General features: G+C 71.3%; 44 protein-coding genes and 1 pseudogene. 22 read left to right on the top strand and 23 right to left on the bottom strand.

The window, feature by feature from the left end:
- Positions 1-123: 123 nt before the first annotated feature.
- The 4 genes from ABD679_RS00780 to ABD679_RS00765 all read left to right on the top strand — a co-directional run bounded on the left by ABD679_RS00780 (position 124) and on the right by ABD679_RS00765 (position 4,630).
- On the top strand, positions 124-1,293 hold the full coding sequence (locus ABD679_RS00780; protein WP_344758016.1) for a class I SAM-dependent rRNA methyltransferase: 1,170 nt from the start codon (positions 124-126) through the stop codon (positions 1,291-1,293).
- 224 nt (positions 1,294-1,517) lie between these two features.
- Positions 1,518-2,342 (top strand): DUF2884 family protein, encoded by an 825-nt coding sequence (locus ABD679_RS00775; protein ID WP_344758015.1) that lies wholly within the window; start codon positions 1,518-1,520, stop codon positions 2,340-2,342.
- A 53-nt stretch (positions 2,343-2,395) separates the two neighbouring features.
- Positions 2,396-3,436 carry a DUF5694 domain-containing protein gene (locus ABD679_RS00770; protein ID WP_425561824.1) on the top strand — a complete coding sequence of 347 codons (1,041 nt, stop codon included), beginning with the start codon at positions 2,396-2,398 and terminating at the stop codon, positions 3,434-3,436.
- A gap of 132 nt (positions 3,437-3,568) precedes the next feature.
- Entirely contained in the window at positions 3,569-4,630 is a 1,062-nt protein-coding gene (locus tag ABD679_RS00765) for an OmpA family protein (RefSeq protein WP_344758013.1), read from the top strand.
- Positions 4,631-4,744: 114 nt separating this feature from the next.
- Here ABD679_RS00765 and ABD679_RS00760 read toward each other — a convergent pair whose 3' ends face one another.
- The gene (locus tag ABD679_RS00760) at positions 4,745-5,110 is read right to left on the bottom strand and encodes a DUF488 domain-containing protein (protein WP_344758012.1); all 366 of its coding nucleotides are present in this window, start codon (positions 5,108-5,110) and stop codon (positions 4,745-4,747) included.
- A gap of 11 nt (positions 5,111-5,121) precedes the next feature.
- Positions 5,122-5,679, bottom strand: a complete 558-nt coding sequence (locus tag ABD679_RS00755; protein ID WP_344758011.1) for a DinB family protein — start codon at positions 5,677-5,679, stop codon at positions 5,122-5,124.
- Between the two features lie 112 nt (positions 5,680-5,791).
- Here ABD679_RS00755 and ABD679_RS00750 point away from each other — a divergent pair, with 112 nt between their 5' ends.
- Positions 5,792-7,123 (top strand): DNA recombination protein RmuC, encoded by a 1,332-nt coding sequence (locus ABD679_RS00750; RefSeq protein WP_344758010.1) that lies wholly within the window; start codon positions 5,792-5,794, stop codon positions 7,121-7,123.
- 101 nt (positions 7,124-7,224) lie between these two features.
- Here the strand turns inward: ABD679_RS00750 and ABD679_RS00745 are convergent, their stop codons facing one another.
- The 6 genes from ABD679_RS00745 to ABD679_RS00720 form a co-directional block, all read right to left on the bottom strand.
- Complete coding sequence (locus tag ABD679_RS00745; protein ID WP_344758009.1) at positions 7,225-8,319, bottom strand: MlaA family lipoprotein; 1,095 nt, start codon at positions 8,317-8,319, stop codon at positions 7,225-7,227.
- Between the two features lie 63 nt (positions 8,320-8,382).
- Entirely contained in the window at positions 8,383-8,673 is a 291-nt protein-coding gene (locus ABD679_RS00740; RefSeq protein WP_344758008.1) for an STAS domain-containing protein, read from the bottom strand.
- Complete coding sequence (locus tag ABD679_RS00735; RefSeq protein ID WP_344758007.1) at positions 8,660-9,316, bottom strand: MlaC/ttg2D family ABC transporter substrate-binding protein; 657 nt, start codon at positions 9,314-9,316, stop codon at positions 8,660-8,662. Before ABD679_RS00735 ends, ABD679_RS00740 begins: the two co-directional genes overlap by 14 nt.
- Entirely contained in the window at positions 9,313-9,846 is a 534-nt protein-coding gene (mlaD, locus tag ABD679_RS00730; protein WP_344758006.1) for an outer membrane lipid asymmetry maintenance protein MlaD, read from the bottom strand. Before mlaD ends, ABD679_RS00735 begins: the two co-directional genes overlap by 4 nt.
- A 162-nt stretch (positions 9,847-10,008) precedes the next feature.
- Positions 10,009-10,758 carry an MlaE family lipid ABC transporter permease subunit gene (locus ABD679_RS00725; protein WP_344758005.1) on the bottom strand — a complete coding sequence of 250 codons (750 nt, stop codon included), beginning with the start codon at positions 10,756-10,758 and terminating at the stop codon, positions 10,009-10,011.
- On the bottom strand, positions 10,758-11,558 hold the full coding sequence (locus ABD679_RS00720) for an ABC transporter ATP-binding protein (RefSeq protein WP_344758004.1): 801 nt from the start codon (positions 11,556-11,558) through the stop codon (positions 10,758-10,760). The genes ABD679_RS00725 and ABD679_RS00720 overlap by 1 nt, the downstream gene beginning before the upstream one ends.
- A 410-nt stretch (positions 11,559-11,968) precedes the next feature.
- On the opposite strand from ABD679_RS00720, the gene recC reads away from it, so the two are divergent.
- The 6 genes from recC (at position 11,969) to ABD679_RS00690 (ending at position 24,205) form a co-directional block, all read left to right on the top strand.
- On the top strand, positions 11,969-15,340 hold the full coding sequence (gene recC / locus ABD679_RS00715; protein ID WP_344758003.1) for an exodeoxyribonuclease V subunit gamma: 3,372 nt from the start codon (positions 11,969-11,971) through the stop codon (positions 15,338-15,340).
- Entirely contained in the window at positions 15,337-18,978 is a 3,642-nt protein-coding gene (locus tag ABD679_RS00710) for a UvrD-helicase domain-containing protein (RefSeq protein ID WP_344758002.1), read from the top strand. The genes recC and ABD679_RS00710 overlap by 4 nt, the downstream gene beginning before the upstream one ends.
- Positions 18,969-20,789: an exodeoxyribonuclease V subunit alpha gene (gene recD / locus ABD679_RS00705; protein WP_344758001.1), complete on the top strand. Its 1,821-nt coding sequence runs from the start codon at positions 18,969-18,971 to the stop codon at positions 20,787-20,789. The genes ABD679_RS00710 and recD overlap by 10 nt, the downstream gene beginning before the upstream one ends.
- A gap of 320 nt (positions 20,790-21,109) precedes the next feature.
- Positions 21,110-22,483: a hypothetical protein gene (locus tag ABD679_RS00700; protein ID WP_344758000.1), complete on the top strand. Its 1,374-nt coding sequence runs from the start codon at positions 21,110-21,112 to the stop codon at positions 22,481-22,483.
- Positions 22,484-22,576: 93 nt separating this feature from the next.
- Positions 22,577-23,200, top strand: a complete 624-nt coding sequence (locus tag ABD679_RS00695) for a hypothetical protein (protein WP_344757998.1) — start codon at positions 22,577-22,579, stop codon at positions 23,198-23,200.
- A gap of 231 nt (positions 23,201-23,431) precedes the next feature.
- Positions 23,432-24,205 (top strand): DUF3108 domain-containing protein, encoded by a 774-nt coding sequence (locus ABD679_RS00690; RefSeq protein WP_344757997.1) that lies wholly within the window; start codon positions 23,432-23,434, stop codon positions 24,203-24,205.
- Between the two features lie 131 nt (positions 24,206-24,336).
- Here the strand turns inward: ABD679_RS00690 and ABD679_RS00685 are convergent, their stop codons facing one another.
- From ABD679_RS00685 to ABD679_RS00665, 5 genes are all read right to left on the bottom strand, one after another.
- Positions 24,337-25,794 (bottom strand): nitrilase-related carbon-nitrogen hydrolase, encoded by a 1,458-nt coding sequence (locus tag ABD679_RS00685; RefSeq protein ID WP_344757996.1) that lies wholly within the window; start codon positions 25,792-25,794, stop codon positions 24,337-24,339.
- Positions 25,778-26,359 (bottom strand): TetR/AcrR family transcriptional regulator, encoded by a 582-nt coding sequence (locus ABD679_RS00680; RefSeq protein WP_344757995.1) that lies wholly within the window; start codon positions 26,357-26,359, stop codon positions 25,778-25,780. The genes ABD679_RS00685 and ABD679_RS00680 overlap by 17 nt, the downstream gene beginning before the upstream one ends.
- A 223-nt stretch (positions 26,360-26,582) precedes the next feature.
- Entirely contained in the window at positions 26,583-28,481 is a 1,899-nt protein-coding gene (gene htpG / locus ABD679_RS00675; protein WP_344757994.1) for a molecular chaperone HtpG, read from the bottom strand.
- A gap of 73 nt (positions 28,482-28,554) precedes the next feature.
- A complete protein-coding gene (locus ABD679_RS00670) occupies positions 28,555-29,373 on the bottom strand; it encodes a type II toxin-antitoxin system RelE/ParE family toxin (protein ID WP_344757993.1) in 819 nt (272 codons plus the stop codon).
- A 163-nt stretch (positions 29,374-29,536) separates the two neighbouring features.
- Positions 29,537-30,058, bottom strand: coding sequence for a hypothetical protein (locus ABD679_RS00665; protein ID WP_344757992.1), 522 nt, complete (start codon positions 30,056-30,058; stop codon positions 29,537-29,539).
- A 47-nt stretch (positions 30,059-30,105) separates the two neighbouring features.
- Here ABD679_RS00665 and ABD679_RS00660 point away from each other — a divergent pair, with 47 nt between their 5' ends.
- Complete coding sequence (locus ABD679_RS00660) at positions 30,106-30,651, top strand: YdeI/OmpD-associated family protein (protein WP_344758227.1); 546 nt, start codon at positions 30,106-30,108, stop codon at positions 30,649-30,651.
- Position 30,652: 1 nt separating this feature from the next.
- Here ABD679_RS00660 and ABD679_RS00655 read toward each other — a convergent pair whose 3' ends face one another.
- The gene (locus tag ABD679_RS00655; protein ID WP_344757991.1) at positions 30,653-31,867 is read right to left on the bottom strand and encodes a glycosyltransferase; all 1,215 of its coding nucleotides are present in this window, start codon (positions 31,865-31,867) and stop codon (positions 30,653-30,655) included.
- A gap of 248 nt (positions 31,868-32,115) precedes the next feature.
- Here ABD679_RS00655 and ABD679_RS00650 point away from each other — a divergent pair, with 248 nt between their 5' ends.
- Together ABD679_RS00650 and ABD679_RS00645 are read left to right on the top strand one after the other, a co-directional pair.
- A complete protein-coding gene (locus ABD679_RS00650) occupies positions 32,116-32,334 on the top strand; it encodes a hypothetical protein (RefSeq protein WP_344757990.1) in 219 nt (72 codons plus the stop codon).
- Positions 32,335-32,414: 80 nt separating this feature from the next.
- Positions 32,415-35,093 (top strand): hypothetical protein, encoded by a 2,679-nt coding sequence (locus ABD679_RS00645; RefSeq protein WP_344757988.1) that lies wholly within the window; start codon positions 32,415-32,417, stop codon positions 35,091-35,093.
- Between the two features lie 232 nt (positions 35,094-35,325).
- On the opposite strand, the gene dbpA is transcribed toward ABD679_RS00645, so the two are convergent.
- Together dbpA and ABD679_RS00635 are read right to left on the bottom strand one after the other, a co-directional pair.
- Positions 35,326-36,708, bottom strand: a complete 1,383-nt coding sequence (gene dbpA, locus ABD679_RS00640; protein WP_344757987.1) for an ATP-dependent RNA helicase DbpA — start codon at positions 36,706-36,708, stop codon at positions 35,326-35,328.
- Positions 36,709-36,814: 106 nt separating this feature from the next.
- A complete protein-coding gene (locus ABD679_RS00635) occupies positions 36,815-38,707 on the bottom strand; it encodes a DUF885 domain-containing protein (protein WP_344757986.1) in 1,893 nt (630 codons plus the stop codon).
- A gap of 212 nt (positions 38,708-38,919) precedes the next feature.
- Here ABD679_RS00635 and ABD679_RS00630 point away from each other — a divergent pair, with 212 nt between their 5' ends.
- The 5 genes from ABD679_RS00630 to ABD679_RS00610 all read left to right on the top strand — a co-directional run bounded on the left by ABD679_RS00630 (position 38,920) and on the right by ABD679_RS00610 (position 42,534).
- Positions 38,920-39,243 carry a hypothetical protein gene (locus tag ABD679_RS00630; RefSeq protein WP_344757985.1) on the top strand — a complete coding sequence of 108 codons (324 nt, stop codon included), beginning with the start codon at positions 38,920-38,922 and terminating at the stop codon, positions 39,241-39,243.
- A gap of 53 nt (positions 39,244-39,296) precedes the next feature.
- Positions 39,297-39,896 carry a GTP cyclohydrolase I FolE gene (gene folE, locus ABD679_RS00625; RefSeq protein WP_344757984.1) on the top strand — a complete coding sequence of 200 codons (600 nt, stop codon included), beginning with the start codon at positions 39,297-39,299 and terminating at the stop codon, positions 39,894-39,896.
- A gap of 98 nt (positions 39,897-39,994) precedes the next feature.
- A complete protein-coding gene (locus tag ABD679_RS00620; protein WP_344757983.1) occupies positions 39,995-41,257 on the top strand; it encodes a TCR/Tet family MFS transporter in 1,263 nt (420 codons plus the stop codon).
- Between the two features lie 103 nt (positions 41,258-41,360).
- A complete protein-coding gene (locus ABD679_RS00615; RefSeq protein ID WP_344757982.1) occupies positions 41,361-42,137 on the top strand; it encodes a hypothetical protein in 777 nt (258 codons plus the stop codon).
- Between the two features lie 121 nt (positions 42,138-42,258).
- Entirely contained in the window at positions 42,259-42,534 is a 276-nt protein-coding gene (locus tag ABD679_RS00610) for a hypothetical protein (protein ID WP_344757981.1), read from the top strand.
- A 304-nt stretch (positions 42,535-42,838) separates the two neighbouring features.
- Here ABD679_RS00610 and ABD679_RS00605 read toward each other — a convergent pair whose 3' ends face one another.
- The 7 genes and pseudogenes from ABD679_RS00605 to ABD679_RS00575 form a co-directional block, all read right to left on the bottom strand.
- Positions 42,839-43,135 carry a hypothetical protein gene (locus ABD679_RS00605; RefSeq protein ID WP_344757980.1) on the bottom strand — a complete coding sequence of 99 codons (297 nt, stop codon included), beginning with the start codon at positions 43,133-43,135 and terminating at the stop codon, positions 42,839-42,841.
- 148 nt (positions 43,136-43,283) lie between these two features.
- Complete coding sequence (locus ABD679_RS00600) at positions 43,284-43,727, bottom strand: barstar family protein (RefSeq protein WP_344757979.1); 444 nt, start codon at positions 43,725-43,727, stop codon at positions 43,284-43,286.
- A complete protein-coding gene (locus ABD679_RS00595; protein WP_344757978.1) occupies positions 43,724-44,164 on the bottom strand; it encodes a guanyl-specific ribonuclease in 441 nt (146 codons plus the stop codon). Before ABD679_RS00595 ends, ABD679_RS00600 begins: the two co-directional genes overlap by 4 nt.
- A 52-nt stretch (positions 44,165-44,216) precedes the next feature.
- Positions 44,217-44,615 (bottom strand): I78 family peptidase inhibitor, encoded by a 399-nt coding sequence (locus ABD679_RS00590; RefSeq protein WP_344757977.1) that lies wholly within the window; start codon positions 44,613-44,615, stop codon positions 44,217-44,219.
- A gap of 67 nt (positions 44,616-44,682) precedes the next feature.
- Positions 44,683-45,504: pseudogene (locus ABD679_RS00585) on the bottom strand (ribonuclease H-like domain-containing protein); the annotation flags it as partial.
- A gap of 319 nt (positions 45,505-45,823) precedes the next feature.
- Entirely contained in the window at positions 45,824-48,304 is a 2,481-nt protein-coding gene (locus ABD679_RS00580; protein WP_425561815.1) for a DEAD/DEAH box helicase, read from the bottom strand.
- A gap of 69 nt (positions 48,305-48,373) precedes the next feature.
- Entirely contained in the window at positions 48,374-48,868 is a 495-nt protein-coding gene (locus tag ABD679_RS00575) for a hypothetical protein (protein WP_344757976.1), read from the bottom strand.
- 84 nt (positions 48,869-48,952) lie between these two features.
- Here ABD679_RS00575 and ABD679_RS00570 point away from each other — a divergent pair, with 84 nt between their 5' ends.
- The 3 genes from ABD679_RS00570 (at position 48,953) to ABD679_RS00560 (ending at position 52,086) form a co-directional block, all read left to right on the top strand.
- Entirely contained in the window at positions 48,953-49,567 is a 615-nt protein-coding gene (locus ABD679_RS00570; protein WP_344757974.1) for a DUF938 domain-containing protein, read from the top strand.
- 33 nt (positions 49,568-49,600) lie between these two features.
- Positions 49,601-50,338, top strand: a complete 738-nt coding sequence (locus ABD679_RS00565) for an ATP-binding cassette domain-containing protein (protein ID WP_344757973.1) — start codon at positions 49,601-49,603, stop codon at positions 50,336-50,338.
- 203 nt (positions 50,339-50,541) lie between these two features.
- Positions 50,542-52,086, top strand: a complete 1,545-nt coding sequence (locus ABD679_RS00560) for an ABC transporter permease/substrate-binding protein (RefSeq protein ID WP_344757972.1) — start codon at positions 50,542-50,544, stop codon at positions 52,084-52,086.
- Positions 52,087-52,147 lie beyond the last annotated feature (61 nt).

Here is a 52,147-nt window from a genome sequence, read left to right as displayed (position 1 = left end):
CCCTCCCACAGGGGCGCCGCGCCATGCATCGCGCAGGTGGTCATCCAGCGGCTTCGGCGACGGAAAGGCCCGCGGCTGAAGCCGCTCCAGCAAGTGCGGTGCGCCGCGGGCGATAATGCCCGCATGAACGACGCCATCCCCACCATCCGCCTGCGCAATGCCTGGCGCGGCAGCCATCCTTGGATCTTCCAGAAACTGGTGGAGAAGCCCGCGCAGCGGCCGAAACCCGGCAGCATCGTCGACGTGGTCGGCGTCGACGGCACCTGGATCGGGCGCGGCTTCTACAACGGCCACTCGCGTATCGCACTGCGCATGCTGGAGGCCGATCCGGACGTGGCCATCGACGCGGCGTGGTTCGCGCATCGCATCGCCGAGGCCGTGCGGCTGCGGCGCGAGGTGCTGCGGCTCGACGAGGTCTCCGACGCGTGGCGCGTGGTCCACAGCGAGGGCGACGGCCTGTCGGGCCTGGTGGTCGACCGCTACGCGGACCTGCTGGTGGTCGAGTTCTTCAGCGCCGGCATGTTCCGCCACCGCGAGTGGATCTACGAGGCGCTGCGCGCGCAGTTCCCCGGCTGCCGCTTCCACGCGTTCGCCGACGAGCACGTGCAGAAGCAGGAATCGTTCGACTTCCGCGGCACCGAACCCGCCGCGCCCGCGATCATCACCGAGCACGGCGTGAAGTTCCGCGCCGACCCGGCCGGCGCGCACAAGACCGGCTTCTTCGCCGACCAGCGCGAGAACCGGCAGTGGCTGTCGCAGCAGGTCGCGGGCAAGCGCATGCTCGACCTGTGCTGCAACACCGGCGGCTTCGGCGTGTACGCGGCGGTGCGCGGTGCGAGCGAGGTGACCGGCGTCGACATCGACCAGGACGTGCTCGACATCGCCCGTGGCAACGCGAAGCTCAACGACGTGCGCCTGCGCTTCGTGCAGGCCGACATCTTCCCCTGGCTGCGCGACGCGGCCGGCAACGGCGACGCGTACGACGTGGTCGTCCTCGACCCGGCGAAGATGACCCGCGACCGCGAGCAGGTGATCCCGGCGCTGAAGAAGTACCTGGACATGAACAAGCTCGCGCTCGGCGTGGTGAAGCCGGGCGGACTGTTCGCGACGTTCTCGTGCACCGGCCTGGTCGGCGAGGACCAGTTCCTCGACATGCTGCGCCGCGCCGGCTACTACGCCGGGCGCACGCTGCAGGTGCTGAAGGTGGCGGGTGCGGGCGCGGACCATCCGTTCCTGGCCAACGTGCCGGAGTCGCGCTACCTCAAGGCGGTGTTCTGCCGCGTGCTGGACTGAGGTTCCCGGCCACGCCGCGGACGCAGTTGCGGAAGCGGCCATGGCCGCGATTGGCATGACGGCATTGCGGCCATGGCCGCTCCCACAATTGCTCTCCGCATGGCCGCTTCTGCATGTGCGTCATCGGTCCCCATGACTTCCGTCATGCGGATGACTTTCCGCACGCGCCCGCACCGGCGCCACGCCACGATCCTGCACGCATTCCACTTCCCGCCGGATCGAACATGCGCCACGTCCTCCTCGCCACCGCCTGCCTGCTCGCGCTTTCCGCCGGCGCAGCGCGCGCCGACGACGGCGCCGTGCAGTCGCCGGAGCTCTCCTCGCACCAGTGCGGCCTGTCCACGCCCTACAACGTGCAGGTCGACGGCGGCGGCGTGTGGCTGTACCGCCACGACGGCGTGCCGAAGGAAATCTTCTTCCACGACGGCACGCTGAGCGTCGACCGCCAGGTGCAGGCCGTCAGCGACGCCGACGCCCGGCGCCTGCGGACGATGGAGGACGAGGCGCGCGCGCTGATGCCGCAGGTCGCGGACGTCGCGCGCGGCTCGGTCGACATCACCTTCGACGCGCTCAGCGGCGTGATGCGCGCGATGACCGGCAGCGAACGCAAGGCACGCAAGGTCGACCGCCACCGCAAGCAGGCGCTGGCGCAGATCGACGGCAGCCTGGGCAAGGGGCGCTGGGACCAGGACGTGTTCGGCGGCGACTTCGAGCGCAACGTGGAACGCGTTGTCGAGGACATGACCGGCAGCCTCACCCGCAGCGTGCTGTGGGCGGTGTTCACCGGCCGCGCCGGCAAGCTGGAGGCGCGCGCGGACAAACTTGACGCGGAGATGGACGAGCTGCTGGAAGCGCGCACCGCCGAGCTCGAACGGCGGGCGCAGGGGCTGTGCACGCACGTCGTCGCGCTGCGCGGGCAGCAGGACGCGCTCGAATACCGCTACCGCGGCGAGCCGCTGGTGATGCTGGAGCCCGAGACGCCTCCCGCGCGGAGCGTCGCATCGAACGGCGACACCGGGCACGACGCCATCGCGGTTGACGAGCCGTGACCGCCCGGTCCGCACGAAGCGATCGTCGCCCGCTTGCCCGCGTCGTCGGTGTCCTGCTGCTGGCGTGCGGGGTGGCGCAGGCGCAGGTCGACCTCGACGTGCTCGACCGCGACCTGGCCGGTCCGCGCACGCAGGTGCTGGTGCTCGGCAGCGTGCACCTGTCGCAGCTGCCGGAAGGCGCCGATTTCAAGCCGGACTCGCTGCAACCGCTGCTGGAAAAACTTGCGGCCTACCGGCCTGACGTGATCACCATCGAAGCGCTGTCCGGCGAAACCTGCGACCTGATGAAGCGGCATCCCACGGTGTACCTGCCCGAGGACGTCGACACGTACTGCCCCGACACCGCGAAGGCGGAGACCGCCACCGGCCTGGACGTACCGGCGGCGATCGCGGAAGTCCGGCGCATCCTGCAGGCCTGGCCGGACCAGCCGTCCGACGCGCAGCGCCGGCACCTGGCGGCGCTGTTCCTGGCCGCGGGCGACCCGGCCTCGGCGATGGTGCAGTGGTGGCAGCTGCCGGAGGCCGCGCGCCATGCCGGCGACGGCCTGGACGAGGTACTGGTGCAGGGTCTGCGCGCGCGCGAAGACCGCGGCAACGAGAACGACCAGATCGCCGCGCGCCTTGCCGCGCGACTGGGGCTGCCGCGGGTCTATCCGGTCGACGACCACACCGGCGACAGCGTCGATCTCGGCGGCACGCCGGAGGCGTACGGGAAGGCGATCTCGGCGCTCTGGGCCGCCGCGGCGCCGCGCGCGAAACCGATGCGCGACCGCGAGGATGCGCTGGCCAGGCAGGGCGAGATGCTGGCGCTGTACCGCTTCATCAACGCCCCCGGCAACCTCCAGCGCCGGGTCGAGTCGGATTTCGGCGCGGCCCTGCGCGACACCTCGCCGCAGCATTTCGGACAGCGCTACGTGGCCGGCTGGGAAGGCCGCAACCTGCACATGGTCGCCAACATCCGCCGCGTGCTCGGCGACCATCCGGGCACGCGCGCGCTGGCCGTCGTCGGCGCCACGCACAAGCCGTGGTTCGACAGCCTGCTCGGGCAGATGCAGGGCGTGGAGATCGTCGACGCGGGGCGGGCACTGGAATGATGCCAGCCATCGCCGGCGCGTCCGCGGCGTGCTGGGAATGCGCCATCGCGACGGGGTATCCTGCCGCGCCGGTTTGAACCGGCGCGCGGGCACAGATCCGCCCGCGCAACATCCCGCCGACAAGGAGTTCCCATGAAACTGTCAGCGCGCATCGCACCGCTGCTCGTCCTCGCCGTCCTGCTGGCCGGCTGCCAGAAGCCTCCCACCGCCGAAGACGCCGTCGAGGCCGACGCCGCGACCCCGTCCGCCGAACCGGCACCCGTCGCGCCCGACGCCGCGGCGGACGCCTCCGCTCCCGACGATGCGACAGCGGACGCAGACGCAGACGCGCCGGCGGCTGCGTTCGACATCGGGAAGATCCTGGTCTCCGATGCGCCGCTGGGCGAGTTCCCGTACTTTTCGCTGCCGGCCGGCTACGAGCCGATGAACAAGCCGGTGCAGATGGATTACGCGCGCTTCCCGTTCTGGACCGGCGAGGGCTTCGAGTGGGTCGAGGGCCGCAGCTACGAGACGCGGATCCGCAAGGCCAGGGACAAGACCTGGTCGGAGTTCGAGCTGCGCAAGAACATCGAAACGCTGCTCACCAGCGTCGGTGCGGTCGAGGTCGCTTCCTCGAAGATCCCGCGCGAGTGGATCAAGCAGCTCGACAGCGACACCAAGCAGGGCCACATCGATGGCCTCGGCGACGTCTACAACCGCCCGGCGACCGTATATGTCCTGCGCAGGGCCGACCGCAACATCTGGGTCCACTTCGTCACCAACAGCGCCTCGGGCAACTGGATCATCATGGAAACCGCGCCGTTCGAGCCGACGGCCAAGCTGATCGACGCCAGTGCGATGAAGCAGAGCCTGGACGCCACCGGCAAGGTCGCGCTGCAGGTCAACTTCGCCACCGACAGCACGCAGGTCGAGGCGTCGTCGAAGCCGCAGGTCGACCAGGTCGTGCAGCTGCTGCAGGACGACCCGTCGCTGCAGCTGTCGATCGACGGCCATACCGACAACACCGGCGACGGACAGCACAACCAGGTGCTGTCCGAAGGCCGGGCGCAGTCGGTGGTCGCCGAACTGGTCGCGCGCGGCACCGACGCCGCGCGCCTGCAGGCCCGGGGTTACGGCGACAGCCGGCCGGTGGCCGACAACGGCACCGAGGCCGGTCGCGCCGAAAACCGCCGGGTGGAGCTGGTCAAGCGCTGATTGCAGGCGCGGCGGACTGGCGCGTGGAAACACCGCGCCTGCGCCGCATATCGTGATGGGCCGCTCCCACAAACCAGGGTCCGGTTGCGCCGGTTTCCCTCAGCCGCTCGCCGGTCAGTGCCGGTGTTCGCGGTGCGCACGCAGGTACTCGCACAGCGCCACGGCGTTGTTGTGCTGCTCCTCGCGCGTGCCGAACAGCAGCGTGTTGCGCCCCTTTGGCGACAGCTGCGCGCGCAGCGCGGCGACACCTTCTGGATTGGCATCAAGCTCGGCAAAGTAGCGCTTGCGGAACTCGTCCCATTTCGCCGGATCGTGGCCGAACCACTTGCGCAGCGCGTCGCTGGGCGCGACGGCCTTCACCCACGCCACGTCGCCGAGCGTTTCCTTCGACAGGCCGCGCGGCCACAGCCGGTCGACCAGCACCCGGTTGCCGTCGGCGTCTTCGGCGGGCAGGTAGGCGCGCTTGCTGCGCAGTTCCATGGGCGGCCTCCTCAGTGGGGATGGGGCGGGGCGGCGTCCGCACCCGCGTCGGGAATCAGCGCCAGCAGGTCGGTGATGCCGACGTCGACGCCGGCCTGCGACAGCAAGGTGGTGGTTTGCCCGCGGTGGTGGGTCTGGTGGTTGAAGAAATGCACCAGCAGCGAGGCGAGCTCGCGCCCGAAGCGGTCGCCGCGGGTGTTGGCGTAGCGCAGCACCTGCCGCAGGTCGTCGTCGCCCAGGTCCGCGACCCAGCGTTCGATGATGTCGTCCAGCCAGCGGCGGTGCGCGGTGAGCGCGGCAAAATCCGGGAACGGCATCGCGTCCAACGCGCGCGGCGTGGGCAGCGCGCGCACCGGCGCGAGTATCGCGTCGCGGCCGGGCAGGTTGGCGAAACGCTGCAGCCAGATCGTGTCGGCCACCACCAGGTGGTTGAGGGTGCCCAGGATCGAGCCGAAGAACGCGCCTCGGTCGCGTGCCAGTGCTTCGGCCGACAGCGTGCCCGCCGCGGCGTACAGGCGCTCGTTCATCCAGCGGTTGTACGACGCCAGCAGTGCGAAGTGCGGCTGCATGCCAGGTTTCCCGTGAAGACAGGCCGCCCGCATTGTCGCGCCGCGCCGGCGCGCCCGCCAGCACGGCCTCCCGGGTCGCAACCACTGCGACCGTCGCGCTTACACTGGCGGCATGTCCGATACCCAACTCCTGCTGCTCCTGCTGGTCGCCGTGTGCGCGGCGATCGTCCTGCTGGTCGTGCTGCTGCTGCGCAAGCCCGAACGCGCGCTGGAAGCCGCCCTGCGCGAGGAACAGCGCGACGGACGCGGCGAGCTGCGCCAGCAGCTCGACAGCCTGTCGTCGGCGCAGTCGCAGCGCATCGAGGGCTTTGGCGCGCGCCTGACCGAGTTCAGTACCCGCACCGACCAGCGCCTGGACGTGCTGCGCGAGGCGCTGACCGAGGACGCGCGCAAGGCGCGCAGCGAGGGTGCCGACCTGCAGCAGCGCTTCGCCGACACCCTCGGCCAGCGCCTGACCGAGCTGACCCAGCGCAACGAGCAGCGCATCGGCGAGATGCGCGCCACGCTCGAATCGCAGCTGCAGAAGCTGCAGGCCGACAACGCGTCCAAACTCGAACAGATGCGCGCCACCGTCGACGAGAAGCTGCAGTCCACGCTCAACACGCGCCTGGATGCCTCGTTCAAGATCGTGTCCGAACGGCTGGAGGCGGTGCAGCGCGGCCTGGGCGAAATGCAGCAGCTGGCCACCGGCGTAGGCGACCTCAAGCGCGTGCTCAGCAACGTCAAGACCCGCGGCACCTTCGGCGAGGTACAGCTGGGCGCATTGCTCGAGCAGGTGCTGACCATCGAGCAGTACGACACCAACTGCGTCACCGTGCCCGGCAGCAGCGAGCGCGTGGAATTCGCGGTCAAGCTGCCCGGCACCCACGCCGACCAGCCGATCCGGCTGCCGATCGACGCCAAGTTCCCGCGCGAGGACTACGAACGGCTGATGGACGCGCAGGACCGTGCCGACGCCGACGCGGTCGCCGCGTCATCCGCGGCGCTGGAGCGCCAGGTGCGGGTGGAAGCCAAGCGCATCCGCGACAAGTACCTCGCGCCGCCGCATACCACCGACTTCGCGCTGCTGTTCCTGCCCACCGAGGGGCTGTACGCCGAAGTGCTGCGGCGGCCCGGGCTGTTCGACGGGCTGCAGCGCGAGTTCCGCGTCACCCTGGTCGGGCCGACCACGCTGTTGGCACTGCTCAACAGCCTGCAGATGGGTTTCCGCACGCTGGCGATCGAGCAGCGGTCGAGCGAAGTCTGGCAGCTGCTGGGCGCGGTGAAGGCCGAGTTCGGCAAGTTCGCCGGCGTGCTCGAGAAGGCGCACGGGCAGCTGGACACCGTGCAGAACAGCATCAAGGCCGCCGGCGTGCGCACGCGCGCGATCGAGAAGCAGCTCAAGGGCGTGGAGACATTGCCGGGCGCCGAGGCGAAGAAGCTGCTGGGCGAAGACGGCGAATGATGCGCGCCTGCTCTTCTCTTGCAGGAGCGGCTTCAGCCGCGAGTTTTTGATCTTTGCCTGTCCCGGGAAAAGCTCGCGGCTGAAGCCGCTCCTGCAGGGGATCAGTTCGTCGGCGCGCCCGGAATGATCGGCATCACATCCACCGGCACCGTCGGGTTGGCGCTGTCCTCGCGCAGGTAGTCGGGCAGTGCGTCGTCCTCGCTCTCCTGCTCGCGTTCGCCGAAGATCTGGTAGTTGCGGCGCTGCAGCCAGGCGTCGCGCACCAGCGCGTAGTCGTCCACCGCGCCCTCGCGCATGCTGTCGACGGCGAACAGCTGCGTACGCACGTCCACCAGCTGCAGGCCCTGCAGGAACACGCGGGTCTTGTCGTCCTCAACCTGCCGGATCGGCGACAGCTGGCCGTCGCCCACCAGCCCGAAGCTGTCGCGCACCGTGCGCGGCCCGAACAGCGGCAGCTCGACGTAGCGCGAGGTCTTCCAGCCCCACACGCCCAGCGTCTGGCCGAAGTCTTCGCTGCGGTTGGGCAGCCTGGCGTCGCTGGCCGGGTCGAAGATGCCGCCGATGCCCAGCGTGCTGTTGAGCAGGAAGCGGCCCATCGACTGCGCCGCCTGCTTCGGCTTGCCCTGCAGCAGCGCATTGAGCGCGCTGACCGGCTGACCGAGGTTGTGGAAGAAGTTGCTCACGCCCAGCCGCATCGGTCGCGGCACCACTTTCACGTAGGCCTTGGCCAGCGGCTTGGCGATGGTGCGGTCGACCGCGTTGTTGAAGCGGTGCACGCGGCGGTTCATGCCCTCCCACGGATCGTAGCTTTTCGGCAGCTGCGCGGGCGCGGGCAGGGTGTCGTCGTAGACCGGGTCGTAGGGCGGTTCGCCGTAGATCGCGGCGTAGTCGAGTTCGGCCTGCGTGGGCGCGGCGCTGCCGGACGCGTCGTCCTGCGGTGCCGGCGCTACCGGGTCCTGTGCGGTGTCGGCCTGCGGCGCCGCGTCGTACGGCGCCGCGCCGACGGCTGCGTCCGCATCGGCCAGGTAGGGCGGGACGGTTTCCGCGGCGGCCGTGGTCGGGTCGCCCGCGTCCTGCACCGCGCCTACCGGCGGCGGTGGCGCGTCGTCGCGCACGCCGCTGTGGCTGGCGCAGGCGCCCAGGGTGAGGACCAGCGAAGCGCACAGCAGCGCGCGGAAGGCAGCGTGGCGGGTCATGGGGCGGGACTCGCTTGGATCGGGGGAAGGAACAGGATACGGATGCGCGTCATCGCGCCGCGCTCAGGCCGCGAAACCCAGCGACGGGTCCAGCCGGTACGCCGCGCGCAGCTCGGCGAGGCCCGTCGGCGCGCCGTTGACGCTGACGGCGTTGCCGGCGCGCGCGGCCAGCTCGGCCAGCAGCGCCAGGCCGGCGCTGTCGATGCGTTCGACCGCGCCCACGTCAAGGCGCCGCACGCCGTCGAGCGTCTTCGGCAGCTGGCGCCACAGCGCGGCCACGTCGTCGCGCAGCAACGCGCCGGTGAACACCAGCGCATCGCCGTCACGCCGGGCGCTGGCGCTACTTGTCGGCATTCGCGTTGAGCTGGCCCTTGCGCAGCTCGGCGGCGACCTGCGAGATCGACTTGTTCTGCAGCTCCTGGTCGAATTGCTGGCGGAAGGTCTGCACGAACGACACGCCTTCGACCAGCACGTCGAACACCTTCCACTGGCCGCCGGACTGGCGCATCAGGTAATCGACCGGGATCGCGTCGCCGTCGCTGCGCATCATCTCGCTGGAGACCTTCACGCCCAGCCCGCGCGGCAGCGGGGTTTCGGACTTCACCCGCACCTGCAGCCTGGTGTTGAAGTTCAGCAGCGACGAGCCGTAGCGCTGCATCAGGTTGTCGGCGAGCGCGTCGCCGAAGGCCTTGATGTCCGCGTCCGAGGCGCCGCGGCCGTGGCGGCCGAGTACCTGCCGCGCCGCGTAGTCGCGGTCGAACATGTTGTTGAACTCGCTGCTGACGAACTGGCGCAGCGCGGCCGGGTTGCTGTTGAACTCGGCGCGGCGGCTTTCCAGCGTGGACAGGATGCGTTCGCTGTTGTCGAGCACCATCTTGCTGGGCGAGGCCACGCGCACGCCGGCATCGGCCTGCGGTGCGGCCTGCACCGGCGCCAGGCCCGGCACCGTGGCCAGCAGCGCGCCGGCGACGAGAAGGGGAATGAGCTTGCGGTTCATGGCTGGGTTTCTTCCGTGGAGGAGGGAGATTGCATGCCGGCACCGGCATCCGGTGCGGCCGCGGCATTGTCGCCGCCGCCGCTGAACATGTACTTGCCGACCATCTGGATGATGTCGACCGACGGCGTGGTGAATGCGATCTCTTCGCCGGGTTTCAAGTTCTCCAGGTCGCCGCCGGGCTGCAGGCCGACGTAGCTTTCGCCCAGCAGCCCGTTGGTGAGGATGCCGGCGGAGGTGTCGATCGGCAGTTCCTGGTAGCGCTTGTCGATGTCGAGCGTGACCACCGAATCGAGCTTGACCGGGTCGAGCGTGATGTCGCCGACCCGGCCGATGGTGACGCCGCCGATCTTCACCGGCGCCATCGGCCGCAGCGGGCCGATGTTGGTGAAGCGCGCCGTCAGCGCGTAGGTGTCGCCGCCGAAGCCGAACTTGCCGTTGGTCGAGGCGATCGCCAGCACCAGCAGCGAGGCCAGCGCCAGCAGCAGGAACGCACCGACTGCGAATTCGAGACGTGGACCGCGGGTTGTCATGTTGGAGTCCTCACAAAAATCCCTCAGTCGTCATTCCCGCGCACGCGGGAATCCATGGGTGTTTCTTGCCGCAGATCACGCGGATGAAGCCTTCCTGCACTGGACTTCCCGATCCGTGTCCATCCGCGTGATCCGTGGCAGGAAGCTCTTCCCGGGTATCCATCAGCGGAACAGCAGCGCCGACAGCACGAAGTTGAACATCAGCACCAGCAAGGACGCGTTGACGACCGCGCGCGTGGTGGCGACCGAGGTGCCCTCGATGGTCGGTTCGGCGTGGTAGCCCACGTACGCCGCCACCAGCGCCGCGGTGCCGCCGAAGACGGCCGATTTCTGGAACGCCACCAGGAAGTCGTGCCGGTAGTCGACCGCGTCGCGCAGCACCTGCCAGAACGTGCCCGCGTCGATGCCCAGCACGTGCACGGCCTCGAAGTAGCTGGCGGTGATGCCCAGGCTGCAGAAGAAGCCGGTCAGCAGCGGCACGCAGATCACCGCCGCCCAGAAGCGCGGCGCGACCGCCTTGGCCACCGGGTCGATCGCCATCAGCCCGAGCGCGGTGATCTGGTCGGTGGCGCGCATCAGGCCGAGTTCCGCCGCGATCGACGAGCCGGCGCGGCCGATGAACAGCAGCGCGGTCAGCACCGGCGCCAGCTCCCGGTACAGGCCCAGCCCCACCAGCGCGCTGATCTGGTTCGCCGCGCCATAGGTCTCCAGTGCGCGGTAGCCCAGCAGCGTCACCGACAGCCCGACGAAGGCGCCGCCGACCGCGATGATCGGCAGGCTGCGCGCGCCGATCTTGTAGATCTCGCGCACCAGTTCGGCGAAGAAGTCCGCGGTCGGCTTCGACGCGCGCAGCACCGACAGCGAGAACAGCCCGGCGCGGCCGAGCGAGCGGGTGGCGGCGACGAAGGGCATCAAGCGGTCTCCCGGCTGCGCTCGGCCGTATCGAAGGCGATCGGCCCGTCCGGCTCGCCGCGAAGGAACTGCAGCACCAGTGGATCGGTCGTCGCCTCCAGCTCCGCGGGCGTGCCCGAGAACACGATCCGGCCGTTGGCGATCACGATCGCGCGGTCGGCCACCGGCAGGGTCTCGTGCACGTGGTGGGTGACGATGATGCTGGTCAATCCGAGGCTGTCGTTGAGCCGCGAGATCAGGCTCATGATCACGCCCGACGCAATCGGGTCCAGCCCGGTCAGCGGCTCGTCGTAGACCATCAGCGGCGGATCCAGCGCCAGTGCCCGCGCCAATGCGACGCGCCGCGCCATGCCGCCGGACAGCTCGCGCGGATACAGGTCGCCGGCCGTGCGCAGGCCGACCGCGTGCAGCTTCATCGCCACCAGCCGGTCGATCACCGGCCGCGGCAGCTTCGTATGTGTGCGCAGCGGCAGCGCCACGTTCTCGGCCACGGTCAGGTCGGTCAGCAGGCCGTTGCCCTGCAGCAGCACGCCGATGCCCTTGCGCAGCTCCAGCAGCGCGCGCTGGCGCTGCGGCACCGCCTGGCCGAGCACTTCCACCTGGCCCGCCGCCGGCACCAGCTCGCCGGTCAGCGCCGCCAGCAGGGTCGACTTGCCGCTGCCCGACGGCCCCAGCACCGCGGTGATGCTGCCGCGCGGCACGGTCAGGTCGATCCCGGACAGCACGGTCCGCGTGCCGCGGTCCAGGCGGACATCGGTCAGGCGCACGGCGATGTCTTGCGGGGGCGTGTCGGGGGACATGCGGGGCCGGGATTGGAGGGGGAGCGCCACGGGCTGCGGGCGCAAGTCCGCGCAGCTTGGACAAAACCGGCTGAACGTGGCCGGAGTGAGTGAACCGGACGGTACAGGAATTATGACGCAATTCGGCCCAGCCCGTAGGAGCGGCGGAAGCCGCGAGGTTTACCCGGGGTGTCGACGGAGGCAAAAGCTCGCGGCTTCCGCCGCTTCTGCGCGCCCTTTCAGGGCGCAGCTTCGGCGAGGCCGCGATGCGGACTTCCCACAGACCGTCATTCCCGCGCCGGTGGGGATCCAGAGACTTTGGCGGCTGGAAAGGCGCGCGGCTGAAGTCGCTCCCACAAACAGCGTATGCAACCGGCCAGCCCGACATATTCGTATCGCGGCATGCGACGAGGCTCCGGCATCATGGCCGCATGGCCGCAAGCGCGGGCGACTTCCGCCTCTATCACTCCAATGCCCTAGACGTGCTTGCCGGCGTGCTGGCCGAGCACCTGCGCGCGCCGGCGGGCGGCGGCGACTGGCTGCGGGCCGAGGTGGTGTTGGTGCCGCAGTTCTCGATGCGGCGCTGGCTGCAGCAGTTCCTGGCCGAGCGCAACGGCATCTGCGCCAACGTTGCCTTCCTGACGCCGGGCGAGCTGGTTGATCTGGCGCTCGACGCCAACCTCGGCCGCGTGCCCGAGGGCGACCGCCTGCGTCCGGACAGCCTGCGCTGGTCGCTGCTGCGGCTGCTGGGTGACGCGCCGCCGGCGGCGTGGCGCGACTTCCTCGCCGGCGACGGCGGGGACGGGCGCCGGGCGTGGTCGCTGGCCTGCGCGCAGGCGGAAGCGTTCGAGAAGTACCAGGCCTGGCGCCGCGACCTGCTGCTGCGCTGGGAGGCAGGGGCCGAACCCGACGATCCGCAGGCGCAGCTCTGGCGCCAGGTCGCCGCCGGGCGCGCGCACCGGGCGCGGCGCATCGGCGACTATCTCGCGCGTTTCGGCGGCGCTGGCGCGCGGGCGCCAGAAGGCCTGCCGCCGCGGCTGTCGGTGTTCGCCTGCCAGAACGTCTCGCCCGACGTGCTGCAGGTGATCGCCAGCCAGGCGCGCGCGGGCAGCCAGCAGTTCTACCTGCACACGCCCAGCCGCGCCTATTGGGGCGACCTCGGGCGCTGGGCGCACGACTACGTACCGGCCGACGACGGCGCCTTCGCCGCGGGCAATCCGCTGCTCGCGGCCTGGGGCCAGGCCGAGCGCGATTTCGTCGCCGCGCTCGGCGGCGGCGAGGCGGTGCATGCCGATTACGAGGCGAAGGCGTTCGTCGAACCGGACCGCAGCACGCTGCTCGGCCGGCTGCAGGGCGACGTGCTCGACAACGTGGAACCGCTGGCGGGTGCCGATGCAGCCGCCTGGCCGCGCGCGACCGTCGACCGCGACGATGCCAGCCTGCAGTTCCACGCCTGCCATACGCGGCTGCGTGAAGTGCAGGTGCTGCACGACCAGCTGCGCGCCCTGCTCGAAGCCGAAGCCCCCGCGGGCGGGGCGCGCCTGCAGCCGCGCGACATCGCGGTGCTGGCGCCCGACATCGATCTTTACGCGCCGCACATCGAGGCGGTGTTCGGCGGTGCGCTGGGCAGCGCGCGCGAACTGCCGTACACCATCGCCGACACCAGCCCGCTGGCCGACGAGCCGATGGCCGACGCCTTTGCGCGGCTGCTCGACCTGCCGCTGCGCGCGCCGAGCCTGGCCGACGTGCTCGACCTGGTCGCGGTGCCCGCGGTCGCCGCACGCTTCGACATCGACGACGCGATGCGCGGCAGCCTGCAGGCCTGGCTGCAGGATGCGGGCGCGCGCGCCGGCTTCGATGTCGTCGACGGCACCGCTGCCGCCGTGGACGCGGCCGATGCCTACAGCCTCGGCTTCGCACTCGAGCGGCTGCTGCTGGGCTACGCCTCGGGCGACGAAGGAGAAATCGCGGGCGCGGCGCCCTGGCCGGCGCTCGAGGGCCAGTCGACGCAGGCGCTGGACGCCTTCCTGCGCGTGGTCGAACGGCTGCGCTTGGCCGCCAGCGCGTTGGCCGGGCCGCACTCGCCGCAGGAATGGGCGGCGCGGCTGGAGCGGCTGCTGCTGGAGATGTTCGGCGACGAGCCGCGCGACCCCGCCGATGCGCGCACCCTGGCGCGGCTGCGCAAGGCGCTGGGCGATTTCGCGCACGGTGCGGCCGAAGCGGGATTCGACGCGCCCGTGACGCACGCCGTGGTGCGCGACCACTTGCTGGCCGACCTGCACGACGCCGATGCGCGCGCGCCGTTCCTGTCCGGCGGCATCTGCTTCGGGCGCATGGTGCCGATGCGGCTGATCCCGTTCCAGGTGATCTGCCTGCTCGGCATGGACGATGGCGCCTTCCCCGGCACCGATGCGCGCGATCCACTCAACCGCATCGTCCAGGGCCTGGCCTCGACCGAGCGCCGGGTGGGCGATCCGGCGCGGCGCGAGGCCGACCGCTATCTCTTCCTGCAGCTGTTCGCCTCGGCCGCGCGCACGTTCTACCTGAGCTGGCAGGGCTTCGATGCCCGCGACGGCAGCGCGCGCGAGCCGGCCTCGGTGGTGGCCGAGCTGCTCGACACCGCGGTGCGCTATCACGCCGGCGATGCCGACACGGTGCGCGAGGCGCTGGTGGTGCGGCATGCGCTGCAGCCGTTCTCGCCTGCGGCGTTCGGCGCCGCGCACGTGGACGAGGCGACGGGCGATCCGCGCCGCTTCAGCTTCGACCAGCGCTGGCGCATCGAGGTGGCGCCGGAAATGGCGGCGCTGCCGGCGTTCGCGCCGCGCGACGGCAGCACCGGCGGCGATGTGCCAGCCGCGGACGGCACGCAGGAGGACGGGGTGCTCGCCATCGACGCGCTCCGCCGGGCGCTGGCCAACCCGCCGGCGCACTACCTGCGCGAGGGGCTGGGCCTGCGCCTGCCGGAGGACGAACCGGCGCTGGACGAACACGAGCCCTTCGGCGCGCCCGGTCCGCTGGCTGCGCATGGCCTGCGGGTGCACGCATTCGAGGCATGGCTGCGCGACGGCGCACGGCCGGACGCCAGTGCCCTGCACGCGCGCCTGCTGGCCCGCGCGCTGGTGGCGCCCGGTGCCGACGGCGTGGCGACGCTGGCGGCGCTGCTCGATGACGTTGAACCGTTCGCGGCAGCCGCGCTCGATGCCGGTTTCCGAGGCGACGGCGAGGCGCTGCCGGTGCGGCTCCCGCTCGCGGAAGGCGATGCCGACGACACCGTCCTGGTCGGCCAGCTGCGCGGCGTGTATCCGCAGGGCCTGCTGCGGGTGGCGCTGCGCAAGGGCGGGATGCACGGCGGGCACGCGCTGCGGCACCGGCTCGACGGCCTGGTGGCCGCGGGGCTTGGGCTGCGCCTGCACCAGTTGCTGCCCGGCGAGCGCGGCGGTGAGCCGCCCGCGCTGGCGGAAGTGCTGCTGCCGCCGGTCGCCGACGCGCGCGCCGCGCTGCGCGCGCTGGTGGCGTTGCGCCGGCGCATGCGGATCGCGCCGCTGCCGTTCCTGCCCAAGAGCGGCTTCGAACTGGTCCGTGACGGCCAGAGCGATGGCTTGGACGCCGCGCGCAAGCAGTGGATCGGCAGCGACTACATGCACGCCGAAGTCGATGCCGCCACGCGACTCGCGCTGCGCGGGCGCGATCCGTTCCTCGACCACGACGCCGGCTCGCTGGCCGCGCTCGAGGCCGCGAGCCGGGCGATCTTCGACGCGCTGTTCGACGGCCGCGCCTTCGACGCGCGCGAGGTGCTGCCGTGAGCGACGTGGTCCTCGACACCCGCCTCGACGCACGCACCCTGCTCGAGGCCAGCGCCGGCACCGGCAAGACCTTCGCGCTGGCCGGGCTGTTCGTCCGCGCCGTGATCGTCGGTCGCCTGCGCGTGCCCGACATCCTGGCGGTCACCTACACCGTCGCCGCGACCCAGGAACTGCGCGGCCGCGTGCGCGCGCGATTGCAGCAAGCCGCGGCGATGGCCGCGCAGTGGCAGCCGGGCGACCCCGCGGTGCGCGAGGGCGAGGACGCCGAAGCGGCGCTGCTGCGCCGGCTGCTGCACGACGCCCTGGCCGACGGCCGCGAGTCGCTGCCGGTGCTGCGCCAGCGCATCGCGGGCGCAGCGCGCGACATCGACCTGGCCGCGATCCACACCATCCACGGTTTCTGCCAGCGGCTGCTGGCCGAGCACGCGGTCGACACCGGGCAGCCGCTGCTCGCGGCGGAGCTCGAGGCGCGCAACCGCGCCGCGCGCAAGCGCCTGGCGATCGCGCTGTGGCGCGCGGCCGCGCATGACGTCGACGACACGGCCTTCCTGCAGTCGCGCTTCGGCACGCCGGACGCTCTGGCGGCCGCGCTCACGCAGCTGCTGGCCGACGAGCCGCTGCTGCCGCCGGTGCCGGAGACTCTGCCGGCCGATCCGCGCCCGGCCATCGCCACGGCGTGGCGCACGCTGCGCGCGGCCTTCGACGCGCACGGCGAGGATGCGCATGCCGCCCTGCAGCGCGCGATCGAGGCCAAACACCTCAAGAACAACGAGTACAAGCCCGATCACGTCGACGATCTCTGGCGCTGGTGCGCGCACCACGCGCCGGACGTGCCGCCGGCGGAGTGCCACGCCAAGCTGGTCAAATACCGGCCGGACGTGCTGCTCGCAGGCACCAGCAAGGGCGGAGCAGGGCATACCCCGGTGTCGCCGCTGTTCGACAGCTTCGCCGCCTTCATCGATGCGATGCATGCGCTGGGCCCGTGGCAGGAAGCGCACGACCTGCAGCGCCTGCACGCGCTGCGCGCCGACGCCCGCGCGCGCGACGTGGCGCGCAAGCAGGCCTTCCACCTGCGCGACTACGACGACCTGATCGCCGCCGCCCACGCGGCCGCGACCGACCCGGTGCACGCTCCGGCCCTCGCCGCGGCCGTGCGCGCGCAGTTCCCGCTGGCGCTGGTCGACGAGTTCCAGGATACCGACGCGCGCCAGTGGGCGATCTTCGAGGCGTTGTTCGGCCGCGGCGGCCTGGTGCTGGTCGGCGACCCGAAGCAGGCGATCTACCGCTTCCGCGGCGGCGACGTGCACACCTATCTGGTTGCGCGCAGCAGCGCCGACGACGTCGCCTCGCTCGACCACAACTTCCGCTCGCGGCCGATGGTGCTGGATGCGGTCGAGGCATTGTTCAAGCAGGCGCCCCAGCATGCGATGGGTGACGCCATCGATTTCCAGCACGTGGAACCGGGCGGCAAGGCCTCCGACGACGACCTCCTGCTCGACGGCACCGCCGCACCCGCGCTGGAAGTGCATGTGATCTCGCCAAAGCAGGTGAAAAAGCGGGATGGCAGCTTCGTGGACGGCGACTGGAACAAGGACGAATCGATCGAACACGCCGCGAATCTGTGCGCCGAAGCGATCCGCGAACGCCTGCAGGCCGCGCGCGACGGCCGCCTGTCGCGCCGCGACGGCGGGCAGCTGCGCCCGGTCGAGCCGCGCGACTGTGCGGTGCTGGTGCGCACCCACGCCGAGGCCGGCGCCGTGCGGCGCGCGCTGTCGCGCTGCGGCGTGCCCGCGGTCGCCGGCGGCCGCACCAGCCTCTACCAGGGCGAGGAGGCCGCCGAACTGCTGACCGTGCTGCTGGCCCTGCGCCACGGCGGCGACGACCGCCGCCTGCGCGCGGCGCTGGCCACGCGCCTGCTGGGCCAGGACGCCGCCGGCATCAGGACGCTGGCCGACGACGGCGATGCCCTGCGCGACTGGCAGCAGCGGCTGCAGGACTGGCGCGTGCGCTGGGAGCGGCACGGGCCGCAGGCGCTGCTGGCCGACATCATCGCCGCCAACGCCGCGCGCCTGCTGTCGGAACCCGAGGGCGAGCGCCGCGTCTCCAACTTCATGCAGCTGGCCGAACTGCTGCAGGAAGCCGGCGCGCGCAGCCTCGGCACCCAGGGCCAGATCGACGCATTGCGCGCAGCCATCGCCGATGCCGACGCCGAGGACGAAGCCCAGCAGCCGCGGCTGGAGTCCGATGCCGGCCGCGTACAGGTCCTCACCCTGCACAAGAGCAAGGGCCTGGAATTCCCGCTGGTGTTCCTGCCGTTCTCCGGCATCGGCCGCAAGCACGTGAAGCCCGCGCAGTGGGCGATGTATCCCACCGATGCCGGCCGCGTGCGTCAGTGGAAGACCGCGCACGCGCACGCCGGCGCGCCGCCGTGGGACGACGGTTCGGACGCCTGCGCGGTGGCCCGGCACGTCGCCGAGGAGCAGGCCGAGGACATGCGCCTGCTGTACGTCGGCCTCACCCGCGCGCGCGACGCGCTGTGGCTGGCCTGCGGACGACTGGCCAGCCACGACAACACGGCGCTGGCGCGACTGCTGGGCACGCCCGCGCAGCGCGAAGCGGCGCAACAGGCGCTCGGTACGCGGGCGCGCTGGCGCGAGGGCCTGCCGCCCGCGACGCCGCAGCGCCTGCCGCCGCCGAAGACCGAAGCGGTGCCGCCGGCGCGCATCGCCGTGCGCCCGCTGCGCCGCGACTGGTGGATCCACAGCTTCAGCCAGCTGCACCAGCAGCAGGCGCACGGTGCGCGGGTGGTCGCCGACGAGGCGCCGGCCGACGACGAGCGCCGCCTGGCCGTCGCGCTCGACACCGTCGCGTCCGCCGACCGCCGCTTCGGCGGCGCGCGCTTCGGCAACGCCCTGCACCACGCGATGGAGCACGTCGACTTCGCCGCCTGGGCCGGTCACGACGGCGATGCTCCGCCCGAAGGCCAGCGCGATGCCCTGCTCGCCGCGCTGCGCAGCGAGCACTACCGCGACGACGAGCTCGACGACGGCATTGCCGCGCTGGCGCCGCTGGTCGCGCGCACGCTCAACGCGCCGCTGCCGACGGTCGCCGGCGAGCCCGACCTGCGCCTGTGCACGCTCGGTCCCGGCGACCGCATCGCCGAACTCGAATTCCACTTCACCCTGCGCGACGCCGCCACCGCCGGCTTCCTCGCGCTGCTGCAGGCGCACGGCCTGCTGCGCGGGCGCCGCGACTTCGGCACGTGGTCGTCGCTGTCGGGGCTGATGACCGGCAAGCTCGACCTCACCTACCGCGTCGGCGAGCGCCTGTACGTGCTCGACTACAAATCCAACCGCCTGCCTGCCTATGACCCTGCGTCGCTGGCCGATGCGATGGCGTCGAGCGAGTACGACCTGCAGGCGCTGCTGTACGCGGTCGCGCTGCATCGCTGGCAACGCCTGCGCCGCCCCGGCTACGACTTCGACCGCCACTTCGGCGGCGCGCGCTACGTCTTCAGCCGTGGCCTCGACCCGGCTGATCCCCTGCAGGGCGTGGCGGTGCCGATACTGTCGCGCGCGCTGGTCGAAGCCGCCGATGCGCTGCTCGCGCCACCGCTGCCGGAGGGCGCATGGGCCTGATGGAACAACTGCGCAGGCAGCCCGCGCTGCGTGCGGTCGACCTCGCGCTGGCCGACGTGCTGCGCCGGCGCGTGCCGGGCACCGACGAGCGCGTGCTGGCCGCCGCGGCGCTGGCCTCGTTCGCGGTCTCGCTCGGCCACGCGGCCTTCGACCCCGCGCAGCCGCGGCAGCTGCTGCCCGAGGTCGGCGCCTGGCCCGAAGCCGACGCCTGGCGCGCCGTGCTGGCCGCGTCGCCCTGGGTGTCGCAGCCCGCGCCCGGCGAATCCGCCGATTCTTCGCGGCCGCTGGTGCTCGAAGGCGGCCTGCTGTACCTGCGTCGCTACCGCGAGTACGAGCGGCGGCTGGCGGCGCGGCTGCAGGCGCTCGCGCGCGGCGGCATCGACGCCATGCCCGAGGCCATCGCGCCGCTGTTCGCCGCGCTGTTCCCGGACGCCGACGCCGGCAATCTGCAGGCGCAGGCCGCACGCCAGGCGCTGCTGCGCCCGCTGCTGCTGGTCACCGGTGGCCCCGGCACCGGCAAGACGACCACCATCACGCGCCTGCTGCTGCTGTTGCTCGCGCAGGCGCGCGCCGAGGGCCGCGCGCCGCCGCGGATCGCCCTGGTCGCCCCCACCGGCCGCGCCGCCGACCGCGTGGCCGAAAGCCTGCGCAACGCCGTCGCCCGGCTGCGCACCGACGGCATCGAACCCGAGTTGTGCGACGCGCTGCCGACGACTGCGTCCACGTTGCACCGCCTGCTCGGCCCGATCCCCGACAGCCCCGCGTTCCGCTTCAACGCGCAGGCACCGCTGCCGCACGACGTGGTGGTGGTCGACGAAGCCTCGATGGTCGACCTGCCGCTGATGTGCAAGCTGGTCGAAGCGGTGGCCGACGGCGCCAGGCTGATCCTGCTCGGCGACCGGGACCAGCTGCCCTCGGTCGAAGCCGGCGACGTGCTCGCCGCGATCGACGACGCCGCGGGCGAAGGCGCCGATAGTGGCGAGCACGTCGCCGGCGACGATGCCGCGCGCGGCCCGCTGCATGGCCACCGCGTGCACCTGCGCCGCGGCTATCGCCAGTCCGACGCGCTCGACCTCGCACCGCTGGCCGACGCCGTGCGCGACCGCGACGCCGAGGCGGTGCTGCAGCTGCTGCGCGAAGGCCCGGCCGGCGTGTCCTTCCACGAGAACCTCGCCGATCCGCTGCGCGGAACCACGCGCGAAACCCTGCTGGCCCCGTGGCGCGCCCTGCAGGCACTGCCGCGAGATCCGCCCGACGAAGCCGCCCGCCACGACATCGCCCAGCAGGCGCTCGCACTCGCCGCCCGCCTGCGCCTGCTCACCGCGCTGCGCGACGGCCCGCAGGGCGCGCGCACCTTGAACGCGCGCATCGAGGAGCTCCTGGCCGGGCCGCGACGGCCGCCGTACTTCCACGGCCGCCTGCTCCTGGTCAACGAAAACAACCACCGCCTGGGCCTGTTCAACGGCGACATCGGCGTCTGCCTCGACGGCGGCGACGGCGTGCGCGCCTGGTTCACCGGCGGCGACGCGGGCGTGCGGGCCTTCCACCCCGCCGCATTGCCGGCCCATGACAGCGCCTTCGCCATGACCGTGCACAAGGCCCAGGGCAGCGAGTTCGACGAAGTCTGGCTGCAGCTCCCCACCCGCGACAGCCGCGTGCTCTCGCGCGAGTTGGTCTACACCGGCATCACCCGCGCGCGGCGGGCGCTGCACGTGGCGGGCAGTGCGGACGTGATCAAAGCGGCACTGGCGCGGCATGCGACAAGGTGGTCGGGGTTGGGGTGGCGGCTGGCCGGTGAAAGCACCTGTTGAGGCATGGCATCGTGTTCCAGGTATTGCCGCACGCGCTCGACCTGGGCCAGGCAGTCTGGCGCGTACTGGCCAAGGCTACGACCAGCGCAACCGCGCCGGGTACGGGGCCACATGGACGTCGACGCGCGACTGCTGGCCGGCATGCTTGACGCCTGCGGGCGGGTGGCGGCGAAACTGGGCGATGCGGAGCAGCGCGCACGCACGCGGCCGCTGTCCGGCCTTGTTCCACCGGGCTCCCCGGTCGCTCATGTCATGCTTGGCCTGCCTGCGCGGACGAGCCAGAGCGGGGCGCACAGATGGCGGTCATTGAGGAGAGGCAGATGAAGCGTTGGCTGCTGTTGATCTTCCTGTCGTGTGCCGGTGGCGCGTGGGCACAGCTGGCGCCCGTGGGCGCGGATCCGGTCGTCGATGAAATAAGGATCAGGTCGACATGGGGCGGGCTGAGCCCGGATTCACCGCTGATTACCGAACTCGTGGTCCGGCGCTCCGATGGCGGGTTCACGATGACGGGCACGAGCAGCCGCGCCGGCAAGCTGACCGCGATGCCGCCAATGCGGGCGTCCACGGGCGACGTCGCCGCGCTGGTTGCCGCAATGGAAGCTCCATCGCGCGCTAAGTTCGACGCTGGGGACCTGGGTCGGCCAGACAGGGACGTCCAGGCGCGTATCGACGGGGAGATGGAATCGGAATCCGGCGAAGACTTCCCGATCGATCCCGCCATTGCGGGCAGGATGCAGGCGTATCGCGAAACCCTGCGCCACCCTGGCGACCTCGCTACGGCGCTCACCGCCGGATTCCGATCGTTTCATACCGATGATTACCCCGGCGTGTGGGTGGAGATCGCTCTGTCCGATGGTTCGAAAATCGTGGCTTCGAGCAGATCGCAGCAATATCTGATGCTGCCATGGAATCGCGACGGCCAGCCGCCCACGTACTCGCCTGCGATTTCGCAGGCCCTGTGGCGATTGTTGCCGAAAGGAGCGACCAACCGGGACCGCTTGCATGGGCCGATCAGCGACTTCGAACTCGATGAACTCGTGACCGCCGGCCTCTTCGACGTCCTGAACCGGTTCGATGCAGAGGTAAAGGCAGGAGATGCGCTGCGCGTGCTGGAGGCGAGTTTCGTAGTGGAGGAGGCTAGGGCACAGAAGCGGCTTTCATGGATGCAGCTGGGTCCGGTGCTCTTTGCATCGCTGCGGTTGCCGGATGGGCCGAAGAACCTCCACATGAAGGTGCGGCTCCCGCTCAAGGGCAGCGCGCTCGAAAATTCCGATGCGGACCTGGCGCGCCTGCAGGCAGCTCTTTCACTCGTGCAGCGCACACCCGCGCTGGCGGCCAGGATCCGTGACCAGCCCGGCGAGGATTTCCGCATCTATGACGGCTTCGGCTATGCATGGTTGAACGAGCGAACGGCGGAGCAGTTCATTGCCCAGATGAGGCAGCTCGGCAGGATCGAACAGCTTGGCGACAACCCCGGCCTGATGCGCGGCGCCGTCATGGTGGAAGAAGGCGACGCACCGGCCTACTGGATCGCCCTGGCGGATGGCCGGGCAGTCCTGTGGAAGAAATTCACGAACGCTGCAGCGACGCCCACGACTGTTCGATGTTCATCCATCCCCATGGGCGACGATATCGACGAACTGCTGGAGAGCCGCAAGAATCATCTTTGTATTGGCAGGATTTACCCGCCATGAGACCGCTCCGGCACGCGGGATCGCAGCTGTTTGATCGCTCGTTCAAATTGCGGTGACTATCCTGCGGGCAGGTTCTTCGCACGGGTGCTGATGATGGAAAAGACGTCCTGGGTGATTGCAGCGGTCGCGCTTGCCGTGGCCGGCTGTAATGCGGGTCCCGATATGGATCCCGGTGCGCCGGCGGCAGAAGCGGGCGAGGCCGGAAGCACGCCTGAAACGGCCGGGCAGTCGCAGGCCGCGGAGACGAAGCCGGAGGCTGCCGTGCCGGACGACTTCAAGCCGTTCGTCGATGCGGGCGGCAGCATCACGCAGGGGCGCTGCCACATGGACGCCTGCAGCTGGATGAAGTGGGAGAAGCTGGAGGTCGTGGGCGACAGCGGCGACGGGGTCGAGCTTGCGGGGTCGGTCCTCGGCGGTGTCTCGGATCACTCGCGCGAGGATCGCGGCCTGCCCGACTATCCCGACAGCGCGGATGACGTCGCGATCGAGTGGGATCCCGTGCCCAGTGCGGTCAGCTATTGGTGTTCGAAGACGCAGCCGGGCATGAAGTGGGGCGACGAGCCGCGCGTGGCGCTGGCGCTCGATCCGGAGAGCTTCGTCCCCGGCGCGATGGAAAGTGCGGTCCGCAGCTACTTCGTCGCTTGCCACAGTGACCTGTCGACGGGCCCTGTCGACGACGCGATCGTGAAGTACGGCTACCGTGTCGCTGGCCGGTAGAGATTCGCTTTTTGTCCGCTTGCGGGCTGCGCGTTGCAGCCCGCACCAGTGCAGTACGCAAGGCCGCGGGTCCGCTGCGTGGTGACGAGTCGGGCGCATCGCCCGTGTCATTCTGGAACGGGGTCAAGTCCACCGGCGACGCTTCATGACCATCGATACCCTGTCCTACGACACTCGCCCGTGACCGGCCCGCTGCGATCGAATATGGCGACGTCCTGACGGGGAAACCCCATGCTCCTTGCCCTCGGCTTCGCCCTTGCGACGGTCACCGCCGCCGACATGCACATCGACCGCCTGCAGCCGGGCACCGCGACCTATCTGGTCTACCACCACGGCCCGGCCGGCTCCGGCATCAGCCGCGCGATGCTGGCCACCTCGACGATCACCCGCGAGCGCGACGATGGCGCGGATGCGTGGGTGATCGAGCAGAGCTGGGAGGACGAAGCCGGTATCACGCATACGGCACGCACGGTGCACGCGGCCGGCGATCTGGCGACGCTGTCGCAGACCGCCACCTGGAACCGGCCGGCCGGCTCGTTCACGACCACGGCGGTTCCCGCCGAAGGCCGGGGGACGGTCGAAGGCGAGCTGCCCGCCGAGCGCCGCGAGGCAACCGAACGCGGCTTTGCGACGATGAAGGACGGCTGGTGGCTCAACTGGCATTCCGACCTGGCCCTGTTGCCGCTGCTGCCGTACGAGCGCGGAGGCACCCTGCGCGTGCACCTGTTCGATGTCGGCATGCCGGCACCGATGGACATCGACTACACGGTCGTCGGCGAGCGCACCCTCGTCGGCGGCGATGGCAGCACCCGCTACGACTGCTGGCTGGTCGAAACCGAAAGCGGCATGGAAGGCAGCGGCAACTACCAGCGGTTCTGGATCGACAAGGCGCGCCGCGTCGTGGTCAAGGAAGAGGACGTCTACAACGGGCAGTACCGTTCCAAGGTGCTGCTGAGCGTGCCGGCGGTGGTGGAATTCGCGCTGCCGGAAGCAGCCTCGCCCTGACTGTCCGGAAAGGCGATGCTGCAGTAGAAAAGATGCCGGGACACTATCGGTGACCCATTCCCCACTTCAATTCCTTCCGCCAGCAAGAGAAGGAGCGCTTGCGGCGTCCCACGAAACGACGTGCCTTGGCGTCACGGCCGTCGGGCGTTCGCGTCCCGCCACGGGTTCCACGACAGCCCCAGCGCCAGGACGGCCGCGGCGAGCAGGCACAGCCAGCCGAAGGCGTCGCCCCAGCGCGTGTAGGGCGTGCGGGTTTCGCGCAGCGGCACTTCGGCCAGCAGGGTGACGGGCGTGTCATGGCCCACGCTCGAGGCCTGCGCGAGCACGCGGCCGCGGTCGTCGCTGAGCGTCAGGGTCCCCTTGCGCGCGGTGCGTGCCATGGCGAATCCGCCTTCCACGCCGCGCAGCACGGCCATGCGTCCGTGCAGCCAGGCGTCGGCATCGAAATCCCAGGCGGGCACCAGCAGCAGCTGTGCATCGCGCCTGCCGTAGGCCAGCGCCGTGGAGGTGAAATCCAGGTCCTTGCAGATCGCCACGCCGATGCGCGGCGCGCCCGGCAGCATGGTACGCACGGTGCCGCGCGTATAGCGGTCCTCGAAGACGGGGATGAAGTGGTGCTTGTAGTAGGCCACGGGGCGCGCAGTCCGGGGTTCGAACACCAGCGCGGCGTTGTGCAGGCGCTGCGGATCGCTGCGGTCCTCCGCGCCGATCAGCACGCGCACGCCGCGCCGGTCGGCCAGCGCCTGCAGCGATGCGATCGCGTGCGAATGCACCAGCAGCGAGGATTCCGGCGCCACCACCACCTGCGCGCCGCGCGCGGCCAGCCGGTCCATCTGCGTCACGTATCCGGCAAGGGCGAGCTGGCCGGATGCGGTGTCCAGGTCGACCTGGTCGCCTCTCGGCAGCGGGATGCTGACCAGCCCGACGCGAACGTACCCGCTTGCGTCGTCGTCGTGCAGGCGCCATGCGCCGTAGCCGAACGCCAGCGCGAATACCAGCAGCCCGCCAGCGGCCGCGCGCACGCGTGCACCTGCTGCCAGTCCGGGCAGGGTGACGGCGACGATCATCGCCGCGAACAGCCACACCACGAACCCGATGCCCCACAGTCCCGTCACCGCGGCGACCTGCACCAGCGGCAGCACGTCCATCTGCGAATAGGCGACGTGCCCGTAGGTGCCGTGCGGCGACAGCGCCGCGGCCACGCACGACAGGCCGGTCGCGGCCAGCGGCAGCGACAGCATCGCCGCCAGCGGTCGGCCGCGGCGCGCCAGCGCGCGGAACAGCAGGACCGCGGGCACCATCATCACCGCCGGCATCAGCACGATTCCGATGCAGGCGCCCGGTGGAAGCTGGATCACCTCGCGCACGTAGTGCCACAGCGTCAGCCCGCCGAGTGCGAAGGCCAGCAGCGTGGCCAGTGCGGCCCAGCACGCGCGGGTACGTGCGGCATAGGCGAGCAGCGGCAGCGGCGCCAGCCAGGCGGCCCACCAGATCGGCTGCAGGCTCGCGGCCAGCCACCAGCCTGCGGCCGTGAGCACCACGGCGAGCGGGGCCGCCCAGCGCGGCAGCGGATCAGGCCTTGAGCCCATCGAGCAGCCTCCCGAGCGATGCGTCGTAGAAAATGCGGAATTCGCGTTCGTCGTGGCTGAAGCGGCCGGCGCGGTAGAGCGCGACCAGGCCATGGGACTGCGCCCACAGCGTCATCGCGATGTCCCAGGGATCGCCTGCGCGCAGCAGTCCGGCGTCCTGCGCTTCGACCACCGTGTCGTGGACCACGTTGAGCGTGGGCGAGCGGCGCGCGCTGAAATCCTCGGGGAACCGGCGTGCGTCCTCGCGCGGCGCGGAGAAGGCGTGGTCGAACAGGTGCGGACGCGCCAGCGCGTAATCGAGGTAGATGCGCTGGATGGCCATCAGCCGCGCGACCAGGTCGCCGTCGCTGCGCAGCGCCTCCCAGCGGTGCGCGATCTCGCTGAAGCCGTCGTCGCTGATGCGCTTGAGCAGGGCATCGCGGTTGGGGAAGTGGCGGTAAATGGCCATCGGCGTGATCCCGACCGCCTCGGCCACGCGGCGCATGCTCACCGCGCCGGCGCCCTCGCGCTCGAACAGCGCACGGGCGGCGGAGAGGATGCGGTCAGCGGTGCGGGCACGCGTCATGTATACAGCGTATACAAATCGACCGGAGGAGCGCAAGGATCGGAGGTCGGCCGGTCAGGAACCCGAGCGATCCGCGTCTACCCGGGTCCGCCTTGGCCTTCACCCCGGCGGGGAATCGGATGCGGGCGCTGCCCGGACGCCCCGGGCCCGGTCCGAAGCGCCCGGGGCTTCAGGCACGCGGCGGGAACTCCCGGGCAACGGCGCGGCCGCGCCCGGGCTGCGATCAACCGGCGAGGAGCCGGTTCATCCGCTGCACGAAGGCGGCCGGGTCCGGCAGCGGGGCGCCGGCGGCCAGCTCGGCCTGCTCCAGCAGCAGCGTCGCCAGGTCGGTCGCGCGGGTGTCGTCGGTCTCGCCTTCGACCCGCTGCAGCAGCGGATGCGCGGGATTGATCTCCAGCGTCGGCTTGTTCTCCGGCACGTCCTGGCCGGCCTCGCGCAGCAGGTGCGCCAGGTGCGGCGCCATCTCCCATTCGGACATGGCCAGGCACGAGGGCGAGTCGGTCAGGCGCGCGGAGACGCGCACGTCCTCGACGCGGTCGCCGAGCAGGCGCTTGAGTTTTTCGAGCAGCGGGGCGGCGGCCTTTGTGGCTTCTTCCTGTTTCGCCTTGTCGGCTTCGTCCAGCGGCAGTTCGCCCTTGGCAACGTGCTTGAGCGGCTTGCCGGCGTACTCGTGCAGGTTGCCGAGCATCCATTCGTCGATGCGGTCGGACATCAGCAGCACCTCGATGTCCTTCGCGCGGAAGGCTTCGAGCTGCGGGCTGCCGGCGGCGGCGCGGTGGCCGTCGGCGGTGACGTACCAGATCGCGTCCTGGCCGGGCGCCATGCGGCCGACGTAGTCGTCCAGCGACACGGTCTTGGCTTCGCCTTCGCTCTTGGTGGACGCGAAGCGCAGGAGTTTGGCGATGCGCTCGCGGTTGCCCGCGTCCTCGACGATGCCTTCCTTGAGCGTGTTGCCGAAGGCCTTGAGGAAGGCGGCGAACTTTTCGGGCTCGTCGCGCGCGAGCTTTTCGATCAGGTCCAGCACGCGCTTCACGCAGGCGCCCTTGATGCGCTCGAGCTGGCGGTTGTGCTGCAGGATCTCGCGGCTGACGTTGAGCGGCAGGTCGTCGGCGTCGACCACGCCGCGCACGAAGCGCAGGTAGTTGGGCAGCAGCTCCTCGGCGGCGTCCATGATGAAGACGCGCTTGATGTACAGCTTCAGGCCCTTGCGCTCGTCGCGCCCGCCCATCATCAGGTCGAACGGCGGCTTCGCCGGCAGGTACAGCAGCGTGGTGAAGCTCTGGCTGCCCTCGACGCGGTTGTGGGTCCAGGCCGCGGCGTCGTTGAAGTCGTGGCCGAGCGACTTGTAGAAGGCCTGGTACTCCTCGTCGCTGATCTCCGACTTGGGGCGCGCCCACAGCGCCGAGGCGTCGTTGGCGGTGTCCCATTCGGGCGCGTCGTCGGCCTTGTTGTCGTCGCTGTCGTCGTCGCCGGCCGGCGTTTGCTTCGGCATGCGGATCGGGAAGGCGACGTGGTCGGAGTACTTGCGCACCAGTCCGCGCAGCTTCCAGCCGTCGAGGAATTCGTCCTCGCCGTCCTTGAGGTGCAGCACCACGGTGGTGCCGCGTTCGGGCAGGGTGGCCGCCTCCAGCGTGTACTCGCCGCGGCCGTCGCTTTCCCACTTCACGCCGTCCTCCGGCGCGGTGCCGGCGCGGCGGGTGAGCACGGTGACGCGGTCGGCGACGACGAAGGCCGAGTAGAAACCCACGCCGAACTGGCCGATCAGGCGCGCGTCGGCCTTCTGATCGCTGCCCATCGCCTCCAGGAAGCGGCGGGTGCCGGAGCTGGCGATGCTGCCGATGTTGGCCACCACCTCGTCGCGCGACATGCCGATGCCGGTGTCGCGGATGGTGATCGTGCGTGCGTCCTTGTCCCAGCTGACGTCGATGTGCAGCTCGGGGTCGCCGGAAAGCAGTCCGGGGTTGGCGATCGACTCGAAGCGCAGCTTGTCGCAGGCGTCGGAAGCGTTGGAGATCAGCTCGCGCAGGAAGATTTCCTTGTGCGAGTACAGCGAATGCGTCACCAGGTGCAGGACCTGGGCGACTTCGGCCTCGAAGGCGCGGGTTTCGGTAGCGGTGGTCATGGCATCGGTCCGGATGGCGTGGACGTGGAGACGCGGATATGCGCTCGCCGGCGCGGATTTCAAGCTGCCCGGCCTACCGGTACGCGCCCGGCCCGCTCCAGAGCATGTCGCCGAGCCGGTAGATCCGCTGCATGGTGATGACGTCGCGCGCATCGCCGATGGCCGCAAGGCCCGGATCGTCCGGTTCCACCAGCCGGCACTGGCCGGAGTCGCGGCGCAGGGCGGTTTCCAGCGGGCAAACCATGAGCTGCCGGGTGCCGGGCAGGGGCAGGAAGAGTTCGGTCATGCCCTGGTCGCGCCACTGGCGCAGGCGGGTTTCGTCGAGCAGGTCGTAATAGACCTGATAGCCGCCGACCTCCAGGCCGGCGCCGGACGCGGTGGCATCGTTGCGGCGGCCGCGGGTGACGGCGCGGCTCCGCGACGGCCCCGCGTTCTCGGGTGCGGCGCCCTGCGGGAGCATGCCCGGCGGCTGGCCCCAGCGGTGCGCGGGACGCTCGGCGGCCCGGTCCGGCGCGTCGGGCGCCGGTGGTGGCGACGCCGGCGGGGCGGGGATGTCGACGACTTCGAGCGCGGGATCGTCGGCCTTTTCGACCGGCGTGGCCTGCAGGCGCGTGGCCGCGGGTGCGGGCTTGCGCGGGGTGGGCGACGGCGGTTTGGGCGCGGCGGGCGGGGCGGGCGAGGGGATCTGCAGCGACGGGTCGATGTACGTCGCCTGCAGGCTGCTGCCGGGATCGCCGCCCGACGGCGACTGCGTGGTGATCGGCGGGGCCAGCATCACCAGCAGCAGCAACAGCGCGTGCAGCAGCACCGTCGTGACCATGCCGATCCGGGAATGCCAGCGCTCGGTCCGGTCCCCGCCAGCGGATTCCGCGCGACGCAGCGCCTGGCTCATGCCGACGGGTGTGCTTCGGGACGGCGGGCCTTCATTCCTGTTCTGCGGCGCGTGACGTGGGGCGGCATCGTAACGCGCGGGCCCGTCCGAACCCGGCCGCCCCCGTGCCGCCGATCATGCGCCAGTCATCGCAACCTTCCGTCCGCGCCTGCCGGCCGCCCGGCTACCGCCGGCGGAAGCGCCGCCACAGCAATCCGGCGCAAACCGATGCGATGGTCAGCGAGAAGACGGCGAGGCCGAGCCCGTCGAGGCCGTTGTTCGAGCGTCCCGCTACGAAAACCCAGAGCAGGCCTGCGCCCATCGCGCCGAACAGCAGCATGCCCAGGACCAGCGAGCTGGTCGGGACACCGGTTGGCTTCGGTGGCGTGCCGCGCGCCCGTCGACGGGCCGCGGCGCGTGCATCGAGCCTGCGCGCGGCGGGGAACACGATCACGCCCAGCAGCAGCGCCGAGCCGGCGAAGATGGCCAGCTGCCAGTCGCCGTGTTCCCTGAGCACCGGCCAGTGCAGTGTCGACACGATCAGGATTGCGGCGGCCAGGATCGCGCACAGGAACGTGGCTGCGACCATCGAGATGCCGAAGCCGACCGGCCTGGTCAGTTCGGCTGCAAGGCCTTTCGGCTCGTCCTGATCCATTGGTGACCTCCGTGTGGTTGGGGGCGTGTCGATTCTGGCATGCGTGGCCATCGTCGATGCGAGCGGTGCGTGCAGGCGTGAAGTGTTATTTTTCGCCGATGGCGAACCCGACGATCCGCTTCAGGGCGCGGCTCTCGCGCCCGGCCACCCCCAGCGGCGCGAGCTGGTCCTTCCTCGTGCTGCCCGCGGCCGCCAGCGCGAAGCTGCCGACGCGCAGCATGGTGACCGTGGACGGCACGCTCGGCGGTGCGCCGTTCCAGGCCACGCTGGAACCCGATGGCGAGGGCAGCCACTGGCTGAAGGTAAGCAAGGCGCTGCGCGAGGCCGCCGGCGTCGCGCCGGGCGAGACGGTCGCGCTCGCGATCGCGCCGGTGGAGAAGGAGCCCGAGCCGAAGCTGCCCGCCGACCTGCGCAAGGCGCTCGCCGCGAACTCTGCCGCGAAGGCGACGTGGGCCGACATCACGCCGGTGGCGCGGCGCGACTGGATCCACTGGATCACCTCGGGCAAGAAGGCCGAGACGCGGGTCAAGCGCATCGACACCGCCTGCGACAAGCTCGCGGCCGGCATGCGCCGCGCGTGCTGCTTCGACCGATCGGGGAAGTACAGCCGCGGCAACATGGGCGCGCCGGAAGCGGCGGAGTAGCTCAGCCGCCGTCGCGCGGCGTGCCGGCGACGATCCGCTCGATCATCGCCACCGCCGTCGCGTTGCCGTCCTCGTGCCGCATCCGTTCGCCCAGCTGCCGGGCGGCGGCACGCGCCGCGTCGCCTCCGGCGAACGCCACCGCATTGCCCAGCGCGTCGCCCGTGATCGACGCACCGCGCAGGGTGTCGCGCATGACGCCGGCGCCGCGCATGCGCGCGGCCCAGAAGAACTGGTCGCCGGCGAACGGCACCACCACCGACGGCACGCCGGCACGGCACGCCGAGTGCGTGGTGCCCGAGCCGCCGTGGTGGACGACCAGCGAGGTGCGCGGGAACAGCCAGTCGTGCGGCACGTGGCCGACCGGATGGAAGTTGCGCGGCAGCGCGGCGGTGTCGATGCCGGTCCAGCCGGCGTTGAACAGCACCCGCCGGCGGCCGAACGCGCCGGTCACCGCCTGCAGCACGCGCGCGTTGTCGAAGCCGGCCATGCTGCCGAAACCGACGTACGCCGGCGGTTCGCCGGCGGAGAGGAAGGCCAGCAGCTCCGCCGGCGGCGTCCACGCGCCTTGCGGCGTCCGCCACTGGCCACAGGCGACATTGTCCGGCGGCCAGTCGGGCGTGGGCGGCAGCAGTGCGGGCGAGACGCCGTAGAGCACCGGGTGTCCGGTCCACAGCGACCGCCGCGGCGGCAGGTCCGCGGCGGCGCGTGCGCGGTTGGTGCTGCGGCGGAAGGTGCGCCACACCAGCTGGTTGACCAGCTGGTGGCTGGCGCGGTTGAGCATGCGCGGCGGCGAGAACGGCAGCAGCGGCGAGCCGAACGCGGCGGTCGGCGTGATCGGGATCATCATCGCGCCGATCGCCGGCACGCCCAGCGCCTCGGCCGCGGAGAGGCCGACGAAGGCGGCCAGGCCGGACATGACCACCGCATCGCAGCCGCGGCCGGCATCGATCGCCTGCGCCAGCCAGGCGGGGGTGTTCGCGTTGGTGAGCCGCGCAAGGTTGCGGGTGATGTCGCGCATCGCGCCTTCGGTGGCAATGGCGCTGCGGACGTCGCCCGGCAGGGCGTCGCTGCGCAGGCCGAGCTGCCGGCCGATGTCGACCGTGGCCGCGTCGGCCAGCAGCTGCATCGCGTGGCCGGCGCCGGCCAGCGCGTGGCCGAGCGCGGCGATCGGGCGCGTGTCGCCCTCGGTACCGCAGGTCAGCAGAAGCAGTCGCATCACGGGCTCCTTGCGAATGGGGCCGATCGTAGGCGATCGCGCATGCCGGGTCTGTCGGCGCGGTTACACGCAGGCCCCTGCGCGCGCAGGCCCGTGCAGCGCGTGCAGCGCGGTTCAGGCTCGTCGCCGCCTGGCGCCGTTCGTCGCTGCATCCGCCGTTCCGTCGCACCCCGCCTGTACGCGTGCGGCGTGCGGCGGCAGGCTGGTATCGCTGCGCGTGCAGCGACGTCTTCCGAGGAGGCCCGAGCATGAAGACCCTGATGGTCCTGCTGGCGTGGTGCGTGCTGTTCGTCCTGTGCTGGCCGCTCGCGCTGCTGGTGCTGGTGCTCTGGCCGCTGGCGTGGCTGCTGTTGCTGCCGTTCCGGCTGGTCGGGATCACGTTCTCGGCGCTGTTCGCCTTCCTGCACGCGCTGCTGATGCTGCCCGCGCGCCTGCTGGGCTGGAAGCCGGCGCCGCAGGCGGCCTGAAGCGCGTGGGCTAGGGTGCCCACCAGCTGGTTCCTCCTCGTCGCAACGCCCAGCATGGGACGGCGAAAGGAGGAACGGACATGACGGCAATCCAGGTTTCCACGGGCACCCCCGTGCAGGCGCTCAACCTGCCGGCTGAAAATCGCTCGCCGCCGGGCGTGCAGCCCACGGACGGCGGTCATGGCGGGCAGGACGCCTACGCGCCCGCCACGACGCCGGAAGGCAACGCCACCAACCAGGCCGCGACCGACCTGCAGGGCGCGGCGGAGGCGCTGGCCAACATGCAGGGGCTCGCCCGGCAGGGACAGAACTTCGCGCAGGCGGAACTGGACGCCGGCTATCTGCAGCAGAACGTGGCCTCGGCGCGCGCCGACCTCGCCAGCGCCGTCGGCGCCGAGATCGATGCGCTGATGGAGGCGGACCCGGGCCTGACGCGCGAGCAGGCGGCCGGGATCGTCGCTTCCCGCTTCGAAGGAACGCCCGTCGCCGCGGATGTCACGGACGCGATCGCCGACGCGGATGTCCGGTCGGCGGTGGCCTCGACCATCGACGGTGTCGACCAGTCGCAGGGACCGGAAGCGGCGCTGGCCGGGCTGGACGACGCCCTGGCCGGGCTTCCGCCCGACGTGCGCGAGCGGGTCATCGCCGACCCGCGCGTGCAGCAGTGGATCGAAGATGCCGCGGCGCGCGCCACCGAGCCGCTGGCGCCGTACATCGGGCCGGACGCCACCAGCGACGGACGCGAGGGCGAGGCGGTCGTCAGCGCGCTGCAGCGCCTGTCATGGACCACCGGCGAACTCTCCCCGGAGCTTGCAGCGGCCGTGCTTGACGCGGCGCTCGGGGACTTCGAGCAACTGCCGCTCGCGCGCCATGGCGGCGGCATCTACCCCAATCCCATGAATACCGGCAGCCTCGACCTGGTCGTGCAGCTCGCCAGTTATGTCGCCACCGCGGGGAACGGACAGGACCTGATCGGCCGGCTGATCGCGCTCAATGGCGGAAACGGCGGCTGGGAATACGCCACCGATGCAGTACAGCTGTCGACCAACGGCGACCCGCGCTTTTCCACGACCGTCGGGCCGGCACTGTTTGTCGAGCTCGAGCGGCTCGGCATCCCGCTCACGGCGAACGGGGAATCCCCGGTCGTCTACGCGATGGGCCCGATCCTCGACGACGTCCACGGCACCATCCAGGGCCACGCGGAGGATTATTACGGGCTGGTCGAGACGCTGCAGTTCGCGCAGCAGATGCGGCCGCTGTACGGCAGCGATGCCGAATTCGAAGCTGCGCTCGACACCTTGATGCGTGACAAGATCGGTGACGACTGGCAGGTGCAGGTCGAGTCCGCGCAGCAGGCGCTCGCAACCGATGGCTCGCGCCTGTTGGGCCAGCTGCAGCAGTTCATGGCGCTGCCGGCCGACCATCCGCTGCGCGTGGAAGTCGACGCCTTGGTGAACGACATCCTCGCCGACCCGGCCGCCCAGGCCGCGATCGGCTTTGCACTGCGCTCGGACCCGTCGCTGGTGCAGGGGCGCAGCGGCGAGCTGCTGCTGGAAATGTTCGCCACGCCCGGCCTCGACGCCGGCGCGCGCGGCCTGGCGGTGGAGTTCGGCAACGCCTGGATCAGTGCCCGCACCGGGCCTGCGCTGGCCGCGCTGGATCCCGCCGATCCGGCCAGCATCGCCGAGTTTGAGCGCCAGCTGTCCGCGCTGGACGATCCGCGTCTGGCCGCGGCGCTGGGCGTCGACCCAGCGGCGCTGGAGGGCGCGGTGGCCGCGCTGGTCGAGGCCGCGCCCGCGCTGGCCGGCGACCAGGCGCAGCAGCAAGCCGCGCAGCGCACGCTCAACGGGGCCTTGAACGACATCGACGGGTTCAGCGCCGACGACGCGGCGGGCCAGGTCTTCCGCGGCCTGGCGCTGTCCGCTTCCGGCAGTGCGTTCATGAACGCCAATGACCTGCAGGTCGACGACCCGCGGGTGGAAACGTTCCTCGATGCCGCGATCGGCAACCTGGAATTCATGAAGGGCGCCAACTTCTCCGCCAAGGCGCTGATCGGCGTGGCGGTGAACGCCGAGGTCATCGCCGGCGGCAGCCTGGTCGGCAAGTACGGGCTGGGCAACGCCGGGGTCGGGCGCCTGCTGGCCGCGGTCGGCATCGCCAGCGATACCTGGCAGGCGATCCAGGCATTCGGCGACGGCGACGTGCCGGGCGGTGTCCTGCATGCCACGGCCGCGGGTGGCGTGCTCGCGGGGCTGCTGGGCGCGGGAACCTGGCTGGGTCCGGTGGGCTGGGCGGTGGCCGCGCTGTCCTACGTCGGCCTGGGCGCGCTCGAGCAGGCGCGGCACAACAACCGCTTCGAAACCGATGCGATGCGCGAATTCCTGGCCGCATCCAACCTGTCGGATGCCGCGGCGGCGGAGCTGTTCAACACCACCGGCAACGCCGTCAGCCCGGTTCCCTTCCTGCTGCACTACGCGCAGCAGCAGGGGCTGTCGGTGGAACAGGCGATCGCATGGTTCAACACGCTTGCCGACAGCGGTGAACTGAAGTTCGTGGTCGAACTGGCGCACCGCACGATCGACGCGGCGGGCGACGACGGCACCGGGCTGCCCGCCACCCACGAAAGCGACGCCGAACTCGAGCGTGAACTGGCGGCGCCCGGCGCGAACATCGTCGGCATCGTGCTTTCCCACGAGCCGGCGTCATGTGCCCAGCTGGACATGCTGCTGGAAGCCGCGGACATCCCGCTGCCCGGGTGAGGATTCGCCGCCTGCCGGTCCTGGCCCCCGCCGGCCATGGCCGCACACGAAAAGGCCGGCATTGCCCGGCCTTTCGTTCGCATTGCGCATAGCCGCGGTCAGGCCGCGGCGCTCTTGCGGCCTTCGATCCAGCGGTCGACGCGGCGTTCGAGCAGGTCCAGCGGCATCGCGCCGCTGAAGTCGCTCCCACAAGGGCTCAGGCCACGGTAGCGCTTGGTGAAGGGTTCGCGACCTACAGCCGCTGCACGCGGAACTTGCGGCCCTTGATCCTGCCCGCGCGCAAGCGTTCCAGCGCCTGTCCGGCCTTTGCCCGGGTGATCGCCACGTAGCTGCGCGTGGCGAACACGGCGATCTTGCCGATCGCATCCTTGTGCAGCCCGGCCTCGCCGGTCAGGGCGCCGACGATGTCGCCGGGCCGCAGCTTGTCGCCGCGGCCGGCGTCGATGCGCAGCGTGGCCATCGCCGCGGCCGGCACGTTGCCCGCCTTGCCGGCCAGCGGCTGCAGCGTGTCCCAGCGCAGCGGCTGGCCCTGGCGTTCGGCGATGGCGGCGGCGCGCGGCAACTCGCGCGGCACACACAGGCTCAGGGCCAGGCCGGCGCGTCCGGCGCGCCCCGTGCGGCCGATGCGGTGCAGGTAGGTGTCGGCGTCGGTGGGCAGCTCGTAGTTCACCACCGCGCCGATGTCCTCCACGTCCAGTCCGCGCGCGGCGACGTCGCTGGCCACCAGCACGCTGCAGCTGCGGTTGGCGAACTGCACCAGCACCTCGTCGCGGTCGCGCTGCTCCATGTCGCCGTGCAGGGCGAGCGCGGAGAAGCCGTAGTGGGCGAGCGAGCCGACCACCTCGACGGTGTCGGCGCGGGTGTTGCAGAACACCACCGCCGATTCCGGGCGATGGCGCAGCAGCAGCGCGGCCAGCAGCGGCGCGCGGCGCGCGGGGTCGGCTTCGTAAAAGAGTTGTTCGATTGCGGCGGGCTGCGCGCCGCCGTCGATGCTCACTTCCAGCGCGTCGCGCAGCATCGCCTTGCCCAGCGTGCGGATCGCGTCGGGGAAGGTGGCCGAGAACAGCAGGCCCTGGCGGTCCTTCGGCGTGCGCCTGACCAGGTCGCGGATCGCGTCCTCGAAGCCCATGTCGAGCATGCGGTCGGCTTCGTCCAGCACCAGCGTGCGCACGGCCTTCAGCGACAGCGCGCCCCTGGCCACCAGCTCCTGCACCCGCCCGGGCGTGCCGACCACCACGTGCGGCGCGTGCGCGAGCGAGGCCAGCTGCGGCGCGAGCGGGATGCCGCCGCACAGGATCGACACCTTGACGTTGGGGATGCCGCTGGCGAGCCGGCGCACCTGCTTGCCGACCTGGTCGGCCAGTTCGCGCGTGGGACACAGCACCAGCGCCTGGGTGTCGCCGTTCGCGGGGTCGAGGCGATGCAGCAGGCCCAGCCCGAACGCCGCGGTCTTGCCGCTGCCGGTGGGCGCCTGCGCGATCACGTCGCGCCCTTCGAGGATCGGCGGCAGCGCCTGCGCCTGGACCGGGGTCATCGATGCGTAGCCGAGCGCGTCGACGCCCTGCAGCAGGGCGGGCGGGAGCGGGAGCGATGCGAAGGCGGGGGACGTGGTCATGCGTGCATCATCGCAGGCGTGGATCGCGGACCCGTGGGAGCGGCCGCTGGCGACAGAAAAAGGCCGGGCATGTGCCCGGCCTTTCGCATCGGCACCGTTCGGCGCGTCAGGCCGCGTCCTTCTTTTCCGCGATCCAGCGGTCGACGCGACGTTCGAGCAGGTCCAGCGGCATCGCGCCGCCGCCGAGCACGGCGTCGTGGAAGCCGCGGATGTCGAACTTGTCGCCAAGCTCGGACTCGGCCTTCCTGCGCAGGTCCTGGATCTTGATCATGCCGACCTTGTACGCGGTCGCCTGGCCGGGGGCGACCAGGTAGCGCTGGATCTCGGACCTGATCGCCGCGTCCGGCACCGAGCTGTTGGCGCGGAAGTAGTCCACCGCCTGCTGCTCGGTCCAGCCCTTGGTGTGCAGGCCGGTGTCGACCACCAGGCGGATCGCGCGCCACATCTCCGACATCAGGCGGCCGTATTCGGAATACGGATCCTCGTACGTGCCGGGCATCTCCTTGGCCAGCCATTCGGCGTACAGGCCCCAGCCTTCGTTGTAGGCGGTGTTGAACTGCTGGGTGCGGAAGACCGGCAGGCCGGTGAGTTCCTGCGCGATGGAAATCTGCATGTGGTGGCCGGGGATGCCCTCGTGGTACGCGATCACCTCCAGCTCGGTCTTCGGCATCGAGTTCATGTCCGACAGGTGCGCGTAGTAGATGCCGGGGCGCGAGCCGTCGGGCGTGCCGGGGTAGTAGTGCTGCGCGGCGCCGTCCTGCTCGCGGAAGGCCTCCACGCGCTTGACCACCAGGTCGGCCTTGGGCAGCAGGCCGAAGTACTCGGGCAGGTGCTGCTTGATGTTGTCGATCTTCTGCGTGGCCTCGTCGATGTAGGCCTGGCGGCCGGCGTCGGTGTTGGGGAACAGGCGCGCGGGGTCGTCCTGCACGTGCTTGAAGAAGGCCTGCAGGTCGCCCTCGAAGCCGATCTGCTTCTGCAGCGCCTCCAGCTCGCCGCGCAGGCGCTTGACCTCCGACAGGCCGAGTTCGTGGACCTGGTCCGGCGTCATGTCGGTGGAGGTGCTCTGCTTGAGCTTGAAGGCGTAGTACGCCGCGCCGTTGGGGTGGGTCGTGCCGACGCCGGTGGCGTTCTCGGCGGCCTTGGGCAGCTCGGACTCGGCGAAGGCGATGATGCGTTCGTAGGCCGGCTTGACGTCCTCGAGCAGCGCCTTGCGTGCCTCGTCCTTCAGCTCGGCGGCGCGCTCGTCGGTGACCTTGCCGTCCTTCGCCAGCGCGTCCGCCTTGGCCTGCGCGTCGGCCCACAGTGCGCTGTCCTTGCCGTCGTCGAAGGGCGCGCCGCTGATGACCTTGCGCGACTGGTCGATCACGCCCTCGTAGGCGAACTTCGGCGGGCGGATGTCCTTGGCCGACGACGCGCGTGCGCGTTCAAGCAGCTGGTCGAACATCACCCCGAGCTTGCGCAGGCGCGCGACGTAGGCGACGTAGTCGGACTCCTCGTCGACCTTGTGGAAGTTGATCATGAACGTCGGCGCCTGGCTCTGCATGCCGAACATCTGCTCGAACGGATAGCCGTCCTCCAGGAACGCCAGACCTTCCTGGGCAAGCTCGGCCTGCTCCTTCCACAGGTCCCACGACAGCTGCGCGCCGGGGTCGAGCTTGTCGTAGTCGAAGTCCGCCTCCATCTCCCGCACGGAATCCTGCTGCCACGCCACCTGCTTGCGGATGCCGGCTTCGGACACGTCCTCGACCTGGTCGTACAGTTCCTTGCGGCCGAGGAAGGTCAGCTGCGAGGGGTTGAACTGCAGCTGTTCCTCGTACTTCTTGTCGAACCAGGCGTTCAGGCGCGCGGTTTCGTCCTGCTGCCCGGCGGCGCTGGCGGCGGTGTCTTCGGCGGCGGCGGTCGGGGCCTCGGTGGACGGCTGCGTGCAGGCGACCAGGCCCAGCGGCAGGGCCAGTGCGAGGGCAACGACGAGGGGTCGGCGGGTAGGCGTCAGGCGCATCGTGGTCTCTCCATGGGTGAGCCTGCATTGTGGCGGCGCGGCGGCCCTGGCGAGCATGCGGATGGTCACGGTCGGGCGGGACCGGCTTCACGATCACGCGACCATGCTGTCGCTAGCCTGCGCCTGCGGCAGTCGCTCCCGCCGCACACAACGCGAAGACGGCCAGCCAGGCCGTCCATGTACCACCCACCGCCAGGCCCCATGGCGTGACCATGCAGAGAAAGTCACTCAAGCACGACCTGCCGCAGGACGGTTACGACGAGTCGTACTACCGCGCCACCTTCCGCGACGCCCCGTACTACTCCAGTGGCCGCAGCTGGACCGACTACGCGCCCGCCTACCTCTACGGCCACCGCGCGCGTGACGCGCATCCCGGTACGCGCTTCGAGGACGTCGAAGCACAGCTTGCCGCCGACTGGCTGCGCTGCCGCGACGATTCGCGGCTGCAGTGGACCGAAGCGCGCGGCGCGGTCCGCGACGCCTGGCGCCATCACGACGACGGCGCAGGCGGCGTGCGCTTTCACCATGGCCACTGAGCACGGCAGTGCCGGCGCGGTACCATGCGCGTCCCCCGTGCAGGAACCCGTCCATGGCCGACAACGACGAGCAACGCAACGGCATCGGCCGCGCCCAGGCCGAGGACGCGGTGCGCACGCTGCTGCGCTGGGCCGGCGAGGACCCGCAGCGCGAAGGCCTGCTCGACACGCCCAAGCGCGTGGTCAACGCCTACGGCGACTGGTTCAGCGGTTACGCCGATGATCCGCGCGAGTACCTGGAGCGCACGTTCGAGGAGGTCGCCGGCTACGACGAGATGATCGTGCTGCGCGACATCGAGTTCGAGAGCCATTGCGAGCACCACATGGCGCCGATCATCGGCAAGGCCCACGTGGGCTACCTGCCCGACGGCAAGGTGGTGGGCATCAGCAAGCTCGCGCGCGTGGTGGAAACCTACGCGCGCCGCTTCCAGGTGCAGGAGAAGATGACCGCGCAGATCGCGCATTGCATCCAGCACGTGCTGGCGCCGCGCGGCGTCGGCGTGGTGGTCGAGGCCAGCCACGAGTGCATGACCACGCGCGGCATCCACAAGCGCGGGGTGAGCATGGTGACCTCGAAGATGCTCGGCGGCTTCCGCGACGATGCGCGCACGCGCGCCGAGTTCCTGCGCTTCCTCGACAAGACCGGGCGCTAGAGCCCGCCCGGCGCAGACTGCTTCCGCAGGGCCGGCGGGTTCTCGCGCCGGCGCGCGCGGCGTAGACTGCGCGCCGCTTTCCTTCCGTGGACCCGCCGGTGGCCGACTCCGCCACAGCCGCGCCGCCGCGTCGCGCCGCGCTCGCCTTCATCTTCGTCACCGTGCTGGTCGACGTATTGGCCTTCGGCGTGATCATCCCGGTGCTGCCGCACCTGGTGGAGCAGTTCGTCGGCGGCAACGTGTCGAAGGCGGCCTGGTGGGTCGGCGTGTTCGGGGTGCTGTTCGCGGCGATCCAGTTCGTGTGCGCGCCGATCCAGGGTGCGCTGTCGGATCGTTTCGGCCGGCGTCCGGTGATCCTGCTTTCGTGCCTGGGGTTGGGCGCGGACTTCGTGTTCATGGCGTTGGCACCGTCGCTGGCCTGGCTGCTGGTCGGGCGCGTGGTCTCGGCGGTGACCGCGGCCAGCTTCAGCACCGCCAACGCCTACATCGCCGATGTCACCAGCCACGCCGAGCGCGCGAAGGGCTACGGCATGATCGGCGCGGCGTTCGGCGTGGGTTTCATCGCCGGCCCCCTGGTTGGCGGCGTGCTCGGCGACATCGACCTGCGCCTGCCGTTCTGGTTCGCCGCGGGCATGGCGCTGCTCAACTTCTGCTATGGCCTGTTCGTGCTGCCCGAATCGCTGCCGCCCGAAAGCCGCAGCGCGCGCGTGGACTGGTCGCACGCCAACCCGCTGGGGTCGCTGAAGCTGCTGCGCAGCCAGCCGCAGGTGCTGGGGCTGGCCGCGGTGGTGTTCATCTCCGGCTTCGCGCAGTACGCGCACCCGAGCGTGTTCGTGCTCTACGGCGATTACCGCTACGGCTGGGGGCAGAAGGAGGTCGGCTACGTGCTGGCGTTCGTCGGCTTCATGGCGATCGTGGTCAACGCCGGGCTGGTGGGGCCGATGGTCCGGCGGTTCGGCGAGCGGCGCACCTTGCTGCTGGCGCTGGGCTGCGGTGCGCTGGGCTTCACCGTGTCCGGGCTGGCGCCGGAGGGCTGGCTGTTCCTGGTCGGCGTGCCGATCGCGGCGCTGTGGGGCGCGGCCAACCCGGCCTCGCAGGCGCTGATCACGCGCCAGGTCGACCGGCGTGCGCAGGGCCGGATCCAGGGCGCGCTGATGAGCCTGGTGGCGCTGGCCGGGATCGTCGGGCCGGCGGTGTACGCGGGCAGCTTCGGCTGGGTGGTCTCCGACGCCTCCCCGCTGCGCCTGCCGGGCCTGCCGTACCTGGTCGCCGCGGCGATGCTGCTGCTGGCAGTGGCGATCGCCTGGCGCCACGCCCACCCGGCGCCGGACGCGCCCGCCGTGTCCGAGGCGGCGACCTGAGCGCATCGCCTGGGCAGGCCCGTGCCCTCGGGTACGCACTAGGTTCAATCCGCCGCGGCACGGGTCTACCGTTCGGGCATTCCCCCGACGAAGGAGAAGGGCCATGGGCGATGGCAGCGACGGCGCCGGCGGCGTCGGAGGCTCGGGCGACAACGGTTCGGATGCCGCCGCCAGTGCGGCCGAATCCGCGGTCAACGACGCGGTCAGCGCGCTGTCGGAGGCGGTGAGCAACGCCGTCAGTTCGATGGCGCAGGGTATCGGCCTGTCCGACGCGCTGGGCCAGCTGGGCCAGGCGCTGGGCATCGATGCGCAGGACATGCAGGGCATCGTCGGCGCGGCGATCATGGGCGCGCTCACCGGCGGCCTGCCGGGCGCGGTCGCGGCGGTGGCGCAGGGTCTGATCGGCGGCTCGCTGAGCGAGGCCGCACACGACGCGATCGCCTCGAGCAGCATGCCCGCCGCGATGCAGGCGGTGGCGAACATGGCGATCAGCAGCTTCGCCCAGGGCGTACCCGGCGCATTCAACGCCGGCACCCTGCAGGGCACGATCAGTGCGCTGTCGAACAACGTGCTGGGCGGGCAGGTGCCTTCGGCCGTCGATATCGGCGAGGTGGCGCGCGCGGTCACCGGGCTGACCGACGTGGCGCGCGGCGTGTTCAGCGGCGTGGCCGGTGGCGAGTTCTCCAGCACCACCGACGTGGCCTCGGCGTTCGACAGCGCGGTGCGCGGCGCCTTCGACCAGGGCCGCCAGATCGCCAGCGACGTTGCCGCGAACGTGGCCAATGGCGGAGGCCTGTACGCCAACGGCGGCCACGACCCGATGGGCGACGCGGCCGAACGCGTGGCGGTGTCGACAGCGCGGCTGCTTGCCGGGAACTAGTCGGCCGCCGCGCGCGGCGCGATTGCGACGCGGATCGAAAAGCGGGTCCGGGTGTTTCGACGCAATGCCGCGTCGATGCGTGCCGCGCCATGCGTACCGCGGAACGACAAGCTGCGGCACAATGAAATCCACTTCCTCCATCCGGGGCTTTCCAATGCGCCTCCCGTTGCTGCTTGCAGTGCTTGTCCCCGCCCTGTCCGCCACCGGTTGCAGCGGTATCGACTACCACGACACCAATGCTGAGGTGGATGCGAACCCGCTGTGCGCCAGTCGCCCCGACCGGCCCGGCGAGCCGGTGGCCGCGGAGTGCAAACGCGAACGCGCGGCCACCTGGACCAGCGAACCGAAAACGCAGGACAAGCCGATCGACTTCAGCGGCAGCCGCGGAAAAGACTGAAGGCCCGCGACGGGGGATGCCCGGCTCGCGTTGCCGGGGCATGGCAGTGCCTGCAGGCTGCGGCCGTCGTCGCCATGCAATCTCCCGATTCGGGAACTGTCGGGTGATGATCCGATCGCGCGCTTGCGTGGAAGGCGGGATCTTCTCGTACGGCAGCCTACGCAGCTTGCATCCGCGCGCCATCATCAAACCGGCGCTGCCTTTCTGGGCACGGCGCAGAGCATGAAAGTGCGGCGCAAAGAAAACCCACCTTTCCCCCGCGAGGAAAGGTGGGCAAGGAGCTGATTCCGGAGAGAGGGAGGAGTCAGCCCTGCGTCGGGTCCGTGCCCTGGTCCTCCAGTTCCGGCGGCTGGTCGGCCGGCGGCGGGGTTTCCGGCGGCAGGGTGTCGTCGGTGGGCGGCGGGGTCATGGTGTCGTCCACGGGCGGGGCCATCGTGGGTTCGGGATAGGTCCCGGTTTCGGGATACGCATCGGCCGGCGTGGTCTGCTCGGGCGGCGGCGCGGCGTCGGGCGACATCACGCTGTCGTCGTTCCCGCCGCAGGCAGCGAGCAGGCCGGCGGTCGCGATTGCCGCAAGGGGAAGAAGCAGGGCGTGTTTCATCGGATGTCCTCGTCGTCGTATGGCCGGGACAGGTTGCCTGCCGGCTTGTAAGCGAATCGTTCGTTTTCGCGTACGAAATCGTGGAAACGCGGCGTGCCCACGGCGGCGTTGCGGGTGGGTTCATGCCCGTGTCGCGATCTGCGTGCGCTCAGCCCGGCTCGACCACCTCGCCCAGCGCGCGCGCCGACAGCGGCACCAGTGCCCAGAACGGCAACTTCTGCGCAGACCACTGCAAGGCGGCGTCGTTGAGGATGCCCAGCAGCGTTGCGAAATCATCCGGTTCCGCATCGCGCCACGCGCCTGCGTGGTCGAGCAGCAGCAGGTAGCCGTCGGCCGGCCACCACGACAGGTCGCCAAGGCAGTCGGCCAGCGCGTCCCAGTTGTGGCCGAACCAGTCGGGGAAGCGCAGCGCGGCGGCGAAGCGTTCGAGCACCTCACCCTTGTCGTCGCAGCCGGCAAAGTCGATCGCGGCCACGGCGAAGCCGAGTCCGCGGGCGGTGTCCTCCAGCCCCTCGCGGTCACGCACGTCGACGAAGTAGGTGCCGTTCTGGCTGGCATCGGCCAGCAGCGCGCCGAGTTCGGTCGCGGTCATTGGCCTGGCTCGGCGGGGGTGAAGCGGCGGAAGCTGCGGTAGTGGTCGTCGGTGTAGAAGAACTCCGCCGGGGGCCGGCCGCCGGACACGATGCGGCGCGCGCCGCGGTCGCGCGAGCCCGGCGTGCGCACGGTGTATTCGCGGTAGTAGCCACGCGGCCGTTTGGGCAGCAGGCGCTCGCGGTTCTGGAAGGTGCCGCCGTCCTGGCGGTTCGGGAAGGGCCCGCCCCGCTCGATCAGCGCCAGGGTGTCGAGGGCTTCGGCCGGCAGCCAGGCCGGGTAACCGCGCGAGGCGGGACCCGGTCCGCGATACCCGGCGTCATGGCCTGCGGCCGGCGTTCCGGCGGCGGCGGGCGCGGGCGCCCGTGCGCCGAACTGCGACCACGCCCACAGGCTGGCCAGGACCAGCGCGACGATGAGCCAGGCATTGCGCCGCATCGCGTCGGTCCCGGGCGGTTACGGCAGCGCGCGGATCGCGGCCATGCCGGCGTCAGCCGCAGCTGATCCGGACGATCGCGCCCTGCTCGTCGACCTCGACGTTGAGGCGGTCGGCGCGGTAGTCCATCGTCACCGGCTGCCCGGGCTTGATCACGCGCACGGCGCCTTTCGCGCCCGCGGCGGCCTGGGCCTGCGCAACGACGTCGTCGCTGGCCTGCTGGCCGACGAACGACTGCGCGGCATCGGCGCTGCACTGCGCTGCCATGTCGCCGGCATCGGCGTTGGCGTCGGATGCAGGTTCGGGCGCGGGCGCGGGCGAAACGACGTCGTTCCCGGCCTGCGCCGCCTGTGCCTGTGCGGGGCTGCCGCTGCCGGCCGTGGTGCAGGCGCCCAGCGCCAGTGCGAGGGCGGCGATCGAAAGCAGGGTCAGCGGGCGGTGGTGGATGGTCATTGGCGTGCTCCGTGGGCGCTGCCAGCGCGCGGACCGCCAGCCTGCCGGGGGCGCCGTGTGCAAAGCGTTAACCGGCGTCCGCGGCATCTTCGGCGTCTTCGGCGTGCAGCGCCGCCAGCTTCGTCGCCAGCAGGGCAAGTGTCACCACGTCCTGGTGGTTGTGCGCGGCCACGCGCTTCAGCAGCGCCGAGGAACCGCCGCGCAGGAACTGCAGCCACGCCGCGGGCGCCTGCGAGCCGGGCAGGTCGTCGTCGCGCACCACGCCCAGCGCCTCGCGTTCGACCGTCGCCAGCCGGCAGTCCGCCCAGCGACCGCGCCAGCGCCGGCGCGCGGGGAACAGCAGGTCGACGTGGGCGAGGGCGGACAGCGGATCGGGCAGGCGCGCCAGCCGGTAGCGCGTCTTCAGCAGCGGCGCGTCGTAGCAGCGGCCGTTGTAGCTGGCCAGCACCGTGCGCGGCGCCAGCCAGCCGGCGAAGGCGCGCAGCATGTCGGCCTCGGCGGCCATCGTCGCGATCAGCAGCTGGCGCACGCGCAGGCCGTCGCCGTGCACGGGGTGGCGGTGGAAGTCCGCGGCGCCGACCATGAAGGCGCGGGTGCCGGTGCCGCCGGCCAGGCCGGTGGTTTCGGTGTCGAAGAACAGCAGGTCACGCGGGTCGACGCTCTCGGGCAGCGCGGTGGCGGCCGCGCCGCGGCTGCGCGCGGGCGCGGGGCGGGTGGCGAAGGCGAGTGACAGTGCGGCCGTCGGCGGGGTGACCGGCAGGTGGGTTTCGATCGACCACAGTCCGGGCGCCAGCTCGGTGCCGGGCAGTGACCGGTCGGCCGGGCCGCGTGGCGCAACCGATACGCCGGTGCGTGCGCGCACACCAAGCAGGCGGCGCAGGGATTCGATCGACTGCGCCGCAGGCGGGCGTCCTGCCTCCGCATTCGCGGCCGGCAGGGGCGCGCCATGGCCCACGTCGCGGCGCAGGGCGCGCAGCTTCTGCAGCGAGACGCTCATCGCCCGTGCCCATGTAGGAGCGGCTTCAGCCGCGAGCTTTCGCCGTTGCTTTCCCCCCTCTCCCGTGAAGGCAGGAGAGGGTCGGGGTGGGGCGTCTTGGGGGTCAGCTCGAACCGTGGGCACCCCTTCCCAACCTCCCCCTGCCGTCGCAGGGGGAGGGGCCAAGGCAAAAACTCGCGGCTGAAGCCGCTCCTGCAGGGCGTCTGGGACGTCATGCCTCCACCGCGAGCAGTTCCAGCACCTGCAGCGCCAGCCGCTTCGGCGTTGCTTCGGCTTTCGCCTCGTCGACCGCCAGCACCGGCCCCACGCAGGCGGGGCAGCCGGCATTGCAGTCGCAGGCGGCGACCAGTTCGCGCGCGCGCTGCACCAGTTCGGCCTGGCGCTGCCACAGCGGTTCGCTCAGGCCCACGCCGCCGGGGAAGTTGTCGTACAGGTACACCGTCGGCACGAACTGCGCGGACTCGACGACCACGCCGTCGGCCGGCAGTCCGCCGTCGAGGGTGACTGCCCGGCCGTCGGCATCCTGCGCGCGGCCGTGCCCGCCGCCGTCGCGGGTGGCGAACCAGGCGCCGTCGCCGTTGCCCACCGACTTCTGCAGGTCGCGTGCGTCGGCCATCACCGCGACCGTCGCCACTACGTGCAGCGCGTGCGCGGCGCCGAGGAAGCCGTCGAGCGCGTCCTGCCTTGATGCGAACGCGCGCAGCAGCGTCGCCTGCGGCAGCTGCCACCACGCGGCCGTGGTGTGCAGCTCCTGGTCGGGCAGGTTGACCGGGCCGTAGCCGATGTTCTCGTGGCTGTAGTAGCGGATCTTCTTGTAGCCGGCCACGCGCCGCACCACGTGCACCTCGCCGTGATGGCAGTCGCCGCTGCCCGTCGCGCAGCCATCGAAGCGGTCGAGCACCTTGAGCCTGGTGTAGTCGATGCTGTCGGTGTAGTAGTCGACGTGGGTGCGGGTGACGAAGGCCTTGCGCCCCTCCCAGTCGAGTTTCTCCACCTGGTAGGGCGTGGACTGCACCATGTGGATCGCGCCCTCGTAGAGGGTGAGCGCGGCGGCGGTGTAGTCGACCTCGGCGATGATCTTCTGCGCGCCCCTGCTGCGGTCGACGACCACGAAGTTGCCGTCGGCCACCGAGCGCAGGCTGACCGCGTTGGCCGGGTAGCTGTCGGCGATCCATTCCCAGCGCGCACCCTCGCGGTGCACGACGCCGGTTTCGGCCAGCGCCTCCAGGTACACCGCCGGATCGACCGGGCCGAAGCCGTCGCCGGCGGCGAACGGCAGTTCGAACGCCGCGCAGCGGATGTGGTCGAACAGCACCAGCGGCTGGTCGGGCGCGATGCGCGCGTGTTCGGGCGTGGCGTCTGCGAAGAAGTCCGGATGCCGCACCACGTACTGGTCCAGCGGCTGCGAGCCGGCCACCAGCACGCCCAGGCTCGCGCGCCGGCGGCGACCGGCGCGGCCGAAGCGCTGCCAGGTCGCCGCCACCGTGCCCGGGTAGCCGCTGAGCACGACCACGTCGAGGCTGCCGATGTCCACGCCCAGCTCCAGCGCGTTGGTCGAGACGATGCCGTCGATGCGGCTGGCGCGCATGTCGCGCTCGACCGCGCGCCGCTCGGTGGGCAGGTAGCCGCCGCGGTAGGCGCGGATGCGCGGCGCCTTGCGCGGGTCGTGGTCGAACACGTCCTTCAGGTACTTGGTCAGCACCTCCACCATCAGCCGCGACTGCGCGAACACCAGCGTCTTCAGGCCGGACTTGATCGCGATCCGCGCGATGCGGTTGGACTGCGAGCGCGCCGACGCACGCAGGCCGAGGTCGGCGTTGACCACGGGCGGGTTCCACAGCAGCACGTGCCTGTCGCCGGTGGGCGCGCCGGATTCGGTGATCGCGTGCACCGGCGCGCCGACCAGCGCCTCGCAGTGCCCGCGCGGATTGCCGATCGTGGCCGAGCACAGGATGAACTGCGGGCTCGCGCCGTAGAACGCGCAGACGCGCTTGAGCCGCCGCAGCACGTTGGCCACGTGGCTGCCGAATACGCCGCGGTAGGTGTGCACTTCGTCGATCACCACGTAGCGCAGGTTCTCGAAGAACTGCGCCCACTTGGTGTGGTGCGGCAGGATGCCCTGGTGCAGCATGTCCGGGTTGCTGACCACGATGTCGCCGTGCAGGCGGATCGCCTGGCGCGCGTCGCCGGGGGTGTCGCCGTCGAAGGTGAAGGCCTTCACGCCCAGCTCGCCGGCGCGGTTGAGTTCCAGCAGTTCGGCCACCTGGTCCTGGGCCAGCGCCTTGGTCGGGAACAGGAACAGCGCCTTTGAAGCCTGCGCCTTCGCCCGCGACTGCATCGCCGCGGCCACCACCGGCAGCGTGTAGCACAGCGACTTGCCCGAGGCGGTGGGCGTGGCGATGGCCACGTGCTCGCCGCGCCGGGCGGCGTGCCAGGCGTCGGCCTGGTGCGCGTAGAGCCGGTCGATGCCGCGCGCGTGCAGTGCATCGCGCAGGGCCGGCGGCACGTCGTCGGGGATCGGCGCGTAGGCGCCGTCGCGGCCGGGGATCGTGAAGCTGCCGGTGATCCGGTCGCGATAGCGCCGGCCCAGCGCCCGCGTCAGCGCGGCGCCGTCGCCCGTGGGCCGGCCGCCGCCGTCCAGTGCCAGTGCGCGCTCCTCGTCCTCGACCTTCCGGGCCAGTGCCTGTGCCATGTGCCGCCCCTCGTGATGGGCGGGCAGTGGACCGGAGCGGCGTCGCAGCGGGTGAGACCGAACGAGGTTTCAGGCCAGTTCGTCGCAGGTGACCCGGCGCACGGTGAACGCGCGCAGCCGCGCCGGGCTCGACACCCCGATGCCCTGCAGGCGGCCTGCCGTGTACAGCGTCACGTGCGGTGGCGGCACCGGCAGCTGGCGGCCGAGCAGTCTGCCGAGCGCGCGCTGGAACGGCACCATCGCCGGCAGGTCGACCAGCTCGACCAGCGCGTGGGCGAGGGTGGCGCGGCCCTCCGTGGCGAATGGCTTGCGCAGCAGCAGGCGGCGCCCGCTGCGTTCGAAGCGCCAGTCGTGCGCATCGCGCGCGGCTCCAACCAGTGCACCGGCGTGCTCGCCGAAGGTCGCGCGCAGCTCGGCGCCCAGCGCGCGGCCGACCAGGGTGACGTGCAGTTCGGGCTTGGGCGCCAGGCGCAGGCCGTCGAGTTCGACCGCGGTCCGCGGCGGTGGCCAGCGCTCCGGCGCGATCGGGAGGACGAGCGTGTGCGGGGCGAAGGAAGCAACCATCGCCACATCATGCACCCGCGGGCGTGGGCGCCTGCTCCGGTACCCTTGCATGCAAGCCGCGCGCACCCGGGATTCCGCAGCCGCATGACCGACAAGCCCTTCGCCCCCGCCTGCGAGCGCAACCGCGAGCCGATCCTGTCGGTGCTGCGCACGCACTTCGCCGACCGTCGCGCCGTGCTGGAAATCGGCAGCGGCACCGGCCAGCACGCGGTGCACTTCGCCGCGGCGATGCCGTGGCTGCAATGGCAGTGCTCCGACCGCGCCGGACACCTGCCGGGCATCCGCGCCTGGCTGGACGAGGCGGCGCTCGGCAACACGCCGCCGCCGCTGGCGCTCGATGTCGCCGCGGCCGCGTGGCCGTACGCAGGCACGGATGACGGGCGATTCGACGCCGCCTTCAGCGCCAACACGCTGCATATCATGGGATGGCCGGAGGTCGAGGCCTTCTTCGCCGGCGTGGACCGGGTGCTGGGCGGCGACGGCGTGCTGGTGGTCTACGGGCCGTTCAACGACGACGGCGCGTACACCAGCGACAGCAACCGTGATTTCGACGCCTGGCTCAAGGCGCGCGATCCGCGCTCGGGCATCCGCGACTCCGGGGCGGTCGATGCGCTGGCGCGCGACATCGGGCTGCGGCGGGTGGACGACGTGGCGATGCCGGCGAACAACCGCTGCCTGGCGTGGCGCCGGATGCGCTGAGGGCGTCGCCGGCCGCTGCGATATCCTCGCCCGATGTTCGAACTGCGCCAGGTGTCGAAACGCTATGGCCGCGCGCTTGCGCTCGACGCGCTGGACCTGTCGATCGCGGCCGGCCGCACCACCGCGCTGATCGGTCCCAGCGGCGCCGGCAAGTCGAGCGTGCTGCGGATGCTGGTCGGCCTGGAATGGCCGGACAGCGGCGAGGTGCGCTTCGACCGCGAACCGCTGCGGCGCGAGGCCCTGCTCGAACAGCGCCGCCGCATCGGCTACGTGATCCAGGAGGGTGGGCTGTTCCCGCACCTGACCGCCGCCGGCAACGCCGCGCTGCTGGCGCGCACGCTGGGCTGGGATCGCGCCCGCATTGATGCGCGCCTGCGCGAACTGGCGACGCTGTGCCGGTTGCCGTTCGAGGCGTTGTCGCGCTTCCCGGCCGAACTGTCCGGCGGCCAGCGCCAGCGCGTGGGCCTGATCCGCGCGCTGATGCTCGACCCGAAGGTCCTGCTGCTCGACGAGCCGCTGGGCGCGCTCGATCCGATCGTGCGCCACGAACTGCAGGCGCAGATGCGCGAGCTGTTCGACACGCTCGACAAGACCGTGGTGCTGGTCACCCACGACGTCGCCGAGGCCGCGTGGCTCGGCGACATGCTGGTGCTGCTGCGCGGCGGCCGCGTGCTGCAGCAGGGCAGCGCGCGCGAGCTGCTGGAGGCGCCGGCCGATCCGTTCGTGCGCGAGTTCATGACCGCGCAGCGGAGTGTGGAGGAGAGTGCGTGAGCGGGGTGCGCGCGATGGGGCGATGGGCCGGGGCTGCGTGCTTGCGGGCACGCAGCGTCTTCCCCGCCGTCATTTCCGCCCCCCGCGCCGTCATTCCCGCGAAAGCGGAAACCCAGTCGCCCTCGCGATCCGGCGCGGGTGTCAGGTATCTGCGCCACTGGATGACCGGACATTCGTCTGTTGAGAGCCCCGCCTTTGCGGGAATGACGGCGTGGGGTTGGTGGGCGGGCGTGGCGTGTTTGTGGTTCGTCGGGATTCTCATCGCTGCCACGCCGGGCATTGCGACGGCGGCCACGCAGGACGCGACGCATCAGGCCGCGCCGCGCCACAGCGCCGCCGCGCACGTCGTCATCGGCTCCAAGAACTTTACCGAAGCCGTGATCCTCGGCGAGATGGGCGCCGGGCTCGCGCGCGAACAGGGCCTGGACGTCGAGCACAAACGCCAGCTGGGCGGCACCCGCATCCTCTGGCGCGCGCTGGAGAACGGCCAGATCGACGCCTATGCCGAGTACACCGGCACCCTGGCCGAAGAATTGCTGCAGATGCCCGGCGCCGACAACGCTGCGCTGCGCAAGGCGCTGGCCGAACGCGGGCTGGCCATGACCGATCCGCTCGGCTTCGACAACACCTACGCGTTGGGCATGCGCGAAGCGCGGGCGGCGGCGCTGGGTATCGCCACGCTGTCCGACCTGCGCGCGCATCCGCAGCTGAAGCTCGGCCTGAGCAACGAATTCATGCAGCGCGCCGACGGCTGGCCGGGACTGCTCGACGCCTACGGCCTGCCGCAGAAGCCCGACGGACTCGACCACGACCTGGCCTATCGTGCGCTGGCCAGCGGCGCGATCGACGCGACCGACCTGTACAGCACGGACGCCGAGATCCCTTACTACGGCCTGCGCGTGCTCGCCGACGACCGCCACTATTTCCCGTCCTACCAAGCGGTCTACCTGTACCGCGCCGACCTCGCGCAGCGCGCACCGGCGTGGGTCGATGCGCTGCGCGGCATGGCCGGTCGCATCGACGCGGCGACGATGCAGCGCCTCAACGCGCAGGTGAAGCTGGAACATCGCAGCGAGGCCGACGTGGCCGCCGACTGGCTCGGCGTCGATGCGCCCGACACGCGCGGTCGCGCGTCGCGCATCTGGCAGCGCACGCGTGAACACCTGGCGCTGGTCGGCATTTCGCTCGGGTTGGCGCTGCTGCTCGCGCTGCCGCTGGGGATCTTCGCGGCGCGCCGGCCACGGCTGGGACAGGGGGTGCTGTCACTGACCGGACTGCTGCAGACGCTGCCGTCGCTGGCGGTGTTCGTGTTCATGATTCCGCTGTTCGGGATCGGCGCACAGCCGGCGATCGCGGCGCTGTTCCTGTACAGCCTGCTTCCGGTGGTGCGCAACACGCACGCGGGACTGACCGGGATTCCGCTGGAACTGCGCGAAACCGCTGCCGCCATCGGCCTGCCGCCGCGCACGCGGCTGTGGCGGATCGAACTGCCGCTGGCGCTGCGCACGATCCTGGCCGGCATCAAGACCGCGGCGGTGATCAACGTCGGCACCGCCACGCTGGGCGCGCTGATCGGCGCCGGCGGCTACGGCCAGCCGATCCTCGCCGGCATCCGCCTGGACGACATCGGCCTGATCCTCGAAGGCGCCGTGCCCGCGGCGGTGTTGGCGCTGGTGGTGCAGGGCGTGTTCGAAGCCGTGGAGCGGATGCTGACGCCGCGCGGGCTGCGAATCGCCGCGCGGGCCTGACCGAACGAACCCCGTAGGAGCGGCTTCAGCCGCGAGCTTTTGGCTTGGCTTCTCCCCTTGC

Source organism: Luteimonas lutimaris (genome assembly GCF_039537065.1).
GTDB lineage: Bacteria > Pseudomonadota > Gammaproteobacteria > Xanthomonadales > Xanthomonadaceae > Luteimonas > Luteimonas lutimaris.
Note: the sequence above shows the minus strand (reverse complement) of the source record. Positions and strands in the feature narration are given on the sequence as shown.

What these genes read in the sequence shown, in the direction of transcription:
- ABD679_RS00615 (WP_344757982.1), top strand. Translation starts at nt 41,361, where the DNA reads ATGGGCGATGGCAGCGACGGCGCCGGCGGCGTCGGAGGCTCGGGCGAC.
- ABD679_RS00780 (WP_344758016.1), top strand. Translation starts at nt 124, where the DNA reads ATGAACGACGCCATCCCCACCATCCGCCTGCGCAATGCCTGGCGCGGC.
- recC (WP_344758003.1), top strand. Translation starts at nt 11,969, where the DNA reads ATGGCCGCAAGCGCGGGCGACTTCCGCCTCTATCACTCCAATGCCCTA.
- ABD679_RS00660 (WP_344758227.1), top strand. Translation starts at nt 30,106, where the DNA reads ATGGCGAACCCGACGATCCGCTTCAGGGCGCGGCTCTCGCGCCCGGCC.
- ABD679_RS00670 (WP_344757993.1), bottom strand. Translation starts at nt 29,373, where the DNA reads ATGAGCCAGGCGCTGCGTCGCGCGGAATCCGCTGGCGGGGACCGGACC.
- htpG (WP_344757994.1), bottom strand. Translation starts at nt 28,481, where the DNA reads ATGACCACCGCTACCGAAACCCGCGCCTTCGAGGCCGAAGTCGCCCAG.
- ABD679_RS00650 (WP_344757990.1), top strand. Translation starts at nt 32,116, where the DNA reads ATGAAGACCCTGATGGTCCTGCTGGCGTGGTGCGTGCTGTTCGTCCTG.
- ABD679_RS00580 (WP_425561815.1), bottom strand. Translation starts at nt 48,304, where the DNA reads ATGGCACAGGCACTGGCCCGGAAGGTCGAGGACGAGGAGCGCGCACTG.
- ABD679_RS00575 (WP_344757976.1), bottom strand. Translation starts at nt 48,868, where the DNA reads ATGGTTGCTTCCTTCGCCCCGCACACGCTCGTCCTCCCGATCGCGCCG.
- ABD679_RS00630 (WP_344757985.1), top strand. Translation starts at nt 38,920, where the DNA reads ATGCAGAGAAAGTCACTCAAGCACGACCTGCCGCAGGACGGTTACGAC.
- mlaD (WP_344758006.1), bottom strand. Translation starts at nt 9,846, where the DNA reads ATGACAACCCGCGGTCCACGTCTCGAATTCGCAGTCGGTGCGTTCCTG.
- ABD679_RS00750 (WP_344758010.1), top strand. Translation starts at nt 5,792, where the DNA reads ATGTCCGATACCCAACTCCTGCTGCTCCTGCTGGTCGCCGTGTGCGCG.
- ABD679_RS00720 (WP_344758004.1), bottom strand. Translation starts at nt 11,558, where the DNA reads ATGTCCCCCGACACGCCCCCGCAAGACATCGCCGTGCGCCTGACCGAT.
- ABD679_RS00655 (WP_344757991.1), bottom strand. Translation starts at nt 31,867, where the DNA reads ATGCGACTGCTTCTGCTGACCTGCGGTACCGAGGGCGACACGCGCCCG.
- ABD679_RS00605 (WP_344757980.1), bottom strand. Translation starts at nt 43,135, where the DNA reads ATGAAACACGCCCTGCTTCTTCCCCTTGCGGCAATCGCGACCGCCGGC.
- ABD679_RS00740 (WP_344758008.1), bottom strand. Translation starts at nt 8,673, where the DNA reads ATGCCGACAAGTAGCGCCAGCGCCCGGCGTGACGGCGATGCGCTGGTG.
- ABD679_RS00690 (WP_344757997.1), top strand. Translation starts at nt 23,432, where the DNA reads ATGCTCCTTGCCCTCGGCTTCGCCCTTGCGACGGTCACCGCCGCCGAC.
- ABD679_RS00645 (WP_344757988.1), top strand. Translation starts at nt 32,415, where the DNA reads ATGACGGCAATCCAGGTTTCCACGGGCACCCCCGTGCAGGCGCTCAAC.
- ABD679_RS00590 (WP_344757977.1), bottom strand. Translation starts at nt 44,615, where the DNA reads ATGACCATCCACCACCGCCCGCTGACCCTGCTTTCGATCGCCGCCCTC.
- ABD679_RS00595 (WP_344757978.1), bottom strand. Translation starts at nt 44,164, where the DNA reads ATGCGGCGCAATGCCTGGCTCATCGTCGCGCTGGTCCTGGCCAGCCTG.
- ABD679_RS00745 (WP_344758009.1), bottom strand. Translation starts at nt 8,319, where the DNA reads ATGACCCGCCACGCTGCCTTCCGCGCGCTGCTGTGCGCTTCGCTGGTC.
- dbpA (WP_344757987.1), bottom strand. Translation starts at nt 36,708, where the DNA reads ATGACCACGTCCCCCGCCTTCGCATCGCTCCCGCTCCCGCCCGCCCTG.
- ABD679_RS00775 (WP_344758015.1), top strand. Translation starts at nt 1,518, where the DNA reads ATGCGCCACGTCCTCCTCGCCACCGCCTGCCTGCTCGCGCTTTCCGCC.
- ABD679_RS00570 (WP_344757974.1), top strand. Translation starts at nt 48,953, where the DNA reads ATGACCGACAAGCCCTTCGCCCCCGCCTGCGAGCGCAACCGCGAGCCG.
- folE (WP_344757984.1), top strand. Translation starts at nt 39,297, where the DNA reads ATGGCCGACAACGACGAGCAACGCAACGGCATCGGCCGCGCCCAGGCC.
- ABD679_RS00600 (WP_344757979.1), bottom strand. Translation starts at nt 43,727, where the DNA reads ATGACCGCGACCGAACTCGGCGCGCTGCTGGCCGATGCCAGCCAGAAC.
- recD (WP_344758001.1), top strand. Translation starts at nt 18,969, where the DNA reads ATGGGCCTGATGGAACAACTGCGCAGGCAGCCCGCGCTGCGTGCGGTC.
- ABD679_RS00725 (WP_344758005.1), bottom strand. Translation starts at nt 10,758, where the DNA reads ATGCCCTTCGTCGCCGCCACCCGCTCGCTCGGCCGCGCCGGGCTGTTC.
- ABD679_RS00610 (WP_344757981.1), top strand. Translation starts at nt 42,259, where the DNA reads ATGAAATCCACTTCCTCCATCCGGGGCTTTCCAATGCGCCTCCCGTTG.
- ABD679_RS00765 (WP_344758013.1), top strand. Translation starts at nt 3,569, where the DNA reads ATGAAACTGTCAGCGCGCATCGCACCGCTGCTCGTCCTCGCCGTCCTG.
- ABD679_RS00565 (WP_344757973.1), top strand. Translation starts at nt 49,601, where the DNA reads ATGTTCGAACTGCGCCAGGTGTCGAAACGCTATGGCCGCGCGCTTGCG.
- ABD679_RS00560 (WP_344757972.1), top strand. Translation starts at nt 50,542, where the DNA reads ATGACGGCGTGGGGTTGGTGGGCGGGCGTGGCGTGTTTGTGGTTCGTC.
- ABD679_RS00755 (WP_344758011.1), bottom strand. Translation starts at nt 5,679, where the DNA reads ATGCAGCCGCACTTCGCACTGCTGGCGTCGTACAACCGCTGGATGAAC.
- ABD679_RS00665 (WP_344757992.1), bottom strand. Translation starts at nt 30,058, where the DNA reads ATGGCCACGCATGCCAGAATCGACACGCCCCCAACCACACGGAGGTCA.
- ABD679_RS00760 (WP_344758012.1), bottom strand. Translation starts at nt 5,110, where the DNA reads ATGGAACTGCGCAGCAAGCGCGCCTACCTGCCCGCCGAAGACGCCGAC.
- ABD679_RS00635 (WP_344757986.1), bottom strand. Translation starts at nt 38,707, where the DNA reads ATGCGCCTGACGCCTACCCGCCGACCCCTCGTCGTTGCCCTCGCACTG.
- ABD679_RS00700 (WP_344758000.1), top strand. Translation starts at nt 21,110, where the DNA reads ATGAAGCGTTGGCTGCTGTTGATCTTCCTGTCGTGTGCCGGTGGCGCG.
- ABD679_RS00695 (WP_344757998.1), top strand. Translation starts at nt 22,577, where the DNA reads ATGGAAAAGACGTCCTGGGTGATTGCAGCGGTCGCGCTTGCCGTGGCC.
- ABD679_RS00735 (WP_344758007.1), bottom strand. Translation starts at nt 9,316, where the DNA reads ATGAACCGCAAGCTCATTCCCCTTCTCGTCGCCGGCGCGCTGCTGGCC.
- ABD679_RS00685 (WP_344757996.1), bottom strand. Translation starts at nt 25,794, where the DNA reads ATGGGCTCAAGGCCTGATCCGCTGCCGCGCTGGGCGGCCCCGCTCGCC.
- ABD679_RS00680 (WP_344757995.1), bottom strand. Translation starts at nt 26,359, where the DNA reads ATGACGCGTGCCCGCACCGCTGACCGCATCCTCTCCGCCGCCCGTGCG.